This window comes from Vibrio sp. B1Z05 (assembly GCF_052955985.1).
The window spans coordinates 807,397-865,067 of the sequence record NZ_CP130464.1; the positions used below are offsets into that span (position 1 = coordinate 807,397).

General features: G+C 43.7%; 34 protein-coding genes and 1 pseudogene (2 of these 35 only partly in view). 11 read left to right on the plus strand and 24 right to left on the minus strand.

Annotated features, from left to right (window positions below; genetic code table 11):
• The 6 genes and pseudogenes from QV280_RS16365 to QV280_RS16390 form a co-directional block, all read right to left on the minus strand.
• Nucleotides 1-6,654, minus strand: the start of a protein-coding gene (locus QV280_RS16365) for a VCBS domain-containing protein (protein WP_152820077.1). 9,291 nt of this gene lie to the left of the window's left edge; the window shows 6,654 of its 15,945 coding nt (coding positions 1-6,654); the start codon lies at nt 6,652-6,654; the stop codon falls past the left edge of the window.
• Nucleotides 6,632-8,917, minus strand: coding sequence for a VCBS domain-containing protein (locus QV280_RS16370; protein WP_447026281.1), 2,286 nt, complete (start codon nt 8,915-8,917; stop codon nt 6,632-6,634). Before QV280_RS16370 ends, QV280_RS16365 begins: the two co-directional genes overlap by 23 nt.
• Before the next feature lie 472 nt (nt 8,918-9,389).
• The gene (locus QV280_RS16375; protein WP_152820079.1) at nt 9,390-23,843 is read right to left on the minus strand and encodes an Ig-like domain-containing protein; all 14,454 of its coding nucleotides are present in this window, start codon (nt 23,841-23,843) and stop codon (nt 9,390-9,392) included.
• Between the two features lie 591 nt (nt 23,844-24,434).
• Nucleotides 24,435-25,838: an FAD-dependent oxidoreductase gene (locus QV280_RS16380; RefSeq protein ID WP_152820080.1), complete on the minus strand. Its 1,404-nt coding sequence runs from the start codon at nt 25,836-25,838 to the stop codon at nt 24,435-24,437.
• A gap of 275 nt (nt 25,839-26,113) precedes the next feature.
• Nucleotides 26,114-26,818 (minus strand): phosphonate utilization transcriptional regulator PhnR, encoded by a 705-nt coding sequence (phnR, locus tag QV280_RS16385; RefSeq protein WP_261824902.1) that lies wholly within the window; start codon nt 26,816-26,818, stop codon nt 26,114-26,116.
• An 11-nt stretch (nt 26,819-26,829) separates the two neighbouring features.
• Nucleotides 26,830-28,041, minus strand: a pseudogene (locus QV280_RS16390) (putative 2-aminoethylphosphonate ABC transporter permease subunit); the annotation flags it as partial.
• Between QV280_RS16390 and QV280_RS16395 the strand changes: the two are divergent.
• The 4 genes from QV280_RS16395 (at nt 27,998) to QV280_RS16410 (ending at nt 30,834) form a co-directional block, all read left to right on the plus strand.
• The gene (locus QV280_RS16395) at nt 27,998-28,231 is read left to right on the plus strand and encodes a hypothetical protein (protein ID WP_172972788.1); all 234 of its coding nucleotides are present in this window, start codon (nt 27,998-28,000) and stop codon (nt 28,229-28,231) included. The pseudogene QV280_RS16390 and the gene QV280_RS16395 overlap by 44 nt on opposite strands.
• 64 nt (nt 28,232-28,295) lie before the next feature.
• A complete protein-coding gene (locus QV280_RS16400) occupies nt 28,296-28,604 on the plus strand; it encodes an ArsR/SmtB family transcription factor (protein ID WP_023404890.1) in 309 nt (102 codons plus the stop codon).
• A gap of 117 nt (nt 28,605-28,721) precedes the next feature.
• On the plus strand, nt 28,722-29,795 hold the full coding sequence (locus QV280_RS16405; RefSeq protein WP_152820082.1) for a permease: 1,074 nt from the start codon (nt 28,722-28,724) through the stop codon (nt 29,793-29,795).
• A 163-nt stretch (nt 29,796-29,958) separates the two neighbouring features.
• Nucleotides 29,959-30,834 (plus strand): EamA family transporter, encoded by an 876-nt coding sequence (locus tag QV280_RS16410; RefSeq protein WP_367869550.1) that lies wholly within the window; start codon nt 29,959-29,961, stop codon nt 30,832-30,834.
• 114 nt (nt 30,835-30,948) lie between these two features.
• Here the strand turns inward: QV280_RS16410 and QV280_RS16415 are convergent, their stop codons facing one another.
• Nucleotides 30,949-31,479, minus strand: coding sequence for an NUDIX domain-containing protein (locus QV280_RS16415; RefSeq protein ID WP_152820083.1), 531 nt, complete (start codon nt 31,477-31,479; stop codon nt 30,949-30,951).
• Nucleotides 31,480-31,821: 342 nt separating this feature from the next.
• On the opposite strand from QV280_RS16415, the gene QV280_RS16420 reads away from it, so the two are divergent.
• Entirely contained in the window at nt 31,822-33,192 is a 1,371-nt protein-coding gene (locus QV280_RS16420; protein ID WP_152820084.1) for an L-serine ammonia-lyase, read from the plus strand.
• Nucleotides 33,193-33,278: 86 nt separating this feature from the next.
• Here the strand turns inward: QV280_RS16420 and QV280_RS16425 are convergent, their stop codons facing one another.
• The 7 genes from QV280_RS16425 to QV280_RS16455 all read right to left on the minus strand — a co-directional run bounded on the left by QV280_RS16425 (nt 33,279) and on the right by QV280_RS16455 (nt 39,640).
• Nucleotides 33,279-35,030 carry a formate--tetrahydrofolate ligase gene (locus QV280_RS16425; protein ID WP_152820085.1) on the minus strand — a complete coding sequence of 584 codons (1,752 nt, stop codon included), beginning with the start codon at nt 35,028-35,030 and terminating at the stop codon, nt 33,279-33,281.
• Nucleotides 35,031-35,176: 146 nt separating this feature from the next.
• A complete protein-coding gene (locus QV280_RS16430) occupies nt 35,177-35,749 on the minus strand; it encodes a hypothetical protein (RefSeq protein ID WP_152820086.1) in 573 nt (190 codons plus the stop codon).
• A gap of 183 nt (nt 35,750-35,932) precedes the next feature.
• Nucleotides 35,933-37,993: a heavy metal translocating P-type ATPase gene (locus tag QV280_RS16435; protein ID WP_152820087.1), complete on the minus strand. Its 2,061-nt coding sequence runs from the start codon at nt 37,991-37,993 to the stop codon at nt 35,933-35,935.
• The gene (locus QV280_RS16440; RefSeq protein WP_023404882.1) at nt 37,990-38,292 is read right to left on the minus strand and encodes a YtxH domain-containing protein; all 303 of its coding nucleotides are present in this window, start codon (nt 38,290-38,292) and stop codon (nt 37,990-37,992) included. The genes QV280_RS16435 and QV280_RS16440 overlap by 4 nt, the downstream gene beginning before the upstream one ends.
• Entirely contained in the window at nt 38,282-38,587 is a 306-nt protein-coding gene (locus QV280_RS16445) for a magnetosome protein MamC (RefSeq protein WP_152820088.1), read from the minus strand. Before QV280_RS16445 ends, QV280_RS16440 begins: the two co-directional genes overlap by 11 nt.
• 4 nt (nt 38,588-38,591) lie before the next feature.
• Entirely contained in the window at nt 38,592-39,311 is a 720-nt protein-coding gene (locus tag QV280_RS16450; protein WP_023404880.1) for a hypothetical protein, read from the minus strand.
• The gene (locus QV280_RS16455; RefSeq protein ID WP_023404879.1) at nt 39,311-39,640 is read right to left on the minus strand and encodes an HMA2 domain-containing protein; all 330 of its coding nucleotides are present in this window, start codon (nt 39,638-39,640) and stop codon (nt 39,311-39,313) included. The genes QV280_RS16450 and QV280_RS16455 overlap by 1 nt, the downstream gene beginning before the upstream one ends.
• 185 nt (nt 39,641-39,825) lie before the next feature.
• Between QV280_RS16455 and QV280_RS16460 the strand changes: the two genes are divergently transcribed.
• Nucleotides 39,826-40,188 carry an HMA2 domain-containing protein gene (locus tag QV280_RS16460; protein WP_240432768.1) on the plus strand — a complete coding sequence of 121 codons (363 nt, stop codon included), beginning with the start codon at nt 39,826-39,828 and terminating at the stop codon, nt 40,186-40,188.
• A 139-nt stretch (nt 40,189-40,327) separates the two neighbouring features.
• On the opposite strand, the gene QV280_RS16465 is transcribed toward QV280_RS16460, so the two are convergent.
• From QV280_RS16465 to QV280_RS16475, 3 genes are all read right to left on the minus strand, one after another.
• Nucleotides 40,328-40,825 carry a hypothetical protein gene (locus tag QV280_RS16465; RefSeq protein ID WP_023404877.1) on the minus strand — a complete coding sequence of 166 codons (498 nt, stop codon included), beginning with the start codon at nt 40,823-40,825 and terminating at the stop codon, nt 40,328-40,330.
• A gap of 153 nt (nt 40,826-40,978) precedes the next feature.
• Nucleotides 40,979-41,569, minus strand: a complete 591-nt coding sequence (locus QV280_RS16470; RefSeq protein WP_152820089.1) for a histidine phosphatase family protein — start codon at nt 41,567-41,569, stop codon at nt 40,979-40,981.
• A gap of 76 nt (nt 41,570-41,645) precedes the next feature.
• A complete protein-coding gene (locus tag QV280_RS16475; RefSeq protein WP_152820843.1) occupies nt 41,646-42,941 on the minus strand; it encodes an alpha/beta fold hydrolase in 1,296 nt (431 codons plus the stop codon).
• Between the two features lie 131 nt (nt 42,942-43,072).
• Here QV280_RS16475 and QV280_RS16480 point away from each other — a divergent pair, with 131 nt between their 5' ends.
• From QV280_RS16480 to QV280_RS16490, 3 genes are all read left to right on the plus strand, one after another.
• Nucleotides 43,073-43,690, plus strand: a complete 618-nt coding sequence (locus QV280_RS16480; RefSeq protein ID WP_023404873.1) for a 3'-5' exonuclease — start codon at nt 43,073-43,075, stop codon at nt 43,688-43,690.
• A gap of 266 nt (nt 43,691-43,956) precedes the next feature.
• Nucleotides 43,957-44,316 (plus strand): glutaredoxin family protein, encoded by a 360-nt coding sequence (locus tag QV280_RS16485; protein WP_023404872.1) that lies wholly within the window; start codon nt 43,957-43,959, stop codon nt 44,314-44,316.
• 385 nt (nt 44,317-44,701) lie between these two features.
• Nucleotides 44,702-45,955 carry an MFS transporter gene (locus QV280_RS16490; protein WP_152820090.1) on the plus strand — a complete coding sequence of 418 codons (1,254 nt, stop codon included), beginning with the start codon at nt 44,702-44,704 and terminating at the stop codon, nt 45,953-45,955.
• A 52-nt stretch (nt 45,956-46,007) separates the two neighbouring features.
• Here QV280_RS16490 and yegS read toward each other — a convergent pair whose 3' ends face one another.
• Nucleotides 46,008-46,910 (minus strand): lipid kinase YegS, encoded by a 903-nt coding sequence (gene yegS / locus QV280_RS16495; protein WP_367869551.1) that lies wholly within the window; start codon nt 46,908-46,910, stop codon nt 46,008-46,010.
• Between the two features lie 373 nt (nt 46,911-47,283).
• On the opposite strand from yegS, the gene QV280_RS16500 reads away from it, so the two are divergent.
• Nucleotides 47,284-47,991 (plus strand): SGNH/GDSL hydrolase family protein, encoded by a 708-nt coding sequence (locus tag QV280_RS16500; protein ID WP_152820091.1) that lies wholly within the window; start codon nt 47,284-47,286, stop codon nt 47,989-47,991.
• A 266-nt stretch (nt 47,992-48,257) separates the two neighbouring features.
• Here QV280_RS16500 and QV280_RS16505 read toward each other — a convergent pair whose 3' ends face one another.
• The 6 genes from QV280_RS16505 to QV280_RS16530 form a co-directional block, all read right to left on the minus strand.
• The gene (locus QV280_RS16505; RefSeq protein WP_152820092.1) at nt 48,258-49,757 is read right to left on the minus strand and encodes a YiiX/YebB-like N1pC/P60 family cysteine hydrolase; all 1,500 of its coding nucleotides are present in this window, start codon (nt 49,755-49,757) and stop codon (nt 48,258-48,260) included.
• The gene (locus tag QV280_RS16510; protein WP_152820093.1) at nt 49,754-50,848 is read right to left on the minus strand and encodes a hypothetical protein; all 1,095 of its coding nucleotides are present in this window, start codon (nt 50,846-50,848) and stop codon (nt 49,754-49,756) included. The genes QV280_RS16505 and QV280_RS16510 overlap by 4 nt, the downstream gene beginning before the upstream one ends.
• A gap of 143 nt (nt 50,849-50,991) precedes the next feature.
• Nucleotides 50,992-51,750: a hypothetical protein gene (locus tag QV280_RS16515; protein WP_023404866.1), complete on the minus strand. Its 759-nt coding sequence runs from the start codon at nt 51,748-51,750 to the stop codon at nt 50,992-50,994.
• Nucleotides 51,751-51,765: 15 nt separating this feature from the next.
• Nucleotides 51,766-53,802: a multiheme c-type cytochrome gene (locus tag QV280_RS16520; RefSeq protein ID WP_172972810.1), complete on the minus strand. Its 2,037-nt coding sequence runs from the start codon at nt 53,800-53,802 to the stop codon at nt 51,766-51,768.
• A gap of 100 nt (nt 53,803-53,902) precedes the next feature.
• On the minus strand, nt 53,903-55,033 hold the full coding sequence (locus tag QV280_RS16525) for a DUF3179 domain-containing (seleno)protein (protein ID WP_172972796.1): 1,131 nt from the start codon (nt 55,031-55,033) through the stop codon (nt 53,903-53,905).
• Between the two features lie 54 nt (nt 55,034-55,087).
• Nucleotides 55,088-56,731, minus strand: a complete 1,644-nt coding sequence (locus QV280_RS16530) for a sulfatase-like hydrolase/transferase (RefSeq protein ID WP_152820096.1) — start codon at nt 56,729-56,731, stop codon at nt 55,088-55,090.
• 143 nt (nt 56,732-56,874) lie between these two features.
• Between QV280_RS16530 and QV280_RS16535 the strand changes: the two genes are divergently transcribed.
• Nucleotides 56,875-57,671: the 5' portion of a helix-turn-helix domain-containing protein gene (locus QV280_RS16535; protein ID WP_023404862.1), read on the plus strand. Its footprint extends 181 nt past the window's final position; only the first 797 of its 978 coding nucleotides appear in the window; it begins with the start codon at nt 56,875-56,877; its stop codon lies off the right edge, out of view.

Here is a 57,671-nt window from a genome sequence, read left to right on the forward strand (position 1 = left end):
GGTAAGTTGACCATCTGTTTTCAGAAGTGAATGATCAGTTGTTGATACTTTATCTTCAACTACATCACCACTATCAACACCCGCAATGACTGCCTGATCATTGGTGCCAGTAATGGTTACAGTTAAGTGCGATTCTTTTTCATTTCCTGCAGGATCAGTGGTTTTGTAAGTAACGATATCTTGCAGTGTTGCACCTTTACCTAACGCTTGAACCTTAGGGTTTGCGTTGTGTAAATCATAGGTGTAGGTACCGTCTTTATTGAGATGCAAAGTGCCGTAAGTTCCGTCAATATCTCCTGACAATGAACTACTACCAGAAGCGTAACTAGAGCTACCGTGAGCGTCTGGTTCCATGTTGACATGACCAGATATAGTTGTCTTCGATTCTTCTTTAACTGAACCCGTAATATCTGTCGCTTCATTGATCGTATCTTTGAAGATTGTTGAGCTTTGGGTATCAGTATTACCGGCCGTATCTTTCGAGGTTGCTGTAACCGTTAATGTGCCGTCATCAAGGCTGGATAAATCTGTGTGTGAAATATCAAAGCTACCATCGTTGTGCAGGTTAACCTTACTCAGATCCACAGTAACTTGATGATGATTACCATCGGAAATGACCAGTTTGGTTAGCTCCCCTGAAAGTTCGATATGTCCCGTGATTTCATTCTCGTTATGTACAATTTCATAGTCATTTAAGAAATGATTTCCATGCACAGCACCGGTTGAAATATCGGCAATCGCCACATCCACATGGGTTTGAGTATCTAAGGTATAACTGATTGTTGTACTACCAGACACATTCCCTGCCACATCGGTTTGACGTACTAAGACTGTATAATCACCATCAATTTGATGGCCAATACTGTCCAACCAATGCTGACCACCATCGATGGAATACTCAACATGAGCCCCAGATTCAACGTCTGAAACTTCTAATTCAGCGTTATTAGTGATGTGATCGATAGCACTTGAACCACTGTCTAGTTTCAGTTTGACCTGAGGAGCCGCCACTTTGGTGTCTAAAGTGAAAGTTAGGCTCGTTGTCGGTGATTCGTTTCCTGCTTGATCAACTTGTTTTACGGTCACCGTATTACCGCCTTCTACAGGGGTAAAGCTGTTGCTCCAAGTGGTGCCGTGGTCTATTGAATACAAGACATGAGAGCCTGCTTCTTGGTTCCCTATGTGTAATGAGCCTGTTTGTGTGATCAAATCCGTATGAGATATCCCGGTATCTTTCACCAGACTAAGATCTAACTGCGCTGGAGGCGTTGTATCTATTGTTGTGTGTACTGCCGTGCTTAATGTTGATGGGTTACCTGCATGGTCTGTCGCTTTTGCGGTAAAGCTGTGCGGGCCATCTGGCAGAATCGGCGGTGTATAGCTAAACGAGCCCGCCTGATTTGCGGTAACGGTACCTACTGAAATGTTATCAATTAAGATTTCAACCACAGCGCCTGGTTCGGTAATACCCGTAATTGGTGGCGTATTATCGTTGTTATGATCGGCATTAGGGATCGGAGATAATACTGGCGTTAATGGTGGTGTTAAATCTTCGCCTGCTGCCGTATTAGAAATATCTTGAGAGGTATTCCCAGCTTGATCGGTGATTGATGCCGTCACTTTGGTGTTTGGAGAAACCTCAGTGTTGACATAATTATGCGCAATATCTTGATCGGTTAACGTCTGAGCAACACCATTAATGGTCAATATATCACCGGATTTCACATCATCAGGTAGCTCAATCGTCGCGGTAACCGTATGATCAAGGCCAAGTTCTTTAATGTTATAAAGATTATCTTGGCCAGTACTTTCAAATGTAATTGATTCTGGAGGTTTAACATGAGTATCAACAGACAATTGATGTGAAATAACCTGAGTGCTGTTACCCGCTAAATCTTGTACGGTCGCCTGCATGATTACATCGCCATCAGGCAATTTTGCCACGTCAGTTTGTGGCATGACCGCAGCCCAGTGACCTGATGCATCGACAGTGGCATGATAAGTCGTACCTGCAATCGTTACATCGACAATTTGGCCCGCTTCAATGTCAGTCGTGGTACCTGAAATCGTCAATGGTGACTGGCTTTCTTTCGCATTAACGATATTGTCGCCCGACAATACGTTATCAAAGAATAATTCACCAGGCGCAATATCTAAAGTTGCCGTGCCATGACCGATGCTGATATTACCCGCGCTATCTTGAGAAGTGGCCTCTACAGTTAATGCCCCTGATACAAAATGACTTCCACTAAGATCAAGGCCTTTGATGCTGAACTTGCCGGTACTTGAATCGAAAGTAGCCAACTTAATATCGAGATTGACCTGAGTTCCAGCACTGTCTGTTACAGTCAATGTGGTTAGTTTTTCAGTGCCATCGGTGCGATCAATGCTGCCCGTAATAAGTACAGAGTGCAGTTCGTCAGCGCTGATTTGATGGTTCGGGTGCTGCGTGCTACCCACTGTGCCATCAGTAATATCGGCTGTGGTTGGCGCAATATGTGTATCGATATTGGTTTGAATCGTCGTTGACGCTGACGTATTACCATGAATATCGGTTAACGTTGCGCTTATCGTACCGCCATCGGGTAAACCTGTACTCGGCGTGTAAGTAAACGAGCCGGTCTTACCCACAACAGTGCTACCAATAGTATTGCCGTGACCATCAAAGAAAGTGACGGTACTGCCCGGCTCACCAGTGCCTGAAAGAGGTGGCGTTTTATCATGACCCACTGGAATTGGCGTTAACTGCGGCGCGTTTGGCGGCGCAGTATCCATTAATGCACTGCCTGTATTCGACGACTCATTACCTGCTGGGTCGACTGCGGTTGCAGTAACGGTTAGCGTGCCATCAGAGAGTGAAGATACATCCACACCTGTCGCTATAAAATGTCCATCTTGGCTGACTAACACAGAAGCCAATGGTACTGGGATAGTGTCTGTTCCGTCACTGATCGTTAGCAGTGTTAATTTAGCAGTTGGATCTATGGTGCCCGTAATGACCGCGTGAGTTTGCTCCGCAGCGTTAATAACACCATCAAAGTTTGCACCTACTCCACCATCATTAAGTGCCACTGTGGTTGTGTCGATATGCGTATCCACCTGCATATCATGTGTGGCAGGTGTTGCAACGTTGCCCGCTTTATCATCCACTGAAGCGGTAATGATTGGCGTCGTACCATCGGTTAATTTACCCAGATCCGACACAGGTATATCAGTGCTCCACGTGCCATCCTTACCAACAATAGCGCTATATGATTGACCATTAAACTTAATGGCCACCACTTGTCCTTCTTCGATACCAGTTGTGGTACCCGACACGGTTAATGGTGACTGAGTTTCAACGGCATTGATGACATTGTCACCGCCTAACGTTCCGTCAATGGCAATGGTGCCTGGCTGTGTGTCTAACGTTGCAGTGAATGTACCTTCTTTCGTATTTCCTGCTAGATCGGTAGCGATGGCATGAACTGTAAGAGTGCCGTCAACAAGTCCAAATTTAGATAGGTCAACATTATTAAGTGTAAACACACCCGTTGCAGGATCAACTGTCGCTTGACTTGGATCTAAAGGAGCCACATTTCCTTGGGTATCCGTTACCGTTAACCCAGTTAAATCAGTTTCAACCCCTTGGTGATCAATGACCCCAGAGATATCTACATGGCTTAGCTCTGTACCTGAGATAATATGATTTGGATGTAATGCTGTCTGAGTCTTTCCATCCGTAATATCAACTGTTGGTTGATTGATGTCGGTATCAATCGTCAATTGTAATGGCGTTGGCGTCGATACAGAAACTGTGGCTGATGGCGCAACCGCTGTACCAGAAATCTGATGTACATCACCACTAACACTACCGGACAGTTGAGCTAATGCGACAGTAAAATCACCATGTTCATTTGAAGTAGTAAGTGCTACCACGTTGCCATTTTCATCAGTCAAAGTGACCACTGAGAATGGGATATCGGTATGACCTGTCACGCTAGGAGTTACTACACTTGTAATACCATCCGTTTGACTAGCACCGGTGTCACTTGACGGATCTATAGTAAGCGGATTCAATTGATTGGTCGGTGGAACGATTGGCGCAATCACAGGTTGTTGATCTAGCAACTCAGGAGCTTGAGTAAGCTCTGGCGTCAAGACTGGCGGTTGGCCATCTTTGATTGGCGCATTAACAGCAACACTTGGTTCAAATGTTAGGTATTTTGTTGACGTGCCACCATGGTTATCAGCAACGCTAACCTCAAAGAATTCTTTAGCATGATAAACACCGTTTGCATCGATGCTCATTCCAGCAACTGATTGGTGTTGGGTATAAGTGTACTCACCCGTTTTTGTATCTAATAAAAGGTCGCCAAATTGGCCGACAATAGTTTGTGTATCGCCAGAGCTAGCACCTCCGCTAACCGAATAGCTGTGCGTATCTAATGTATCTACATCAATAAATGACAGCGTACCTTGAGTGTGATCACTAGCTTGGTCTGTAAAAGTAAGTACGGGCAGATCGTTAGTACCCGTTACTACAACTTCAACTGTTTCAACAACCTTGGCACCTTTGTCGTCTGTCACGGTTACCGACATCAACTCTTTATGTGTTTCACCTTCGGAGAGGTCTTGATGTTGGTCATTGGCTAACTTATACGTCCATTCGCCTGAATCTGCATCAAGAGTAAACTCACCATAGGTACCATGCAGCTCATTTGCGCTAAAGGTTAATTTCGCATGATTGTCTACATCTGTCGCAATTACTTGTCCATTTGTAGACAACGTGCCGTCTTCTTCGACACTACCTGTATGAGTATCAGCATGAAGAACAGGCACATCATTGGTACCTTCAACTGTCACGCGCACTTGTTGAGTAGTGGTGGCACCGTGATCGTCAGTCACCGTGACCAACATGGTTTCAACGTGAGATTCACCTTCCGCAAGCGCTTGATGAGCTTTGTTATCTAGTTGGTAATTCCATTCGCCTGAGCTTGGATTTAAAACAAATGTGCCATATGTGCCTTGCAAGTTATCTGGCGTATAAGTTAATACAGCATTGTGATCCACATCAGTTGCGGTTACTTGGCCTTCAACAAACGCTACACCATCTTCCTTCACGGCTTCAGCTTGAGTTTGACTGGTAATGACCGGCTTATCGTTGGTGCCCGTAATGGTAATTTCTACGGTTTCTGTGACTTTTGCGCCTTTATCATCGGTCACCGTCACTAGCATAGATTCAGTTTGGGTTTCACCTGCTGCTAAATCTTGGTGATGCTTATTATCTAGTTTATAAGTCCAAGTTCCTGAATCAGCATTTAGTGTAAAATCACCATAAATGCCATGTTGGCTACCTGCGGTGTAAGTCAGTTTCGAGTTGTGGTCGACATCACTGGCAAGCACTTGTCCTCGCACTAATAATGTGCCGTCTTCATTCACACTACCGGCGTGCGTATCAGCCTGCAGTTTTGGTACATCATTAGTACCTTCAACCGTTACCCTCACTTGTTGAGTGGTAGTCGCTCCTTGATCGTCAGTCACTGTCACCAACATGGTTTCAACGTGAGATTCACCTTCCGCAAGCGCTTGATTAGCATCGTTATCTAGGGTGTAGTTCCATTTACCTGAGCTTGGATTTAAAACAAATGTGCCATATGTGCCTTGCAAGTTATCTGGCGTATAAGTTAATAGTGCATTGTGATCCACATCAGTTGCGGTTACTTGGCCTTCAACAAACGCTACACCATCTTCCTTCACGGCTTCAGCTTGAGTTTGACTGGTAATGACCGGCTTATCGTTGGTGCCCGTAATGGTAATTTCTACGGTTTCTGTGACTTTTGCGCCTTTATCATCGGTAACCGTCACTAGCATAGATTCAGTTTGGGTTTCACCTGCTGCTAAATCTTGGTGATGCTTATTATCTAGTTTATAAGTCCAAGTTCCTGAGTCAGCATTTAAAGTGAAATCACCATAAGTACCGTGTTCACTGCCTGCGGTGTAAGTCAGTTTAGAATTATGATCGACATCTGTTGCCAATACCTGACCACGAGCAAACAAAGTACCGTCTTCATTGACACTGCCTGTGTGCGTATCCGCATTTAGTACCGGCTTATCATTAGTTCCCTCAACCGTCACACTCACTTGTTGAGTGGTGGTGGCACCTTGATCGTCGGTCACCGTAACTAGCATAGTTTCAACGTGTGATTCACCATCCGCAAGCGCTTGATGCCCGTTGTTATCTAAGGTGTAGTGCCATTTCCCTGAGCTTGGGTTTAAGACGAAGGTACCGTATGTGCCCTGCAAATTATCAGGGGTATACGTCAATACTGCGTTATGATCGGCGTCCGTTGCAGTCACTTGACCATCAACAAACAACACGTCATCTTCTTTGACTGTGGCGGCTTGAGCGTTACTGGTGATGACGGGCTTATCGTTAGTACCGGTGACCGTAATTTGTACCGTTTCGGTAACTGTTGCACCTTTGTCATCGGTAACAGTGACGAGCATGGATTCGGTGTGCGTTTCACCTGCGGCCAAATCTTGATGGTGTTGGTTATCTAATGTATATGTCCAAGTACCTGAGTCAGCATTTAAGGTGAAATCACCATAAGTACCGTGCTCACTGCCTGCGGTGTAGGTCAGTTTAGAGTTATGATCGACATCTGTTGCCAATACCTGAGCTTGGGTTTAAGACGAAGGTACCGTATGTGCCCTGCAAATTATCAGGGGTATACGTCAATACTGCGTTATGATCGGCGTCCGTTGCAGTCACTTGACCATCAACAAACAACACGTCATCTTCTTTGACTGTAGCGGCTTGAGCGTTACTGGTGATGACGGGCTTATCGTTAGTCCCGGTGACCGTAATTTGTACCGTTTCGGTAACTTTAGCGCCTTTATCATCGGTAACAGTGACGAGCATAGATTCGGTGTGCGTTTCACCTGCGGCCAAATCTTGATGGTGTTGGTTATCTAATGTATATGTCCAAGTACCTGAGTCAGCATTTAAGGTGAAATCACCATAAGTACCGTGCTCACTGCCTGCGGTGTAGGTCAGTTTAGAGTTATGATCGACATCTGTTGCCAATACCTGACCACGAGCAAACAAAGTACCGTCTTCATTGACGCTGCCTGTGTGTGTGTCCGCATGTAGTACCGGCTTATCATTAGTTCCCTCAACTGTAACACTCACTTGTTGAGTGGTGGTGGCACCTTGATCGTCGGTCACCGTCACCAACATGGTTTCAACGTGTGATTCACCTTCCGCTAATGCTTGATGCGCGTTGTTATCTAAGGTGTAATGCCATTTTCCTGAGCTTTGATTTAATACAAAGGTACCGTACGTACCTTGCAAGCTATCGGGGGTGTACGTCAATACTGCATGGTGGTCCACATCCGTTGCAGTCACTTGACCGTCAACAAACAGCACGTCATCTTCTTTGACTGTAGCGGCCTGAGCATTACTGGTGATGACCGGCTTATCGTTAGTCCCCGTAATTGTCACCTGAATATTTTCTGTGACAGTAGCCCCTTTATCATCCGTTACCGTAACCAACATAGATTCAGTATGTACTTCGCCCTGCGCAAGTGCTTGATGATGTGCATTATCGAGCGTATAGGTCCATGTTCCAGAATCTGGATTTAAGGTAAAACTCCCATAGTTCTCATGATGATTTCCAGAGGTATAAGTCAGTTTATTGTTGTGATCAACGTCGGTTGCTAAAACTTGACCTCGGACAAATAACGTTCCATCTTCATTAACGTCACCAGTGTGTACATCTGAATGTAACACTGGTTTATCGTTCGTGCCTTCAACAGTAACAATAACTTGTTGAGTATTCATCGCACCTTTATCATCAGTGACAGTGACCAACAAAGTTTCTGTATGAGACTCGCCCTGTGCAAGTGCTTGATGCGCATTATTATCTAACGTGTAATGCCACTTACCTGTACTCGAATTTAAACTAAATACCCCATAGTGCCCCTGCAAATTATCAGGGGTATAAGTCAATACAGCGCCATGGTCGACGTCAGTTGCCGTTACTTGCCCCTGAACAAATAAAGTTCCATCTTCTTTAGTTGCGCCGTGTTGTGTTTGGCTAGTGATTACAGGGATATCATTAGTACCTTGTACGGTAACTGTAATATCTTGGTAAACAGAAACACCCGCAGTATTGGTAATGGTCACATGTAACGTTTCTGTATGTGTCTCACCAAGTGCAAGATTTTGGTGATGGCTATTATCTAAGGTATAGCTCCATTCACCGCTGTCTTTATCTAAAGCAAATTCGCCATATTGACCATGTACGTTATCAGGCGTAAAAGTAAGCCCAGTACCTTTTTGTGCACTATGAGCGTCAATAGTTCCATGGGTAACTAACGCAGTATCTTCTTTAACAGTACCTGACTCTGGAACGCCAATGACAGGAGGCGTCAAATAAGAAGTGTTAGGCTGTGTAGAAGTATTTGTGTTTGAGTGCGAATCAGTAGTCGTCACCGCTGCCGTAGTAAACTGTCCGTAACTAAGTACACCAGTTAATGGTGTCACGGAGTTCCCATAATGATCGATGTAATGGTAATGGTGACCACCGGTATTTTCGGTTTGATGCTTTGGCAAAAATTCATCAGTCACCATGGCAGATTGAGTCGTTGGCTGAGGATTGACCGACTGCTTACCTTTTACTTCTGTTTGTTCATAGCTTTGAGGTTGGGAATGCTCCACATACTCAGAATGATGGATACGATCTGAAACACTATGTTCACTGTGATGCCCTGCATCAACCACATGATATGACGGCAAAATAAGAGCCATAGAATTATTACGCGCGAAGTAGGTTTGCGGAATAACTAGACGACGTGTTTTCCTTACACGTTTAATCTTAGTGTCACTCTTTGATACTTCTGTCGCTTTTTTGTTTTTGCCTAAATCTGCCATTAATTTTACCGTCACTTTTTGCACTTAGTTAAAGTATGGTTCATTACTACTAATTTGATAAATATTCGCTCGAAAATCATAAAATTATGATTAAGCCTAGTGAGTAAGTTGCATCATACACAGTTAAAAACATCCAATATATTTCATCGAGCATCACTCATTGTTAATTATATGGGGTGTCTTCTATTATTTGCATTTACACATCCGACACACTATTTTAATCGTTACTCTCAGTGGTTTCAGTTTTACAAAGTTAGATTCCGATAAAGACACATGACAACAACATGATTGCTACTTTCATATTTATGCGAAGTTTAGTTTCTAATTGTTTTGACAATCTTTTGCTCGGATAGATATAAAAAATGCCAGTTACCTATGCAAAACCTTATGTCAAATAAAGCGTTACACAAATAACTGGCATCTCAGTCAGTGTTGTAAACCGAGCCGTTAAGACTTGGTATTCTATTGATTATTAATGATGACTAGATCCCCAATCAACAGTATCTGTATGGTGATGATGTTTCGTTGGGTCGTCATGATCTTGATGTTGAGTATGATCAGGCTGAATTGAATGATCCACCACCGGTACGCCATGGTCATCAACACTAGCTGCTGGATCATGGCCTAAAACAACATCAATATCACTCGGTTGATCATGAGCTTGCGCATGATGCTGAACATCAATTCCTAGCTGATCTAAATAAGCACTGGCTCCCGCACTATGGTGATCTGATGAACTGTCGGCTAAGGCATTTAGATCAATTTCTGGAATGTCTTGAGGGGGTTCGTCGGCGCTTTGATGGACATATTCGATATTATTGATTGTACCTACATGGTTACCCTGAACCGAAAAGTCCCAAGTCAACCCATCACCGACCTGAACTCCCCCCTTTTCAAGATGTCCCTCAAAATGTAAATCAACTATTCCATCAACCGGAACCTGAACATGTAACCCTTTAAGATCACTCTCTGAAATAGCAATATGTGACCCATCAATTGGCTTCAGCTCTACACCTGCTCCGTTGTAAATCTTAAATCCTACAGGGTGGCCACCTGTCGTGCCCCCAGTGAACTCTAGAGTTACGACTCTCTCACTACCAGAGATAGGTGAGGTAGTATGTAAGAAAGTATCAGTGTTTAGCATATATGTTTCAAAATGATTTAGCATTTGGTCTTGATGAACCGCACCATGGGACGACAAATAGGTCTCTCCAGTACCAAAGATAATACCTTTTAGTCCATGTAAGTTATGTATAATTACTTTTTCAGACCCTACAAGTTTGACGCCCTGATCTAAAATATAGCCTTGTTTTGCGTTTCCATTTATCGTTTCACCAAAATTATAATCGTGGGGTCCGCCCTTTAAATATAAATAGAAGTTATCACCAGTAACATCATTAATAATACCCACTGTATCCGTCAGTTCAACAATACCATCACCAGCTTTAAAGTTATCACGATCTATTTTTGCAACATCAAAGCCAGGACTTTGACTAGTTATTTCCCTGTGTTCATCAATGGTGACTTCATGCCCATCAATAATCAGGTGTATGTCATGATCATTGGTCTTAGATGTAGACATTGAACTATGGACAATTCCAGATGCATCACCTTTTGTTATATTTGTGTTTGAACCGATTGGAGCATAAACTAGTTTAGGCTCTGGTTTAATTGTTGTTCTCACACTATCAGAATCATGAGTATTGCCAGCTTTATCAATAGCTTCCGCAACTAACTCATGTGTCCCCTCTCCTAATATATGCGCATGCGCTTTGCTAGACATATCGTATTCATAATGACCACCTTTATTAGCCAATACAGAACCAAGCTCAACGTTACCATCTTTAATAACTACTATAGAGCCCGCTTCCGCTGTCCCTGTTAGTTTTGGACTCGCATTGTTGTTATTAGCATTGTGGACAGATAGTGTTGGTTTGGGGGTTTCAGTATCAATTGTCACATCATATACTTTTGAAAGCGCTTGATTACCTACATTATCTGTAACCTGAGCCCTAATATGATGAACACCTTGCGTTGTCAATCCAGTGCCACTTGGCGTACTAAAGCTCCAACGCTCATGATCTTCCCTCTGTGCAAGCCCTAGCGAAATATTGCCATCAAAAATCTCAACTGACTTAGCATCAATATCTACACCTGTTATTGAAAATGTAGGAGTCACATCCTTCGTAATATGATCTGAGTCACTGCCAATATGAGTAGTACTTGAGGCAGGATCTTGTCCAAATGTATCTGAAGTTGGAGTCAAAGAAATTGTTGGTGTATGCAGTGTCGTATCAACATAATAAGCGTGTGTTGTCATATATGAGCTTTTATTTCCAGCCTTATCTGTTGTTACAACTTTAGCCACGACATTTGTATCGGCTTTCAGATCTGAACCCGCAACATCAACACTAAAATGACCTGTACTATCAACCTTACCTTGGGTTGCAACGCTATTCACGGTTAATATCACCGTATCTCCGTCTTGGAAACCTCCAGTAACAGTACCACTAACCACAACGGTACCACCCGCTTCAACGGCATTGAGAATATTATCAGTAGTAATAGGATCAACAAGAACACTCGAAGTTGGACCTATGGTATCAACCTGTTGAGTATCTGTGTCTACACTCACATTGCCCACAGAATCTTTTGCTATCGCTGTAACTAATAGCTCTCCTTGAGCTAAAGGAGATAGGTGAATTCCGGTAATTATAAAGTGGCCAGTTGTATCCACATGAGCCTGAGCAGTTAAGTCATGCGTACGATGTTGACTATCCATCACTATCAGGCTTTCTAGAGTTGCTGATGGATCAATGCTACCTTCAATTCTTATGCCACTGGCTGCCTCTTCGTGATTGATCACACCATCACAATTACCACCATCTGTTAGAGATACCATTGTTTTTACAATAGTAGTGTCAAGTGTTGATGTATCGACGGCTTTACTTACATTTCCTGCATTGTCCTTAGCCGTTGCAGTAACTGACAATGAACCGGATTCGAAAGAAGAATCAACTACCTGATGAGTAATAAAGTGCCCATTTTTTTCTACAGCCACATTACTCGTTAAATCAAGTTCATGACCTTTACTGTCAGTAATAATAAGACTTTCTAAAGTTGCTGATGGATCTATATTACCTTCAATCCTTACACCCTGCGCTGCTTCTGTTTGGTTAACCACACCATCACAATTACCACCGTCAGTTAGAGACACTTGTGTATCAATTATGTCTGTGTCTACTATGAAATCATGGCTACCTGTAGCAGTAAACGAGTTACCGTGTATATCTGTGCCTTTTACCGTAGCTGTAATCTGGTGTACACCTTGATGTTCCTTAAGTTCATCCGCAGGAACATCAACACTGAAGCCTAACTGACCATTAACATCAATAACACTGCTTTGATGCTTGTGGCCATTAACTTCAACTTCAATACTGTCACCTACATTCGCATCACCATTAACTATGCCAGTTACTGTAATATCGCCTGTTGTATTTTTGTTGATAATCCCAGCCGCTAGCGGATTCACGATGACATTCGCACTACTACTTAAATCAACATTTATGCTACTGCTCGCCTGTGGTGCAACATTGCCGGCTTTATCAGATACGTCAGCAGTGATCGTCAGTGAATGACCATCATTGAGGCCTGTCAAATCAGCTTTATCTACCACTGCACTCCACTTACCATCAGTAACGTGACCATGATAATCCTGACCATTAAAGTGTACCGTAACATCTTGTCCATTTTCGATACCCGTAGTGGTACCAGAAATCTCTAAGTCTTGTCCTTGCTCTATGTGGTTTATAAAGCCATCAGCAGCTAAGCTACTATTAATTTTTATCGTACCTGCAGTTGTATCAACGTCGACTTGTTCAGATGTTTTCCCTACATTACCGGCTGCATCTGTCACGGTTGCAATAACATCAGTTTGACCATCAGGTAAATCTTGTTGTAATGCCCCTTTTGCTAATACAAAATCACCATGAGCATCTGTTGTTACTTTGTATGTATGTGAATCACCTACAATCTGAATTTCTACTTCTGTACCCGCAGGAATAAGTATCGGCGACTTAACATCAACATGACCAGAAATAGCCGGACGCGGATCATTACCAAAAGCAATTGAGTCTAACGTGACTATAGGTATATCTGTCGCAACAGTATAAGTATGGGTATCTGTGTCTGAGCCTGTATTTCCAGCTGCATCTGTAGTAGTAATTTGAGCTTCAAGGCTGGTGTGACCTATCAAGTCATTACTTGGTACATCAATACTAAAGTGACCAGAGCTATCTACAGCACCTGAATATGAAGTGGTACCAATCGATACTGTAACCGTGTCACCCGAGTTAAATTCGCCTGTTACTTCGCCTGTAATAGGTACAGTTACTTGCTGAGATTCAACGCTATTGACAATATTATCTGTCGTTACTTCTTCAATATGAATAGATACGGAAGGTGGTGTCAGATCCGCTGCAGGAGCAATCTCAGTTGTAACAGCAGATACATTTCCAGCATTATCAATAACACTAGCTTCGACCCTTTCTCCAGGCTGAACCTCAATAACAACTTCCCCTAAATTCACAATATCTTGAGTGAGAGGCACAGGTTTGCCATTTACAGTTAGCGTATCCTGAATAGTTGTATCTGGAGACAACATTATCGTCGCCTTAATTGTTCCATCAGGACCAACTTCATTTGCATTATATATGTGAGGATTACCCTGTTGCCCTTCAAAGGTAATAATTGGAGCGCCAACTTGTGTATCTACGCTGTAGTCATGTACCGCCGTTCCATGACCAGGATTTCCGGCAGCATTTTGAGTATCCATATGAAGCTGAAGACTGGTCTGTCCTAGCAACTCTTTAGTAGGAACTGGAATACTGAATTTACCAGACGAATCAACAACACCTGTGGCTGAAGGAATATTGTCAATAACCACAATATCGCCGCTATTAAAGTCCCCCTGAACTGTACCTGTAATTAATTGAGTCGAGGTTCCTGCATTTATATCAGCCAATGAACCAGCTTCAATTTGATTAATAATATTATCGCTAGTAATGCTATCTACATTTATCGTTACTTTAGGTGTTTCCAGATTCTCAGATGCTACCTGCACTGTGGCAAGCTCAGATACATTCCCTACTTTATCTGAAATACTCGCAGTCACTGTTGAACCTGGTTTAACTTCTGTCATCACCTGACGAGTAGAAATATCAGTTGCAGTTAGCATGCGGTGCGCATTATTAATCGTTAATATGTCACCAACAACGGCATCAAGCGGAATATCAATCGTTGCAGTTACAGTCCCCTCGGAACCTACTTCTTGGATATTATAAGTATGATCAGACCCTGCAGATTCAAGACTAATAGACGGCTTACCAACTTGTGTGTCGACACTGTAATCATGCGTAGTTGTTGCATGAACTTTATTGCCGGAAAGATCAGACGAATCTATACGCGCTTCAAAGCTAGTGTGGTCTTTAAGAACACTTCCCGGAACTTTTACATTAAAGTTCCCTTTATCTTCGAGTGTACCTGTGTATGTTTGTTTATCTATAGTAACAGTGACCGTATCACCTTGTTTAAAATCACCAGTCACATGCCCCACAACAGAAACATCCTGACTAGATTCAAAACTATTAATGGTATTGTCAACAGTAAGTGCTTCTACATGAATTGCCGCTGATGGCAACGTAACATCAGCTGTCGCTGCAGTCGCAGTAGCTTCGTTTGATGTATTCCCAACATTATCAGTAATACTAGCCGTCACTTTTGAACCAGGCTGCACTTCAAAATCAACATGACCTGCTGAAATATCTTGCGCTGTCAGAGCATAATGCCCATCGACAGTAGCTTGCGATCCTAGAGTAATAGATAATTTTAATGTATCCCCTACTGTCGCATCTTTTGGCAAATCAATTGTCGCCGTTGCCGTTCCATCTGGATTCAGTTCTGCGGCGTTGTAAATACCGTCAGCACCACTATCACTAAAGTTAATAGAAGGGGCGCCAGCGAAAATATCAACGTCTACATTATGCGTCGCCGGAGTTGCTGGATTACCTGCATGATCGCTCACATTCGCAGTGATTGTCTGCACATCACCGTCATGTAATAGCGCTAGATCAGCGCTAGGAACGTTTAAAGTCCACGAATGATCTGCTTTAACATCTGCTGTGTAATGATGGTTATTAAACTCAACATCAACTACTTGGCCTGCTTCAATCCCACTTGTACTACCGCTAATTTTTAAGTCGGAAGACAAGTCTGCGTGACTGATAAAATTATCAATTGATACATTCGGAGTAATCGAAATACTACCTGCATCCGTATCAGCGGTAGGAGCAGTTTCACTAGTTGAACTTGAAACGTTGCCTGCTGCATCTGTAACTGTCGCAGTCACGTCATCCCCAGGATGAACTTCCACTGTGACCCCATCGGTCAAATCATTCTGAGTTAGTGTGTGTTCAACAGGCGAATTACCTTTTATGGTGTAATGCAGCACATCACCAACCTTCGCATCACTGTCCGGTTGGATAGTTGCGGTAATTGTATTAGCGTTGCCTTTTGCCACTTCCAACGCATTATAAATACCGTCTGAACCAGGATCTTCAAAGTGAATACTTGGTGCGTTCGCGTTCGTATCGACTAACAACGAATGTGTAGCTTGTGCCGCCGGGTTGCCCGCCGCATCCGTTACGTCTGCGGTAATGTCTACAGCTTGAGCGTCAGTCAGTTGCGCCAGTGCCGAAGTCGGAATGGTCACACTCCACGCGCCGGCGTGCACATTGCTGGCACCTTGCGTCGTATAATCCTGACCAGCAAAGTGCACTGTCACCACTTGGCCGTCTTCAATATCTTGGGTAGTCCCTGAAATGACTAAATCCTGGCCTTGTTCGGCATGGTTTAGCACATCATCACCGGAAACTTTGTCTTCTATTGCTATGCTGCCCGCCGTTGTATCGGCCTTGGCAACCGTTATCTGAGTTGGCGCTGACACATTACCCGCTTGGTCTGTCAGCGTCACACTGACGCTTGTGCCAGGTTTCAATTCTGTGCTGGTTTGCTGCTGATCAATCTCTGATTGCTTGAGCACGCGATCCGTACCGTCAATGGTTAACGTATCGCCCGCTACCGCATCCGTCGGTAAATCAATGGTCGCCGTTATGGTGCCATTTGCACCCACGTCAACAGCGTTGTACTCACCGCTGGCACTTGTCGGCGTCGGAACATGCCCCACTGGCGAGCCAACCGTCAGATCAACATCTAAATGATGCGTCGCTTGCAGTGCTGGGTTGCCCGCCGCATCCGTTACATCTGCGGTAATGTCTGCAGCTTGAGCGTCCGTCAGTTGCGCCAGTGCCGAAGTCGGAATGGTCACACTCCACGCGCCGCCGTGTACATTGCCGGCACCTTGCGTCGTATAATCCTGACCAGCAAAGTGCACTGTCACCACTTGGCCGTCTTCAATGTCTTGGGTAGTCCCTGAAATGACTAAATCTTTGCCTTGCTCAGCATGGTTTAGTACATCATCACCGGAAACTTTGTCTTCTATTGCTATGCTGCCCGCCGTTGTATCGGCCTTGGCAACCGTTATCTGAGTTGGCGCTGACACATTACCCGCTTGGTCTGTCAGCGTCACACTGACGCTTGTGCCAGGTTTCAATTCTGTGCTGGTTTGCTGCTGATCAATCTCTGATTGCTTGAGCACGCGATCCGTACCGTCAATGGTTAACGTATCGCCCGCTACCGCATCCGTCGGTAAATCAATGGTCGCCGTTATGGTGCCATTTGCACCCACGTCAACAGCGTTATACTCACCGCTGGCACTTGTCGGCGTCGGAACATGCACCACTGGCGAGCCAACCGTCAGATCAACGTCTAAATGATGCGTCGCTTGCGGTGCTGGGTTGCCCGCCGCATCCGTTACGTCCGCGGTAATGTCTACAGCTTGAGCGTCAGTAAGTTGTGCCAGTGCCGAAGTCGGAATGGTCACACTCCACGCGCCGCCGTGCACATTGCCGGCACCTTGCGTCGTATAATCCTGGCCGGCAAAGTGCACTGTCACCACTTGACCGTCTTCAATGTCTTGGGTAGTCCCTGAAATGACTAAATCTTTGCCTTGCTCGGCATGGTTTAGTACATCATCACCGGAAACTTTGTCTTCTATTGCTATGCTGCCCGCCGTTGTATCAGCCTTGGCAACCGTTATCTGACTTGGTGCAGACACGTTACCCGCTTGGTCTGTCAGCGTCACGCTGACACTTGCGCCAGGTTTCAATTCTGTACTGGTTTGCTGCTGATCAATCTCTGATTGCTTGAGCACGCGATCCGTACCGTCAATGGTTAACGTATCGCCCGCTACCGCATCCGTCGGTAAATCAATGGTCGCCGTTATGGTGCCATTTGCACCCACGTCAACAGCGTTGTACTCACCGCTGGCACTTGTCGGCGTCGGAACATGCCCCACTGGCGAGCCAACCGTCAGATCAACGTCTAAATGATGCGTCGCTTGCAGTGCTGGGTTGCCCGCCGCATCCGTTACATCTGCGGTAATGTCTACAGCTTGAGCGTCAGTCAGTTGCGCCAGTGCCGAAGTCGGAATGGTCACACTCCACGCGCCGGCGTGCACTTTGCCGGCACCTTGCGTCGTATAATCCTGACCAGCAAAGTGCACTGTCACCACTTGGCCGTCTTCAATATCTTGGGTAGTCCCTGAAATGACTAAATCTTTGCCTTGTTCGGCAAGGTTTAGCACATCATCACCGGAAACTTTGTCTTCTATTGCTATGCTGCCCGCCGTTGTATCGGCCTTGGCAACCGTTATCTGAGTTGGCGCTGACACATTACCCGCTTGGTCTGTCAGCGTCACACTGACGCTTGTGCCAGGTTTCAATTCTGTGCTGGTTTGCTGCTGATCAATCTCTGATTGCTTGAGCACGCGATCCGTACCGTCAATGGTTAACGTATCGCCCGCTACCGCATCCGTCGGTAAATCAATGGTCGCCGTTATGGTGCCATTTGCACTCACGTCAACAGCATTGTATTCACCGCTGGCACTTGTTGGCGTCGGAACATGCCCCACTGGCGAGCCAACCGTCAGATCAACGTCTAAATGATGCGTCGCTTGCGGTGCTGGGTTGCCCGCCGCATCCGTTACGTCTGCGGTAATGTCCACAGCTTGAGCGTCAGTAAGTTGCGCCAGTGCCGAAGTCGGAATGGTCACACTCCACGCGCCACCGTGCACATTGCCGGCACCTTGCGTCGTATAATCCTGACCGGCAAAGTGCACTGTCACTACTTGATCGTCTTCGATACCCGATGTGGTGCCGGAAATAGTCAAAGCTTGACCTTGTTCAAGCTTATTAAGAACATCATCAACAGCAATTTTTGAATCAATGGCAATGGTGCCAGCGAGAACATCCGCACTGGCCGCCGTCTCGGTGGTCAACGTCGATACGTTACCCGCTTGATCTGTGATGCTGGCAGTAACTGACGCGCCTGGCGACACCTCTTGAGTGATATGTTGAGCACTAATGTCTGTTGCAGTTAATACATGTGCGGTGCGGTCAATGGTGACGGTATCTCCTACCACCGCATCCGCTGGTAAATCAATGGTCGCCGTAATCGTGTTATCCGCACCCACTTCGGCTTGGTTGTACACGCTGTCGGTACCGGTACTTTCAAAGTGAATAGTCGGAGCATTCACACTATTATCAACTTCTAATGAATGCGTCGCTTGCTGAGCCACATTACCTGCCGCGTCTTTCACATCCGCAGTAATAGAAAGAGATTCACCATCTTTGAAGCCGGCTAATTCAGTTTTATCTACCGTCACACTCCACTTACAGTCAGTTACCGTACTTTGATAATCCTGACCATTAAAGTGCACTGTAACAACTTGCGCATTTTCGATACCCGTTGTTGTGCCAGAAATCACTAAGTCTTGACCCTGCTCAACATGATTAAGCACGTTGTCACCAGAGATATTCTTGTCAAAAGAAATAGAACCTGGCGTGGTATCAATATTGCTCGCAACCTTAACTTCAGGCGACGTATTTCCCGCTTTATCCGTAGACGTCAATGTAATGTGATCACCTTCTTTCAAGTCCGTAGAAGGCGTAAAGGAGAACGTACCTTGGCTTCCTACTACGACATGACCCAACTCATTCGTGCCGTCAGTAAAGGTGATCGTACTGCCTACCTCACCTGTACCAGTGATGGTTGGCGTTAAGTCATTGCCCGGTAAAATCGCATCTACCGTTGGCGCGGTTGGCGCTGAGGTATCTAATGTAACGGTGGCAGATGCCGGACTGGTGTTTCCTGCCGCATCGGTAGCAATCGCGGTCACGGTGAGCGTGCCGTCCGTAAATGAATGACCAGTTAAATCCACACCACTTAGTGTAAATTGACCTGTTTTTGAATTAACTGTGACCGAGTGAGGATCGAGGGTCATGACATGTGTTCCGTCACTGATACTCAGTGAAGTCAACTGCTCTGTACCATCGGTGCGGTCAATTGAGCCGCTGATGCTTACTGAGCTCATTTCAGTAGCGTCAATGTCATGGTTAGGGTGATCTACACTACCCACAGTGCCATCGGTCATATCGACTGTCGTTGGCTGAATGCTGGTATCGATGTTGCTCGCAACCTTAACTTCAGGCGACGTATTTCCCGCTTTATCGGTGGACGTCCCCGTAATGTGATCGCCTTCTTTCAAGTCCGTAGAAGGTGTAAAGGAGAACGTACCTTGGCTTCCCACCACCACATGGCCCAACTCATTCGTGCCGTCGGTGAAGGTGATCGTACTGCCTACCTCACCTGTACCCGTGATGGTTGGCGTTAAGTCATTGCCCGGTAAAATCGCATCTACTGTCGGCGCTATTGGCGCTGAGGTATCTAATGTGACGGTGGCGGATGCTGGACTGGTGTTGCCTGCCGCATCGGTAGCAATCGCTGTCACGGTGAGCGTGCCGTCCGTAAATGAATGACCAGTTAAATCCACACCACTTAGTGTAAATTGACCTGTTTTTGAATTAACTGTGACCGAGTGAGGATCGAGGGTCATGACATGTGTTCCGTCACTGATAGTCAGTGAAGTCAACTGCTCTGTACCATCGGTACGGTCAATTGAGCCGCTGATACTTACTGAGCTCATTTCAGTAGCGTCAATGTCATGGTTAGGGTGCCCTACACTACCCACAGTGCCATCGGTCATGTCAACGGTGGTCTGTGCGATGGTGGTATCAATGTTGGTCGCAACCGTTGTCGCCGGAGACTTGTTTCCCGCATTATCAATAGCTGTCGCTGTGATGTGACTGCCTTCGTGCAAGTCAGTTTGTGGTGTGAAACTGAACGTACCGTCTGTACCCACCACTGTTTGGCCTAACGTGTTCGTCCCATCGGTGAAGGTAATGGTAGAACCTGGCTCACCCGTACCGTGCAAAGCTGGCGTTAAATCATTACTTGGTGCGATTGGTGAAATCACTGGTGTATCAATACTATTATCAATGGTCACCAACAACGGCGTTGGCGTATCGATTGCACCCGTCGACGATGGCGCCGTAGCATGTCCTGTTATGTGGTATTGAGTACCATCAACACTGCCTGTAAGACTATGAAGCGGCGCATTAAAATGACCATGCTGATCGGAAGTAGTACGACCGACTTCATTGCCGTTCTCATCGGTAAAAGTTACCACTGAGAACGGTACATGCGTACTGCCTTCTATCACTGGACTCGCGATATTGGTAATGCCATCAGTATGGTCTGTACCGCTATCGGTTGCATCAGTCAGCTGCATACCCGTAATACTGTTAGTTTCAGGTGTCACAGGCGTTGCAACCGGTGGCTGAGTATCTAGCAGTTGTGGCGGTGTTGGTACGCTTGGCGTTAGCACCGCAGGATCGCCATCCTTACTCGGTGCAGTCACTGTGACTTGTGGATCGAATTCTAAATATTTGGTCGAGATTGCGCCGTGATTATCAATGGTGCTGACCGTAAAGACGTCATGACCATGATACACACCATTGCTGTCTACCGTCATACCCGCAACCGAAGCCGCTGGCGTGTAGGTGTATTTACCCGTCGCGGTATCGAGTACTAACTCACCAAACTGACCCTGCATGGTATCGGTTGGGTTTGCTGATGCTTTATCTCCAATAGCGTAAGTGTGCGTATCATTAATATCTACATCTGTATTATCCAAAGTACCTTGAGAATGAGACGCCTTACTTTCAGAGAAAGTTAACACCGGTGCGTCATTAGTACCCATTACCTTAATAATCAAGTTCTGAGGCAGACTCTGACCATTGTGCTTATCGGTCGCAACGATTGGCACCATTAACGTTTCGTGCTCACCTGCCGCTAGGTAGTCAAAGCTCGCATCTGTTGGATCAAGGTGATATGTACCATCAATGTCTAGACTAAATCCATCGTGCTTGAATGTCGTACTGTATTGAGCTTTATCACCGTGATCTTTATCCGTTGAGGTGATTTGACCTGAAATGGCAGCATCACCTTCATTCACTGTTTGTGAAGTAATGTGAGTCACTACTGGTTTATCGTTAGTACCATCAACACGAATGATTAGGTTCTGTGGTTGACTTTGACCTTTATTATTGTCGGTCGCTACCACTGGCACGATTAACGTCTCATGCTCACCTACCGCAAGATGGTCAAAACTCGCATCGGTTGGATCGAGATGATATGTACCATCATTATCTAAAGTAAACCCAGCATGTTTAAAGGTGGTGCTGTACGTTGCTGTATCACCATGATCTAAATCGCTTGAAGTAATTTGACCTGAAATCGCTTTGTCACCTTCGTTCACAGTTTGTGAAGCAATGTGAGTCACTACTGGTTTGTCGTTGGTGCCATCAACACGAATAATCAAGTTCTGTGGCTGACTTTGACCATTCTGCTTATCAGTCGCAATAACTGGCACGATTAAAGTTTCGTGCTCACCTACCGCTAGGTGGTCAAAACTCGCGTCGGTTGGATCAAGATGATACGTACCATCATTATCTAGCGTAAACCCTGCGTGTTTAAACGTTGTACTGTAAGTTGCACTGTCGCCATGGTCTAAATCACTTGAAGTAATATGACCTGAAATGGCTGCATCACTTTCTTTCACAACTTGTGAAGTAATGTGAGTGACCACTGGATTATCGTTAGTACCATCAACACGTATGATCAGGTTCTGAGGTTGACTTAGACCACCATTGTTATCAGTGGCAATAACAGGAATAACTAAGGTCGCGTGCTCGCCTACCGCAAGGTGGTCAAAACTCGCGTCCGCTGGATCGAGATGATAAGTGCCATCGTTATCTAAGGTGAACCCTGCGTGCTTAAACGTGGTACTGTAAGTCGCTGTATCACCATGGTCTAGATCGGTTGAAGTAATTTGACCAGAAATAGCCGCATCACCTTCATTCACCACTTGTGAAGCAATATGGCTCACAACCGGCTTATCATTGGTGCCGTCAATACGAATAATCAAGTTCTGTGGTTGGCTTTGCCCGCCATGATTATCAGTTGCAACCACAGGAATAATTAGCGTTTCGTGCTCGCCTACCGCAAGGTGGTCAAATGCTTTATCCGCAGGATCTATCGTGTATGAGCCATCGTTATGAAGAGTAAAGCCAGCATGCTGATAATGGGTACCATAAGTGACGGTATCGCCATGATCGATGTCTGTCGCTATCACATTGCCATGGACAATCGGCTGGCCTTCATTTGTGGTCATTGACGTGATGTGATTGATCACAGGTGCGTCGTTAGTACCTAGCACTGTGATTTTTACTGTTTCTGATGTGCTAGCCCCTTTTTCGTCGGTGACTGTGACTAACATGCTGTCGGTGTGAGTTTCGCCTTCAGCCAGATCTTGATGGTGCGCATTGTCTAAAGTGTACTGCCACTCACCTGAATTAGGATCTATGGTAAATGAGCCGTAGTGACCTTGAGTATTGTCTGGTGTATAGGTTAAGACAGCGCCATGATCGACATCGGTTGCGGTCACTTGTCCCTGTGCAGAAAGCTTGCCGTCTTCTTGGGTAATGGCGTTTTGCGCTTGGCTAGTAATGACAGGCGCATCGTCAGTACCTTGAACGGTTACGGTAATATCTTGATGCGCAGAGGCACCTGCAGCGCTCGTCACTGTGACATGTAAAACTTCGGTATGAGTTTCACCTTGAGCTAGGTCTTGGTGGTGGCTATTGTCTAATTTATAGCTCCATTCACCTGTGTCTTTATTGAGGCTAAAGTCACCATACTTACCGTGTAAGTTATCTGGCGAAAATGTTAGTGAAGTGCCCTTTTGCGCACTATGGCTGTCTAAAGTGCCGCTTGTGACTAATGTTGTATCTTCGACCACAGTACCTGCAGAAGGAAGCCCTACCACTGGAGGCGTTAAACCTGAACTGTCTTGATTTCCAGCTACGGTATGCGAGGTGACGGTTGGTGTTGATGTATCGGTATGCTGTCCATAGGTGTGGTTAAACGCACCAACGACGGCGACAATAGGCGTCACCTGATTGCCAAATTGGCTAGTATGATGGTAGTGATGGCTGCCGTTGTTTTCTGTTTGATGTTTAGGCTCAAACTCATCACTTACAGTTTTTACTGCGGCATGTGTGACCGGAGTGGGATTAACAACTTGATGCCCTTTGGTTTCAACCGGCACATAAGGTGATTCGTCACCAGCTGTTACAGGCGACACATGATGAGTAATTTCAGAATTAATACCCTTCTCATGCTCTGTGGTAGCGGTGTAATGATAAGAAGGAAGAATTAATGCGTTAGCATCATTACGAGCAATATAACTTTGTGATAAAACAAAGCGGCGCACTTTCTTTGTGCGCGTTGGTTTGCTTTGATTATTTGATACTTCCGTAACTTTGTTACTCTTACCTAAATCAGCCATTTACTTTTCCGTCACTAATCGCACCCAGAGGGTCTGCGATAAAATTCATTGCCATGTCACAAAACTACATCTAGAAATAACTTTCGAATGAAAGTTCATGTAGTCTCGCCTCATAAAATTCTTTAATTCAGTCAGCTAAAAGTATGCGCATTATTTTGAATGCTCGCATTACAATTAGTTACATTTAGTTGATGATCCTCCTACTATATAGAAAACATTGCCCATATACAGCCCTCGTTTTTACAAACTAACTTTCAGTTGCTCAACCGCTTCTCTATTCATGTTAATAGCTCATGTTAATAACAACGCATTAAACCTAGGAATCATTGAGTGCTACACTTGCATTCCAATAGAGATGCTCACTTTCATGAAAAACCATAATACTTTTATTTTTCAGTATCTTAGATAAATGAGAGCAAATAAAAAAATGTAAAAATGAGAAATATAGAACGATGTATTGGTGAGGATGTGCTCTTGCCTCTTTAAATATGAGGCTAGAGCACCGTTAAGAAATGTACAAGTTTCAACCCGCCAAAGAGTATGGGTTGTGAAGGTTAAATGAGAGCAAAAATGTCTTAGCGCAGGAAAGTATTATTTATCGGCTTTTCCTGCTGGCCCCGCTAATTTTGCAAGCCATCGGTTAACAATAAGTGGTGAGCGGTCGTCATCTTCAGCTCCTTCTTTACGTCGAACCGCATCTCGCACCATCATAGCGCCCATCCAGCGTATTGGCTCAGGTGGAAAATGACCTCTAGGGCCGCCCGTCAAAGCACAATTTGCGTACTCATCTTCCATCCCTAATGCCATGGCAGACAAGATTTTGCCGCCGATACGAGTCTGAGCGACGCCATTGCCGGAGTAACCTAAACCATAGAAAATATTCGACTGATTTTTGATATTGCCAAAGAATGGGAAACCCGTTGTTGAGCGATCAGAGCCTCCTGTCCAGTTAAACTCAATCTGTTCACGACCTAAGTTAGGAAACAGTCGATCAAAAGCGCCTTGTAACAGCTCAAAATAATGACTTTGGCAATTAAACATAGGTTCAACTTGGTTATTAAAAGAGAAACGGTTGCCCCCTTTGCCAAGCATCAAACGTCCATCTACTGTATCTCGGTAGTAATGCACAAAAATTCTAGAATCAACAACCGTAACCCCGTCCGAAAGTCCCGACTGCGCAAGCTTATCGCCCAAAGGTTTCGTGATCACCATGTCTGATGACACCACCACTATGCTGTTTTTGAACTGCTTAAATTTGTCCACCATCCAAGCGTTTAGCGCTAACACAACTTTACCTGCTTTTACTGAGCCTTCATGGGTATACACAGTTGCAGGTTCACCATATTCGATGCGTGTCATTTCGCTATTTTCATAGATTTCGACGCCTAACGACAGTGCCACGCGGCGAAGCCCTCTTGCCAATAATGCAGGCTGAACACTGCCGGCAGCTTGCGAGAAGTGCCCTTCTATATTACGAGCAGAGCCCGTATTTTGATTGAGCTGCTCGGTGGATACTTTCCGCCAGCTATTTAGGTCTTCTTTATCGAGTTTCTCTAATGTCGAATCTAGCGCGCCACATTGCGCTGAATTTGTGGCAGTGTAATAAGTGCCGTGTCTTCTAAGACCTGCGTCTATGCCATGCTCTTTACAAAACGCTTCAATCTCAAAAATCACCTGCTCGGATTCTAAGACCAAAAACTTTGCTTGCTCTTCACCAAACATCTTACACATTGAAGAGTATTTAGCCGCCCAAGTCAGCATACAACCGCCATTGACGCCAGATGCACCTGCGCCACAAAAACTCTTCTCTAGTACCACAACTTTGGTTTGTGGTGACTGTTGCTTAATAAGAATCGATGTCCAAAGTCCGGTGTATCCGCCGCCAACAATACAAACATCTGCGTCAATATCTTGATGCAGAGATTCAGATTCTTGCCAATCAGGTTGTTGCTTTGCTTCAGTAATCCAAAAACATGGGTGTGTTTCTACAGACATGTTGTACCTACATTTGAGTAAAACCAATCGTACTAAATAACTGATCATTCTAGCTTGTTAAAATACTTGATAACGGCGTTAGAATTTTTGATTGTAGAATAACTACTTATCAAAAAATTCTGCCTTGTTCTCGAGCATTTTTCCTGCGCTAGCTCTGTTCACTTACTTAGCGTGATTGGTATGATTTTTAGTCGAATCGCCTTGGTATAGGCGTAAAAAAGGCTTCCGTGTGGAAGCCTACGGGTCTTTAAAAGCCAGCGATTATTTCAACAATATTAATCCACTAGCTTAGATGCCGACTCAATGCAGATAGCATCATGTCGCCAATATTCTAAATCGCAATCAATCAAACCAGCGTGCTTATCATAGTTAAGACGTTGCACTAACATCGCAGGCGTTCCCGCTGTGGCTCTGAGTTTTTGTGCCACGTTGCCAAACAATGAGGTTGTACTCACCCGATAACGGATCTCTGCGTAACGTACGCCAAACTGCTCACGATAAATATCAGTCAAAGACGATGATAAATCGCAGTCGAGTAAGGTTGGTGTTAGTGCTGGTATCACATAGTTCTTCACAAACATAACCGGACGCTGCTCTAAATAACGCACACGCTCTACTTGAAATACATCAGAAAATGCCGGTAAACCTAGCAATGCCGACACATGTTTATCTGCCAGCACACTTTTGGCACTGATCAATTCGGTCAATGGCTCACGGTTTTGTAATTTCGCCATATCGGCAAAATTGAGCGCAAGCGTTGGGTCATAGCGCAATGGCGCAGGTGAAATAAACCAACCTCGACGATCTTCTCTGTATATTCTGCCCTCAGCTTCAAGCAGAGATAAAGCCTCGCGCAACGTCACGCGAGTCGTATCAAAAAGCTCAGCAAGCTTTCGCTCAGCGGGCAATTTTTGTCTTGGGCTAAGTTGTCCTGACTCAATTTGTTCTACGATAACGTCTTTAATTTTTACGTACTGCACTGATTTTCCTTTTATCGTTTTCGCCAGGCTTGTGTTTTCTTTCCTAGTAACTTATCCAAGCCAATATGTACTAGCTTTGCCACTGCGGCTGAAATCATGATCATTACTGCCATTGCCGCCGCTGCGCCAGTTTGGCCGGTATCGTCCATATTTAACACTGAAACAGACGCTGGGATGGTGTCGGTAGAGTATAAGAATACTACCGCCGAGGTCGTGGTTAAAGCGTTGATAAATAAGTATATCGCAATATCTAATACCGCAGGTAAACAAACTGGAAGTGTCACCTTAAAAAACAATTTATATTGCGGTAATTTAACCGATGCTGCGGTTGATTCAATTTCAGCAGGAATTTGTTTCAATGCTGTAATCGCGGTCATATGCCCAACGGTATAATAGTGAACCACCGTATTCACCACCAAAAATGCCATGGTGCCATACAAAAAGTTTAACGGGTTATTCGCATCATTAAAGTAAAAGATGTAGCCCAAGCCCAGCACCATTCCTGGTACAGCCATAGGAATAACACTGACCATTTGCATTGCTTGGCGTAAAGGCGCAAAACCGCGTCCTTTTTCAATGCAATAAGCACCAATGAAGATAATCACCGTACCAATAATTGCAGCCCAACCTGCCAAAGTAAGGGAGTTGTAATAAGGGTTCCAGCCATAAGTGCTCAGTTCGCTAAAGTTATAATTACTTAAAGTCAGTGCCTTATTCCACGGCCAGAAAGTGACTAAAGAGCCATACACCGCCATTCCCAAAACAGCCAACACAGCAATACTGATGGTGATGCAATACAGCAAACACAGTCCGTCACGTAGCGCATGAGGCTTTGGTTCGTAGGCGACAGAGCGCGTATCAAATAAGTTCTTTTGTTTCTTTTGCACCCAGCGATCCACCGCGAACGCAAATACCGCAGGCAGTAGCAACAAAATACTGGTAACGGCACCCATAGCAAAGTTTTGCTGGCCAACAACTTGTTTGAAGATATCGGTTGCCAACACGTTGTAGCTACCGCCAATCACTTTCGGCACACCAAAATCACACACTACCAGTGTAAAGACCACAATTAAGGTACTAATGACGCCATATTTTGCTGCAGGCAAAGTGACGATAAAAAAGGTTTTTAATGGTGAGGTTTTTAACGCTCGGCTTGCTTCATATAAGCGTGCATCCGAGGTGCGCAAAGAAGTAATTAATATCATCAATGCGTGCGGGAAAGTCACCTGCCTAGAGCAATGGCTAGAACAGCACCCTAACTATAAAGAGCATCACATCGTGTTTTATTCTGATTCTATTAACGATAAGCCCATGTGTTTGCGTGCCGATAGCACATTTGTGGTCAACCCTTGCCCGCAACTTGCCATCGCCGCGCACATCAATGGCTGGCCAGCATTAAACTGGGCTCTATAAGGCAATGCATGCTTGCTTCACCTAGATACTTCCACTAGCATGGAATTATTATCAGGAGAGAAGCATGCAACTAGAACACGTCGCCAAAGCACTAAAAGAACTTGGTCATCCCACACGTCTCAGTATTTATAAATTGGCGGTAAAAGCCGGTCATCAAGGTGTGCCTGTTGGCGATATTCAGCAACAATTGAATATCCCTAGCTCCACGCTCTCTCATCATATTTCCAACTTATCTTCTGCCGGATTGCTTTCTCAAAGACGTGAAGGTCGCACCTTATTTTGCATTGCTCAGTACGAAAATCTGCAACAGGTTATCGATTTCCTACAAGACGAATGTTGCCTAGACGAATATTGCCTCAGAGAATCAAAATAAAATCTTCTTGTAATTCAATTTATTATCTTATATTTCGACTTTTATAGAAATAAACACTTGTAATAGCGACTTATATTTCTATAATTCCAATATTGTCGAAATATAGAGAGTTACACCATGAACAACCAATTATTAAGCATGGCGCAAGAAGCAGGACATATGTTCCTATTTTTGGCCGCAGAACTGACCGTTTTATTTCTTGCCATTAGCTATTTGGTAGGAGTACTACAAGAATTCATTACACCGCAAAAGATCCAATCGATCCTGAGCTCAAAAAATGGACATGGATACTTTGTTGCCGCACTTTTAGGCTCGATAACACCGTTTTGTTCTTGCTCAACCATTCCTTTTTTAAAAGGTTTGCTAAGAGCTCGCGCAGGGTTTGGGCCTATGCTGGTATTCCTATTCGCCAGCCCGTTACTTAATCCGGTCATTATTGGCTTATTTGTGGTCACCTTTGGCTTTAAAGTGGCGATATTTTATTTTGCTATCGCAATGTTAGTGTCCGTGGTATCAGGCTATGTACTGGAAAAGTTAGGTTTTGAAAAATATGTACGCCAAGAAGCTTACCAAGCAGACAGTGCGCAAAGCTCTTGCTCTGCAACAAATACCTGTGCTGAGAGCAGTAGTGAGAGTTGTGGTGAACCTAATGAACCTAAGATAGCGAATACTTCTTGCTGTACTTCAGGCAAGGCAAATGCAAATAAAACACAACAACCAGAACCAACACTGCAATTAAACACCAACTGTGATGGCACAATTTCACTACAGGAAGCAGAACCAAGCCGCTGGGTTCGTATTTGGGCATCCACTTGGAAAGACTTTAAGCAAGTACTTCCTTACTTGTTGATCGGCATTTTAATTGGTTCATTCATTTATGGCTTCATCCCAACCGACCTAATTGCAAAATACGCTGGTGACAAAGTGTGGTACGCCATTCCTATTGCCGCCATTATTGGTATTCCCCTTTATATTCGCGCAGAAGCCGTGATTCCTTTAAGTGCGGCATTGGTGCAAAAAGGCATGGCGCTAGGGTCAGTAATGGCATTGATTATAGGCAGTGCGGGCGCCAGTTTAACCGAGGTTATTTTGCTTAAATCTATATTTAAGAACCCATTAATTGCGGCATTCTTAGTGGTAATTTTAGGGATGGCAATGGGCGCGGGTTATCTATATAACTTCATGTTTTAAATGAGTTAAGTCTGCTTGGTGTGGTTGTCAGTAGATGGCTACACCAAGCTCTATACACAAGGTTACTGCATGTAAAACAGGAGGAATGGATAAAAACCTATGGTTTGGCGTCTTGTATCTGTAGGATAGTTCACTCTCTTAAAGACTCATTCTAAGGACGAACGTGAGCTGGATTTTTTTCACCTTTTTGGCCGCTTTTAGCCAATCATGGCGCAACGCTTTTCAAAACCAATTGAGTAAAACCCTAAATGTCAGTGGCGTTACACTGGCACGTTTTCTATGGGCAAGCCCCCTCGCCTTATTGTATTTAATCGCCCTGTATCAATGGCAACCGGCGGCTATGCCTACCTTTACCGGTTATTCGTGGTTTTTTCTGATTGCTGCAGCCATCATGCAAATTGTCGCCACCGCGTTAATGGTAGTGCTGTTTAAACAAAACAACTTTGCGATTGGCGCGGGACTGGCGAAATCAGAAGCGCCAGTGGCGGCATTTTTAGGGGTGCTGTTTTTTGGCACTAGCTTGACCTCTTTAGGATGGGTGGGGGTTTTGCTAGGCGGTATCGCAGTTTTGATCCTCAGTTGCCCGAAAGGATTTCGGGGTATTTCACTCAATACAGCGGCGTTAGGTTTAGCCTGTAGCACCGCATTCGCACTGACTTCATTATGGATAAGAGAGGCAAGTTTAAGTCTAAGTTTGCCATTTCCACACCGCGCAGCATGGGTGCTGTTCATTGTTATCTTGCTCCAAACCCTTTTGCTGACAGGCTACTTACTCATAAAAGATCGTAATACACTCAAACAGATGTTTAGCAAACCTAAACTTGTGATCATGACTAGCTTAGCCAGTTTTATAGGCTCTTTTGGTTGGTTTAGCGCCATGTCGTTACAAACAGTGCCTTACGTAAAAACATTGGGACAAGTGGAGATTTTCTTCACTATGCTTGTGTCGTACTTTTATCTCAAAGAAAGCATTCCAAGAAAGGATATTTTCGCACTAGTGTTGGTCGCCTGCGCGGCGGTATTGGTGATGTGGCAGTAGATCGCTTTTATTGCGAATACTGATATTGCTAATAAAAAAGGATGCGCTACTTGCTTTAAGGCAAGATTTAGCGCATCCCTTTCAATGACGTAATTGAATAACTTGAGTTATGGGTTATTGCGCCCTTTCACTGGCAAGCAATTTATCTTGCACCGCCGACACCGCCCGCTTGGTCGACTCAAACGCAAACTGAGACAGATCCATCTCTGCTAACGGCAACCACTGTAAACTTTCAACATCATCATTAGCCACGATCTCGGCACCTTCGGCCAATGTAACGATAAAAACCATATCGCAAGTTTTATAGGTGACGTTTTTATAAGGGTAAGTATTGGGAAAAGACGTTAAGTATTGCGCCGAGGCGAGCTCTGCACCAATTTCTTCTTTTAACTCTCTGTGCAATGCAAACTCCGCGCTTTCATCGGGATCAACAAATCCACCCGGTAAATCCCATAGCCCTTTACCGGGATCGCGCGAGCGAGTAGCAACCAACAACCGAGTTTGCTGTTGTGAGTCTTGTTTTATCACCGCCGCCATCACCGCGGCAGCCATATTTTGAAAGAAAGTGAAGTCACAATCACTGCAAATGAACTGGTTACCGTGAACGGCTAAACGTTGCGCCCCACACGCCGGACAATAGAGCATCTTCTCAAACCTTAAATAAAAATATTAACTTCTGTCACTTTATCATTGATAGAAAAAGGAAAGCATGACATTTGGCAGTATACTTAGTGATATAAGCATTGATATCAGCCATACTGAAAGGAGTCGGCATCCTAGTTTGTCTGGCCTCGTTTGCTTAGTATTGAAGCGGCAATCAGCACTCAATAGGAACACTATATTCCGCAGTAAAAGGACTTCATCAAACAACAGAGACACGGACTCGCGAACCTATAATCAGCATGTTGTCATGCGACAACGTCTTTCGCACTGTGTTTTGTTATTCCTAATTGGCGATTAGCCATAATGTTGTAATAGGTAAAGATTATGTACTCAATTTTTGATATCTACAAAATAGGTGTCGGTCCTTCTAGTTCGCATACTAACGGCCCAATGTTAGCGGGCTATTACTTTACGCAACTTATTCAGCAAAATGTGGCACAAGTCGCGCGCATTCAAATTGATTTATACGGCTCGCTGTCATTAACGGGTAAAGGTCACCACACCGACCGCGCTTCTATTTTAGGTTTGTTGGGAAATCGTCCCGATACCATCAAAATTGCTAGCGCCAATGCGCAAATGCGCAGTGCGATTGAAGATGGAAAGCTCAACATCGCCAATCACCATGTGATTGATTTTGATTACGATAAAGATATTTTATTTCACAGCAACAATCTGCCATTACATGAAAATGGTATGACTATTTCAGCATTTGATGATCAACACTCTCTCATTGGTTTTGAAACTTACTATTCCATTGGCGGCGGATTCATTGCCACCGAAAAAGAGCTGCAACAAGGCAAAAAATCCTCTGATGTAGACGTGCCATTCCCTTTTAATAGCGCCGAACAAATGCTGGCACAAGCTGAGAAAAATGGACTCAGCCTTGGCGGTATGATTCTACGCAATGAACAAGTATTCCAAGACATGTCGGCAATTGATGCCAAAGCCGACCAAATTTGGAAAGTGATGCGTCTGTGCATGGAGCGCGGTTTTGAGACCGAAGGTATTTTGGAAGGCGGATTAAACGTCACGCGCCGCGCGCCAAACTTATTGAAAAAGCTAGAAGCCAATGTTCTGGTGGAAAATGACCCAATGGAAATCCTTGATTGGATCAACCTGTTTGCTTTTGCCGTGAGTGAAGAAAACGCCGCTGGCGGTCAAGTAGTCACCTCACCGACTAACGGTGCGGCTGGAGTTATTCCTGCAGTATTGATGTATTACCACCGCTTTATCAAACAACTCGACACTAAACAGCTTAAAGATTTTATGGCTGTGTCTGGCGCGATTGGTATTTTGTACAAAACCAATGCTTCTATTTCTGGCGCAGAAGTGGGTTGTCAGGGCGAAGTGGGAGTGTCATCTTCCATGGCGGCGGCTGGATTAACCGCACTTCGCGGTGGCAGTAATGAGCAAATTTGTATTGCGGCAGAAATTGCTATGGAACACTCATTAGGCATGACTTGCGATCCGATTGGCGGACTAGTACAAGTGCCGTGTATTGAGCGTAACGCTATGGGCGCAATGAAAGCGATTAACGCCTCACGTATGGCATTAAGACGTTCTAGTAAGTGTTTGATCTCGCTAGATGATGTCATCGACACCATGTATCAAACCGGTAAAGACATGAACAAGAAATACCGAGAAACCTCATTAGGTGGCTTGGCAATGATTCATCTTGCGCCGCCTTGTGAGTAACGAGTCAATCACTTAGTAAAATTAGAAAAGGCATACCTGTATAGAGTATGCCTTTTTAATGTTTGCTCTAAGTCAACGCTGAAAAGTTAGCTTAGACCTGTAATATTGCCGTCTTCATCAATATCAAGATTCATAAAGGCTGGCTTATCAGGAAGCCCCGGCATGGTCATTACGTTGCCGCACAGTGCGTAAATAAAGCCTGCACCGGCGCAAAGTCGCAGCTCACGAATCGGCACGTCAAACTGTGACGGTGCGCCTTTCACTGAACCATCGGTTGAAATGGACATAGGCGTTTTTGCCATGCAGATAGCTAAGTTATCAAAGCCTAAGGCTTTATATTGAGCCAGTTGCGATTGCGCTTTGTCACTCAAGGTAACAGACGCCGCTCCGTAGCCAATTTCACTCACCGCCATGATTTTCTCTTCAAGAGGCTGATTCATGCGATACAAAGGAGTAAATTGCGCCGGAGTGTTATGGCACTGCTCAACCACTTTATTGGCAAGCTCAACTGCGCCAGCGCCACCTTTTGCAAAGGCTTCACAGACGGCCACTTCCACCGAGTACGGCAGTGCTTCAACCATGCTCTTCAGCTGTAGCAACTCTTCATCGGTATCTTGCGGAAAACGGTTAATCGCAACTACGGCAGGAACGCCATACTTAGTCACGTTTTCAATATGCCATTTTAAGTTAGCAAAACCGGCTTCTAATGCAGCACTGTCTTTTTCATACATGCTATCAGGGATCGGTTGACCCGGTTTTAAGCTGTATAATCCAGAGTTTGCTTTTAATCCGCGCAAAGTGGCGACAATCACCGCACAATCAGGCGCTTTATCAGAGGCTTGCGCTTTGATATTACAGGCTTTTTCAAAGCCCATGTCCGAACCAAAACCGCCTTCAGTAACGGTAAAGTCAGCCAGTTTGGTGGCAATATTATCCGCAATGATTGAAGAGTTACCGTGCGCAATATTGGCAAATGGTCCAGCGTGAATCAGGGTTGGAATACCTTCTAGAGTCTGCATCATCGTTGGCTCAATTGCCTCACGCATACTCACTGTCATTGCTCCGGCAACACCAAGGTCTTCAGTTGTCACCGCTTTACCTTCAAGGTTGTAACCGATCACAATCTTGCCAATGCGCTGACGCAGATCTTTAAGATCGCTAGCCAGTGCCAGCACTGCCATTAGCTCTGAAGCAGCTGAAATATCAAAACCATCTTCACGCTCATAGCCGTTAATGGTTTTGCCTTCGTCATTGATACCTACCGTCACTTTACGCAGTGCGCGGTCGTTGTGGTCAATGACGCGTTTCCAAACGATAGATTCCGCATCAATGCGCAGTGCGCTAAGCCCGGTGCGAGCTTCAAAATCGTCATAGCCTTTGCGCTGCTCATGATAAATACGGGCATCAATAGCCGCAGACGCTAGGTTATGCGCAACCGTAACAGCGTGAATATCGCCAGTCAGATGCAAGTTTAGCTCTTCCATAGGCGCGACTTGAGAATAACCGCCACCTGCTGCACCACCTTTGACGCCAAATACCGGCCCCATAGAAGGTTGACGAATACAGGTCATTACTGACTGGCCGACTTTGAATAAACCTTGCGCAAGTCCAATGGCAGTCACCGTTTTACCCTCGCCCAATGGCGTTGGGGTAATGGCAGTCACAACGATCAATTTACCCGTCTTTTTGTTTTCAAGACGTTTTAAAGCTTTGAGACTAATTTTTGCTTTATGTTGACCGTGAGTTTGAATCTCGTCGCTGTGCAACCCTATTGCGGTTGCGACATCTGAAATGGGGCGTAAAGGGGTAGATCGTGAGATTTCAATGTCCGACAGCATATGGTCCTCTGGAGGGATAAAAAGACAATCTGATATGGGCGGAAATCTTAAAGAAATTTTATGATAAGTAAAGAGCAAACGTTTGCGTGACCTGAAAAAACACCAGTTTTCATTTACTGAAAACCATTAGCTAACAGAGTTCATCATCACTGATTACTTTTTCTTAATAGACGCTTAATCCAATAACATATCCCGCTGTTTTGTTGGTTGACTGTTTCTTTACCCGCATAAAACGATTTGAGCCATTCACTGCGTAATTCACTGGATGATGAGGATGAAAATGGGTTCAGCAGTTCGGCGGTTTCATTGGCATAATCGTACGCTAACGAATAGTCGATGTTTGATTGCCCTTGTACAAACAGCCACAAATGCATAACGAGCCAAATTTCAGCGATTAACGGAGACTTAAAGGCCTGTGCGTGTTGTTTATCAAGAGAATCATCAATGACTTTTTGCATTGCTAGTAAACTTGGCTGTTGCGTGCGCAATTGCTGCAGTTGTTTTTCATGGTGCAGAGTAAATAAACCGAGCAACAATTGCTGATCGGTATGCTCAGGGTATTTTGCCTTAGCGCGCTCAAATAAAGGTGAGAGTGCTTCACTCAATTGATTGAGTTGTGCTTGTATTTGCGTTTGCTGAGCCGCAATACCGCCCTGCCCTTCAGGAAGGGAAAAACCTATTGATTGCAAAGTATTAAATAAAGAATGTTCAGAGGGCATAAAGGATTAATATGGCTAAAAAACCTAACCATACCTTATCTTTTTCACTACGCCTAATAGAACGAAATACTATTTTCTAACTGGAATTGATAAGCAAAAATTGAACAGCAGAAAAGAATTGCTGTGAAGAAACAAAATAAAGGCAAAAGCTCGTCCAACTTTTACCTTTATTACACTATCGCTTTAGTAACGACGTAATGCGGCAGAGCGCCCTAAAATAGAGAGTGTTGTACCATTGTGTAGTAACGCACTCATTGTCGGGTTTAAGTAGCCCAACGCAGCTGCAAGCATGATGCCGCTGTTAATGTACTCCGCCAGCTTAATGTTGGAATGAATGACTCGCATGGCGATATTAGCTAACTCTCTCGCTTCGACCACGCCATATAATCCGTCTTTCAGCAACACCACATCAGCCACTTGCCTTGCCAGCTCAGTGCCTCGGCACATGGCCACACCCACATCAGCCGCGGTTAAGGCGGGTGCATCGTTCACACCATCACCAATAAACATGACCTTTTTACCTTCTTGTTGCAACGATTCAATGATCGAAGATTTTTTTGAAGGCACGGTTTGTGCGTACATTCGATCTAGCTGCAATTCATCGGCTAAAATCTGTGCTTTGTAAGCACTGTCACCGGTGATCATTATTAGCTCATTGATGCCAAGTTTACGCAAATCAGTCAGTGTCTGTAGCGCATCTTCACGTAAATGATCACGAAGCCCGATCATGCCGATTAATCTACCCTCATTAGAGATGTAAATTAGGTGGCGACCTTCCGCTTCATATTGCTGAATAACGTCTTCAGCGCGACTAAAATCAACATTTTCATGCGATTCGAGGAAGTGACGGCTTCCCATTACCAGTTGATTGTCATTCAACGTGGTTTTTAAACCATGTGCAATAACGTATTCAACTTCACCATGCTCAATGTGCGGCAGTTCATTGTGTTTGGCCGCATTAACCACAGCTTGTGACAATGGATGATTGCTGTGCTCCTCAACCGAAGCTGCTATTGCCAGTAAATCACGCGCATTTTTTTGGCAACATAAAGGAATGACATCAGTCACTTCCATATCGCCATGCGTTAAAGTACCTGTTTTGTCGAAGACACACGTATCTATGCCAATCAACTTCTCAATAGCGCTACCGCCTTTAAATAAAATACCTTGCTGAGCCGCACGATACATTATTGATTTAAAGGTCACTGGCGTACTGAGTTTCAAGGCGCATGAGTAATCCACCAAGAATACCGAGGCCACGCGGTTAATATCTTGAGTAAGGGCAAACACTGCTGCACCAATACCTAAGGTAATTTTAACGCGGCGATCCGCCATATCTTGCGTCACACGCTGAATTTCACTTTTCTCGCTCAAAGAGTCATAAATAAGTTTCGCAATTTGCGCGGTAGTCGCTTCACTGCCCACTTTATCGACACGAACAAGAATGGTGCCTTCAGTAACTAAAGTGCCGGAGTAAACTTTCGCATCTTCTTCTCGACGTACTGGCACGTTTTCACCGGTCAACGAAGACTGGTTAATTAAGGCTGCGCCTTTAACTACCGTACCGTCAATAGGAATGAGCACGCCAGGCGCTAGTTCAATTACATCGCCTTCTTGCAACGTATTTGAGTTAACTTGCGTCCTAACTCCGTCTTTCACGAGCCAAACAATAGTATCTTTAGGGCGCATTAAATCAGCCAATAGCTCATCGCTATTACGACTGGTTTTCTGCTCCATATATTCACCAAGGCTGATTAAGCTTTGGGTCATCATTGCCGTTTTGTAGTCACCACGCCAAGCCGAAAGCCCAACAGCGATAGCATCTAAAACTTCAACCGATACTTTCTTGTCTTTTAACTCTTTCACACCTTCTAGCAAAGTCGGTGCAATCAAAGTTGCAGTTGTCACTGCGCCCCATTTTTGAGGTAATAGTGCGGCAGATATAGTACCAATGACATTCATTGCTATATCACCACGGGTGAACTCATGCTCGCTTTCTTCAGTTGTTGCTTGCGAAAAATCTAGCTGAGATAAACGCTGCTCAACGATACTGTAATCGAGAATATCTGTTTCATACTCGATGACAATAGAGCAGGCAACCTCATTAACACGAACCAGTGAGATTCCTTGAATAGCCATTAAACTGGTTTTAATCCAAGAACCTATATCAGAATAGTGTCTTAGTTTAGGAACCCTAAAGCGAATTCGTCCGGGGACGTGATGCTTTAATTTAATGGGGTTCATTCTTCACCCTTATGCAGGTTACGGTAGTACTCAAGTTCAGCTTGGGTATCTTCCAAACGCTCTTTTAACTCTTCTACTTCGCCACGCACGCTTGACCAAGCTTTCTCACCTGTAGTCACAACGCCTTGCTTGAATTTCTTATTTGTCAGTAAATAAGCAACCGCAGCACCTGCGGCTAGACCCATAGCAAAATGTGTTTTGGTGTTTTGATTCTGATATTGAGTAGTCTCGTTTTGTGCAGTTTGTGGTTGCTGCGCATTATCTGTTGGAGCACTACTTGCAAATGGATTAATTGCCATCTTTTGATCCTGATGATTGATCTAATAAATACAAACCCGCAGCTCCAACGCTCAAGATAGTCAACATAGAAAGTGCAGGACGTCCTGCCATTTTTTCTGCGACATAGGTTGTAGCGCCAGAAGCAATCCCGGTTTTAAGAGCGGTTTTGGCTGCGTTCCCTACCAATTCATTGGTTGAGAGAGTACCGTCTTTATATTGGTTCCACTGATGAACAATGGTGCCACCACCACCTGCGATAGCACCGACCAACATAGCTCTATTCGTCGAACTCAATCGATTTGTTGAGTTACTCATAGGCTTATTGCTCTTTAGTTTCTGCTGGTTCTTCTTTTACTTCTGTTTCAGCTTTATGCTTCTCTACAGACTGTTGGAAACCTTGTTTACCGGCACTCACTGTATCTCTAAAGATTTCACTGCCAGTACTGATGTTTTCTTTTACTGATGATGCTGTATTTACCGCAGTATCTTTTACGCCTTCTGTGCCAGTTTTAAGCATGCCACCAGCACCAGAAACGAGACCCATTAGTTTGCCTCGAACGTTTTCATTGCCAAGTAACATAGCGGCTGCTGCGCCAATCATTGCGCCTTTCCAAAATTCTTTATCACTCATACCAAAAGTTCCTAATATTTCTTTAAACGTACCCGCATCTTCACCTAAAGCATCATCCAACATGACCTGTGCTTGCGCAAAAAGAGCGTCATGGTTGTCTGAGGATTCTGGAGCTTGTTGCGGCTGTTGTTGTGCCTGAGGTTGCTGATGCTGATACGGCTGTTGTTGGTGCGGCTGTACTGGCATCTGCGGATGGCCATAATATTGATGTGGCATCATATTGGGTGGATATTGTGAAGCCATATAAGGTGACATCATTGGTGGCATCATTGGTGGCATCATTGGTGGCATATTTCCGCCCAATTGTTGCTGCATAGCAACATAAGACTTTGCCATTTCTTTTTGCATTTCTAACATCGCATGAAAATACGCTTCATACGGATCAGAAGGGGGCTGTTTATCTTCCATTAACAATCTCCGCTGTTATTTACGCGCTCAGCAATTTTGTGACAGGCTGCTTCTACATCGGATTCGTTATCGGAAAATAATGATTCTATCCAATTAGGCTCAATCGCGATTGGATCATACTCAATGAGAATACTTCCTGTTTTAGGGTTGAGCTGATAATTCTTAAATGCAGGTACTGACTGAAGTGATTGTTCAATGTCTTGGCTTTTAAAAGCGCTAAGTTGCGCAATAATACCAAGCTTATATTTAAGTCGTACCCGACCAGGTATATGGTGGCTAATTTTAACCCATTTTCTTAATTTCAATACTCTTGAAACATATTGATTCATAACCATTAACCCATGATTTCAAACAAATGACACATATTGTTACATCAAAAGTCATACAATATCTGTTTGAATTTAGTGTCCCTAATTGTGCTCTCAATTACAAGTTGAATCGGTTTTTTTGCACTACTTAATGGGGAGTGGTAGTATCGCTAATGTAAATGATTATCATTTGGTGTGCGATTACTATGAATACTTATATTCACAAAACAAATCAAAGAGTTAGAGTAAGATCTGACTATATTAGAAATCATCCAAAAACAGTGATGAACCTTTTAGAGCAACTAGAAGAAATTGATGCAATTAATAAAATAACCTATCGCAAACATGCGGGGTCAGTAGCCATCCATTTTGATGACAAAGAGCTTGATTGTGAGAGCTTGATTGAAATTCTAGAAAGTCATAACTGGATGCAAAGTACGCATAAACCTTCGTTTATTGAAAATGCAGCGATATCAGGTACTAAAACATTGGCTAAGAGTATTGCAGGCATCGCATTAAGTCGCTTAGTTGGACCGTCTATTAGCAGAGCAATATTAAACTTTGCTTAAATAGCGCACGCCCTAACCCACTAATAATCATCCTACCAAACTGCATCGCTAGTTTGACGCTCACTCTGCAAGTTAAAAATCTATTCTGTAAGTTAAAAACCTAGCCTACAAGTTTAAAGTCTACCCTGTAAGTTCAACTCTATGCCGAAAGCTTATAACGCTTCGCCGCACACTTACATATTCCGTTTTGCAAAGCAGGACATCGTTTACACGGTGGTGATTTAAGCGCGACATGCAAAATAGATTTTGCTGGGCGTGATTGTAGCTTTGAAGATGAGCGCGGGCTTTCTACTGAGATTGGTTTTGCAGAAGATGTGGCATCTTTAAGTGATGATGGCTTTTTAAGCTGTTCTCGCAAAGGCGCTTCCACAATATCAATATTGTGTTGATGGTCATTAAACCAAGATAACACCGGCAATAAAGGTGTTGCCAATTCATAAGCCACATCAGCAATGACTTGATTGACCCCTTGGTTAATATCCTGTTTTAAAGCATCACTGAAATAGAGCTGTCCCTCATTACTGGCCTTAACTTTACTCGCATCCAGTTTGAGTTTTTTAAGTTGCTCTATCCCTTGCTTCTTGATTTTCTTCTGTGACTTTTTTTTCAGCTTTTTTAGTGCTTTCTTCGCGTTCATATTCAGCACCTTTGCTTTCGATAACTTATTAATGATAACGATTACCAATAGCATTTGCAATATTTTGTCTTAATTACGAAGTTTTTAATTTGAATTATTGGCATATAGCAAGATCAAAAAAGATCCTGCTATCATGTGTCTTTAATTAATACATTACTTCACAACAGTTACGCCACTATCGTCTTTTTCTAATTGAATTAATGTGGCATTTTCAGGGTCAGAGATCTCACTTAAACGACTTAATGGAATGTCTGAATAGTGAGCAAGTATGGTTTTTATGGCAATCCAGTGTGATACCACCATAATATTTTTATGCTTCTCTTTGGCAAAAATAGCTTCCAGCTCTGCCACCAGCCTAGTCTGAAGCTGTTGAAAAGTTTCAGCACCTTGCAGTTCAAAATGCTCAGAGCTGTTTAAAAACAATTGATATTGTTCAGGAGCCGAACACTCCACTTCCGCTCTTAGTTTTCCTTCCCATTCACCTAAATATATTTCCTTAAGAGGATCACTTGTAATGACCTCAACATCGCGCCCTTTTAATAGTATTTCACTAGTATCAATGGCTCGTTGTAATGGACTGATATAGGCTTTATCTATCTCATATTGATTTAATAACTTACTCGCCTCAACAGATTGATTGACACCCATTTCAGTCAATGGCGAATTTTTCTGTCCTTGAAGTCGCCCCTCAACATTCCATTGTGTTTGACCATGCCTAAGCAGAAAAATCTTTGTTTTGTTCAATGTACTGTCTCTACGATGTAATAAGTCTACAGAGTGACCAATATATCACTCTGTGGATTTGTCTAGAATGTGTTGATTACACCAACGTTGCCAACGTCTGATCTCCAATAGCAAACAGCTTACTTAGCACTCGTTCACCGTCTAGGCGTAGGCCGTTGTGCTCGTATTCGTTGGTGATCCATGCTTGTGAGTTAGGGATCCTATTTAATGTTTCGCAGCTGAATGCCATTTCTACAAACATATCATCAGCATACACAGCGCAGCTTAATGGCACTTTGTTGTTGGTTAAGACTTCGGCGTCGTATAGTGGTTGCCAATCTGTTTTGTCTGCTAACAGAGTTGCAGCTGTTTGCAGTGGCTTGAGGTTTTTGTATTGCTCAAACATCCACGGAAATGTCATTTCGCCGGTGAAATAAAACGCTTGGCCTGCTTGGTAATTAAATTGCGGGTGATTTTGTCTAACTCGGTGCGCACTCCACTGCGAAGCGAAACCTTGGCAATAGATAGATTCGTGCAAGATGGCATAGATAGGGTTGGTTTGAAATGCTTGCTCTGAGAGCATGGCGTTTAAAAACTCATAGCTCAGAACCTGCGTACCATTTACCTCTACAAAGGCGCTTTCTAGCAGATAGTAAGTTGGTAAAAAGGTATCGCTCATGCCAAAGTTAATGCCAATCTGTTGGAATTGTTCAGCGGTAAATCTTTGTCCATTTGGCAGGAATTCTTCATGCGTAATCAGATGATCGGCAATCTTTTGGCACAGTGGTTGTGCTTGTGGGAACTGTCTGAAGAAGGCTTTATTTTTTTGCGCTGTGCGCTTGAAGGTTGCTTCATAAACATCATCAATTGTTCTGTCTATAGAGGGAATACCGCCGGTGACATAACATTGCAACAAGCTGTCTGGAAACAGGGAAAGGTAAGTTAATGTGCAAAAACCACCAAAGCTTTGCCCTAATGTCGCCCACTTGTCGATGCCTAGCTTCTCACGAATGGTTTCAGCGTCACGAACTATGTTATCAGCACGAAAATGCGCTAGATACTCAGCCTGTTGCTCGCTATTGAGATGAGCTAAAGTTTGATGAGTGATCACGCTACTGTGGCCTGTACCGCGCTGATCTAGCAGCAATACGCGATATCGCTGTAATGCAACTTTTAGCCAGCCCGAATGCCCATTGGGTCTAGGAGATGGAAAACCGGGGCCACCTTGAAAGAATAACAGCCAAGGTTTAGCGCTATTTTCGTCACCATTTAAACGGACTTCTCTGGCAAAAAGTGACAATGTTTGAGAGTTGGCATCGCTATAGCTAAGTGGCACTTCAAAAGTATGATTTTGATAGCAACAACCATCATTGATAAAAGTATTTCCGTGCATGAGATTTCCTTGGATAAGTAGACGCTCATACCCTACTGATTGTTGCGTCAATTTCCAAGTAATAGCGACAAGAAACTCACTGACTATCATGTTAGAATGCCGTCGTTTTTATTCTATTTCTCAGAGTGTTTATGTCTTCTTCTGCCAATTCCGTTATTGTTCTCGATTTTGAAACCACAGGTCTCTCACCGAATATGGGCGATAGAGCCATTGAGATTGGTGCAGTTAAATTGATGGACGGCAAAGTAGTCGACACTTTTCAGCAGTTGATGAATCCAGGCTTTCGCGTCAGTTCATTTATCGAAAGCTATACTGGCATCACCAATAACATGTTGCGCAACGCGCCAAGTTGCGCCGAGGTTATGACTGAATTTGCCACATTTGTCGGCGACAGCAATATGGTGGCGCACAACGCTTCTTTTGATAAACGCTTTTTAGATGCTGAGCTTGAACTGCTAGATATTCAGTATTCTGGACAATTTGCCTGTTCGATGCTCATTGCGCGACGCCTGTATCAAAATGCCCCCACGCATAAGCTCGGCGATTTGATTCGTTATAAGAATATTGAACATGATGGCGTGTTTCACCGTGCATTAGCGGATTCGGAAATGACGGCACGACTATGGATGGTGATGTTAGAAGAATTGCGCAGTAAAGGCATTGCCAACCCTGAGTTCGCATTTATGCAAAAGCTATCAAAAACCAGTAAAAGTGCCTTGCGCTCATTCATCAGTCAGCACGTAAAGTAGCTTTTAGCTTTGTAGCCTTGTCGCCTTACTACGCTACTCGCCTGACTAACTTTATAACCCACAAAGCAGCCTCTCTATAGGTTTAGGTGTGAAGAGTCATAACAAATGCCTCTTTACACTGTAAATTTTTTATAGACTTCAATAGTTATCATTCAAAGAACCTATATAAATAATTGAAATGTGAGCCAAAACCCTATGAGATAAATTGACTATGATCAATTTATGATTCAGCATGATGTTCACTATTTTAAAGACTGAGTCTAATCATGAAAGTCATCCGTATTCTCTTAGGTAAGATCATCTTACTGCTTAACTTCCTTTTCCCGCCAAAAGGAATCAAACGCACAAGCGAAGCACAGCAACACGCTGATACTAAAGCCAAAGATCTGACCTTATATCAATTTGAAGCCTGCCCTTTTTGTGTCAAAGTGCGGCGTGAAATGAAACGCCAATCAATCGCTATCGAGCTAAAAGATGCCAAAAATAACCCTCAAGCACGTGAAGAGTTACAAAACGGCGGTGGCAACATCAAAGTGCCTTGCTTAAAAATTACATCACAAGGTAAGGAAGTATGGATGTATGAGTCTTCAGATATCATCGCTTATCTACAAAAAGAATTTGCTTAAATTTCAAGCGTTTTTCATTATCGATGAATGATTTAAATCTTCGTTAATCTGCTACTACAGCACTAGACCCAAGTAAGTAAATACTTACTTGCGATAACGGAGATAAACCATACGCCCATACCGGGCGTATGCTGTTCGTTTTATTGTCCATAAATATCCCCCAAAAAATGCCTAAACTGTGCCGACTTTTGAGCAAATCAAACCACCTCACAAAAATGCAACATAGCCTTTCCTTGTGTTTGAGGATTGGATTGCTAATATGGCGCACAAAATCACCGATTGTGATTTTCATCACGGATTAACCACTTTGAGTAAAAAGAAGCACTCTTTTTAAATTAAAGCGTCATATCTCGTCTGACTCAACCATTTATAGACACCATGCCTTATGATACGAAGCTTTTTTCAGCGTAAGTTTTATGTTCTCACCTCACTTTATACTTTTACAGTATTTGTGAGTAACGACTCTTTTTTACCTGCAATCCCTGATATTGCTCATTATTTTGGCTTTGCTGATGGTGACTATGGCACAGTCCAATTAGGTGTCTCCGCCTTTTTGTGGCTGACTATGGCCTTTCAGCTTATCGCTGGCCCCCTCTCAGATAGGTTTGGTCGCCGACCCACTTTACTGCTCGGTGCACTACTGTTTATTGTTGCCAACTCTATGGTCACCTTTGTCCCGAGTGTGGGGTGGTTTTTGTTCTGGCGCGCAGTGACGGGACTTTCGATCTGTGCGATTTTTGCGGCAGGCTTTGCTGCCATCAATGAATACTATACCAATGTTGATGCCATTAAGGCGCTCGGACTGTCTGCCACTATTGTGATATTTGCACCTATGGTAGGCCCTGTTATCGGCCTAGCATTAATGAAAATCGGTGGATGGAAATTTACTTTTTGGGCGAACTCTTTGTTTATGGTGTTTATTTTTGCTCTATTGCACAGGTATATGCCGGAAACACGTAAACTTGCAGAAAACGGCAGTACCCCCTCTTTACGTCAAAATATCTGGGCAATTTTTAAAATGAGCCGTGAACGCGACTTTTTACTGATCTCTATCAGTTCAGCTTTTAGTGGCGCGGCTTTTTTGGTGTGGATTACAGCAGGGGTATCCATGCTATGCTCAAACCTTGGGTTGTCTGAAGCAGAATTTGTACTGTACAACGTACCTGTCATGTTGAGCCTAATGCTAGGCAACTTCCTCTCTGCTTATATCACGAAGGACATCACTAAAACCGTGTATCGCATGATGTTTTGTTCATCTTCGCTGATCCCACTGTTTGTTTTCTTAGGATATATACAAGTTCATAGTCAGCTTTCCTCCGAAGTCACTATATTTACCCATTTAAGTGCGCCAATATTATTTATTGTGCCAATGGCGTTATTTAGTTTTTTCCGTGGAATACTCAACCCGCCTTTAACGCAATTTATTTTAAACAAACAAAACACAAATAAAGGCTCGGCCTCTTCTTTTATGTCATTTATCGGCATCATAGGCTCAATTACCGGAGCAACCGTTGCCGCTAGCTTATCGGGCGCTGGTAATAACGCTTACTACTACACTATTTCGACCTTTATTCTGTTTGCGCTGTTCTTCTTTTTGTTGGCTGAGCGCAGTGCGAAAAGAAACTTAGTGACCAGCTAAATCAAAAGCAAATTTCAGGCTTAAGTTAACGAATTATCCGTTACCGATACGCTCACTCCGTTTTTAATAACGGGCATGATTCTGGCAACACCATCTGGATCTGTGAAGCGCAAACCTCAAACTCAATATTGTTGCTGCTAATGGGTTCGCCATCTAGGTTAATCGGCATCAAGGCATCAGCATGCCAGGTTACCTTTTGCACTTGATGTTTTTGGACATATTTACCATCAGGCTTTGGGTTACCCAGTTCTTGTAAAACGATAGAAAGATCGCTAGGTGCAAACTCACTCAATGATATCACTTCCATTTTGCCATCATTGATAAACGAATCTGCAGACAGCACTTGCCCGCCCCCTGCTTGTCTGCCGTTACACACCGCACCCACAATCACATTGCTATCAAAACTTTTATTTTCAAAAATGGCATGACCTGCAAAAGGCTGAAAATTAAGAGCTTGCACTAAACCGGTTAGCGTATAAGCTCCTCCACCTAGAAAGTTTTTAAGAGCAACAGGAGTTGTCGCTGTCACTTGAGCGCCAAATCCGCCCGTCGCCATATTAATAAAATACTGAGTACCCGCCCTAATGACATCTACCGCATAGCTTTTACCTAATATTGCCAGCTTAAGTGCATCATATTCAGATTGAGTGGGAATTAAACAAGACGTCGCGAAATCATTGGCTGTACCTAATGGCAGCACAGAAAGTGCAGGACGCAATGGGTACGGTATTTTCATTAACGCATTGACTACTTCATTAATGGTTCCGTCTCCACCCCCTGCAATTACACGGTCGCATTGCTGCTCTACTGCTTCTGCAACCAAACGTTCTATATCTCCCCCTTCCCAAGTAGGACGAACTTCCAAATCTGTACCTTCGTCTCTAATGGCGAAAACGGCCTCTCGTACTGACACTAAAGACGCTTTTTTGCCATTGAGCAGTAACCTTATGTTCACTATACAACCTCGCCCTTTGATAAAACTGCAATACACAATTTGTTCATTGAATATAGTACAAAGTTTTGTTTTGTATGGCGTTTATAGCAATATGTACGAAAGAAAGTGCGTGAGTATTGGAGTGATTTTAGCGCTATATTTCACTTTGCCTAGTTAGCGTCTTCAAAAGCACTTTTAAAACAGACGCACTATCTTATCGATAATTTAGGTTTAATTATCACCGACATAGTTCGGATACTGAATTATAGGTAAGTCAAGATGACCAAATATAATCCCCCTGCTTATTAACCGTACATGTATCATTTTATGACACTTCCGCATTGATAGTTTGCCAAGTAAAGTGACCCCACAATACGAAAGCAGGTGACTATCTATGAATAACGCAATTAATGAAACCAACGCACAATATTTCCCTAACCGCATAGTTTTGCTCGGTGATTCTATCTTTGATAATTCGCCTTATGTTGAACATGGTGAATCTGTTACAGAGCAATTAGAGGCAATAATTGCATCCAAAGAGACTCATCAACGTAATGATGCAAACAAAACAAAAGTGAGCCTACTGGCAGTTGATGGACATGTAATGTCTAGCGTAGATGGCCAAATAGCACGAGCACAATCCAAATTCCCTGTTAACAAGGAGTATGCGTTTCTCTCCTGTGGTGGCAATGATTTACTGGGTTACAAAGCATCCGGTTTGCTGAGTATTGCCTCTAACAATATTGGGGAGGCGCTCTCTTCCTTACACGACGTGCGAGAGCACTTTCGTAAGCAATATAAGCACATGCTCAGTGTCACCCTGAAAACATTCCCAGAGCTTACTGTTTGTACCATCTACGATAATATTCCAACCTTATCAATCGCTGAGAAAATGGCATTAGCAATATTTAATGAAGTGATTTTAAGAGAAGCGGCCGAACACCAATTACAAGTGTTGGATCTAAGAGTGATTTGTGATCATATCGATGACTACGCACCAATTTCGCCGATTGAACCATCAAAATACGGCGCTAAAAAAATTGCCCACGCAATATTTGAACAATACACAAATAACACCAAAGGGCCTGTTATCTGTGCATAACAGAACCATGGTTTAAAGGCCGTAATCGCTTTATTAGCTAACCAATATAGACTGAGCCTGTGCTTTGAAACACTCAGCACGCTATGCAATACAAAAGCACACTATGTGCCACAACAGCCATTTGCTCATTATGGTTACTCAACAACCGTGGATCTGGCTGATTTGATTTATTAAGTTTGTAAGAAGTACAAGAATTCGAACACTGAACAACCTTGTGGTCTCATCGGTTTATATAAGCCGATGAGACGCACTTTACGTTATATAGCTCATGCTTGTTCGCGGCTTAACTGGCGAATTTTCTCAACCTCAACACCTTCTTCTTTGCCATTCAAATACAATATTGACGGCTCTAAATCTTCGTTTTGCAGTGCCTCTGTTACAATATTATCTGGGCTTATGGTGTAGCGCCCTATGACCTTTTCGTGTGGCCAATTTATATCGTCGTAGGCAATATAAACCAGTTGCGAGCACACTATTTTATCGGTTGTTTCTATGTCGTAGTTAAAGTCATACTCCTTGCCAATTTGGCGCAAGGTGGTGATGATGGTTGTTCTGCGCAGTTCATCACTTCGGTGTGTAGGAGTGATCACCAATAGATCATCAATGTTCATGAAGTGTTGTAGGGAGTTGAGTGCGACTCCTGAGCGCAGGGCTTCGGCGACCAACTTTCCTTGTTTGATTTCTTGGTGATATTGACTCACAACAGGGTGATCCCAGATGCCTAAGTCTTTGATATCTTGTTCAGTACCAATCCAAATGGCGGCATGTCCCCAATAGCCTGGGATCATTTTATCAGTTAAGCGAAAAGGGGTTTTCTCTAGCAGAATGTCGCCGGCTTTGAGTTGGCTTTTAATGGATTGTTCCACTGGTTCATTTTGGTATAGATAACCTTTTCTAGATTCAAATAATCCGGTCACATTGCCGAAGAATTGGCTTAATCCGTTCACCGCAGCACTGTTTGTGGAGTTTACGCCATCACGAATGCTATTGCGGCGCTGTTGAGAGCGTTGGCTTATGAGCTCTTCGGGTGTGTAGCGTGGCAATGCCTTAAAGGATGGGCTCTGCACTATTGAAAGGTATAAATACTCAATATCTTTGTTCATTATCTGCGGGCGGTAAGCTTCAATATTGAGGTTAAAATAGTTAATTTGCTCGCGAATACGTTGAATATTGGATAGATCTAAGGCGTAGGCCGCATAGGCTTCAAGTGCGTTTTCTTGTTTGCCGTAACCTTTGTCTTCTCGGTTAAATGCACGGCGAATTTCTACATCATTGTTAGTAATATTGGCGGCGCTAAAGTAGGCATCGTATAAAGCTAAAATAGAGGCTAATTCCAGACTAAAAGCGGTAAAAGTGAACTGGTTATTTTCCTTAAAAGTGACTTGATACCAACATTCATTCGCGGCGACCAGTGATTCCAACACTTCAGACTGTTGGCTTTCTTTGGCAATAATGTCATTAATTTGATTAGTCAGTTTTGATGGAATCGGCTTCTCGTCACCACTTTCATAATACGCATTAATACTCGCTAACAGTGATTGCCTTTCAGTCAGTAGTTGTTCGTTTACGCCTTTATACTTGAGTAAGTCGTTTTTTAGCCAAGATTGCGAGTCATAATATAAAGTTGGCTCATCTTGCCACTGCGTTAATCGTGTGACGCAAAGAGCTCTATCTTCAGCTACTCCCGCTTTTAAATCGTAGCGAGAAGAGGAACATCCCATCAGAACAAACAGGGATATAACAAACACCATTAATTGACGACTCATGAGCACAACTCCTGCAGGCTATAACCTTGCTGTTGCGGCACCTTGGCCTCGCGAATAAAGTAATTAAACTCCTCCATAGTCAGAGAGAGTGTTTTAAGGTGCGCTTTTAAACTTGAGTCATTTTCATAGGGTTCTTGATGGGCGTAATGTTGGGCTAAAGTCAGCAAATAGGTTGAGAAACTGCTATTGAGGGTTTCTTGATCAAAGGGTGGATAGTTGCTTTCCCATTGCAAATAAAATTGGCGCTGCTGTTTTACCCACAGTTGTTGGCGATTAGCACACACACCTTCGTGTAACTGCATGTTCTGTTTTACTTTTTTAGCGCGGCTGTCACTGTATGTAGATAAATAAAATGATTCATCCCAATTGGGGTTTACATACTTTCGCATATCAACAGGCTGACTAAGAGACCAGCCATCAGCATTCTCAATATGTTGCAGCCGACACAAATCACGTGCCATTTCAAAGCCCTGATAGTTGGCTTCTAAATCCGCGTAAGAGTACACACCGACCACTTTAATACCCAGCAAGCCTCCTTCCATTTTGGTTGCCCAAATAATCGATTTGGCTTGCGAAAACTCTTGGCTATCTTTCTGTATGGCCTTTAAATAACGCGCATAATATTCATATCCAGAGCCTAAAAAATGACTGATTTTATCCGTGCCAAAATAAACACCTGCCACATTCACCACATGATCTAAATCTGTTTTAACGCCAGCGGTGCGCATTACTGGTGAATAGATACTGTGCTGTGCATATTCGTCTAACGATGTATTATCGTCGGGTTGGCGGTCAACTAATTCACTTTGCTGCGCCCATAGCTCCATATCGGTATTGAGCGCTCCTCGGTGCTTTAAGGGATAACGTGTTGCGCCAAGGTCTTTCATGACTACTAAAGCAACCTGCTCACAAGTGAGTGATTGCTGTTTATTGCTCAGTTGTTGCAAGCTACTTTCAATATGTTGATTAAGGTAGTGATTAAACACTGCCTCACTGTTTTTTATTGTTTTCCCCCACGCGTAATAGTTGTCGACTTCGCCTGCCATGATGCTGGTAGGAAAAAGTAACATTACGCTCATAGTTTTATACATTGATAAATCCATTTAAAATATTTCATCCCTGCTTTAAATAAATCTCGTTTCCAATAAATTTATGCCGTTATGACATGCCCTATTCGCTATTAATGACGGCATGTCATAACTAAAATCATCGATAATGGTGCAATAAGCGACGATTACCAGTGGATGTTTAGGCCCGCTAATGGGCCTTGCATCACCACATCAATGGCATATTTATTGGAATCATCCTTACCATTATCAAAATCATAGCCCATCGCGCGATAGCCAAAAAATGCAGAGCCCCAATCCATGAAGCGGTAATCAACGATTGCTGATGTATTCCAAATAAAATCAGAGCCACCGCCGCCCACATCTCCTCTAAACACAAACTGCCATTTATCCGCAAATTGGGTTTTCACGCGGCCGCCAACAAAACCATCGTACCAAGTATCACCTGTGCTAAGACTGGTAGGGAAAGGTAATGGCGCACCGGTAATGTTCATTGAAATATCTTGTTCTAAACGCCTGACGCCGGCCAATACTTCAAAGTTTGTGTTGTCCATTTTTCCTACAACGTAGCCGACACCAAGTTCACCCATTTGATTCTTAAAGGTGACATCAACCGTACCGCCAAATGGAGTCGTAGAGGATGGTGTTAGGGTCATATTTTGATACTCAGCAAACAGTATCAGATCCTTCTTTTGTGCTTCAAAATGGAAAGTAAACACCGCATCTAAATTACTTAGCAAATCGTTTTTAAAATCAAGATCAAGAGGTAATGAACCAGATCCCGCTTCGGCATTACCGTTTAAGTTTGATCCCCAAACAAATAAGGGGGCCAGCGAGAATTGCCAATCATCACTTTCGTTGGCAATACTGCTGGTACTGACCACACTGCATACCGCAAAACTAACAATACGAACATACTTGTTCATGGTTAACTCCTTTCATTATTGTAAAAAACACTGATTGGGTAGCGCTTGGTTATTTCTTTGTAAAACGGCGCAATAAGCTTCGATATATTTAACGTCTCGGCTAATTTGGTAGGCATTGCCAATATGTTGGATCGCTTTTTCTAGATTGACGCTTTCATAAGCAAGACCAGTCACAAACTGATATTGAGCATTATTCGGTACAACCGTTAATAACTGTTCAAATGAGGCAATTGCCGCATCTAGCTTTTGTAGCCGAATATTCGCCAGCCCATATTGATATAATAATTGTTCATTGTTGGGTTGACGCTTTAACCCTTGAGCTAATATGGACGTTGCTTGCTGCTGTTTATTTTGCGTGCGATACACATTATTGAGCTTTAAATACGGGGCAACAAAATTTGGCTCGACAATTATCGCTTGCAAATAATGTTGCTCAGCGTCTTTTAAGTTTCCTTTTAACCACGCCACATCACCTATATTGCTGCGATTTGCTCCGCGATCACTGAGGTATTCTTGTATTTCGAGGTATTCAGATAACACCTGATTGAGCAATGGATTTTTAGAGAGCTCGCTACTATCAAGATAGATAAGTGACGCAGCGGCCTCACTGCGAATCAGTAACACAGGATCATTTAGTAGCTGCTTTAAAACCAACTTTTGTTGCGCAATAGGCTGAGGGATCAGCGCATCCAACACGCCTTGGCGTATGTATTGATTTGGGTGATTGAACAATTTGTTAATGGCATTGAGACTATAAGAGTCGGCAAAATACTGCATTCTAGACAGCGCTGACGCTCGAATGATGAACGCTTGATCTTCATCTAGCGCAATATCGGCTAATGCTTGGTTGGTGCTGTTATTGCCACTTTCGGCTTCAGAAAAAGCTAACGAAAAATGACTATTCGTTAACTTTTCATCGCGCTCAAACCACTGGTTAAGATGTTCACTTGCCCATTGATTACTCTGATCTTGATGGCAGTTAGTACAGGCATTCGGCGCGCCGGTTTTATCCGACAATTCGGGTCTAGGGATTTGAAAGCTATGATCTTTTCGCCAATCCACTTGCATGTAATTTTGCTCAACCATATGACAACTGGAGCATTTATCGGTTTCTAGACCTATTGGGTGATGTGCATGTTTTTCCGCGTTGTATTGCTCTGCGCTATGGCATTGTTGACAAAGCTGAGGCTCAGGCAGTTTTATCTTGGCGGTGTGCGGATTATGGCAATCACTGCAGGTTACTCCTGCTTTATGCATTTTTGATTGTAGAAAAGAGCCGTAAACATAGTCTTCATCAAAAATTTGCCCGTCGGGATAATACAAGTCTGAGCTGATTAAATTAAGTTTGTGTCGCTGTGAAAATTGCGGATGAAGACCGTCTTCATTAAGTTGAATACGACGACTATGGCACTGCGCGCAAACAGGGTCGCTGTTAATGTCTCGACCGGTTACGTCATAGGGCGTGGCGACTTTGTTGTCTTTGATATGCTGCGCAGAAGGCCCGTGGCACGCCTCACAGCCAACATTAATTTCTGACCAAGTGGTATTGTAACGATTGAGTTTTGAGTCATACCCTTTTTGCAAATTGGTTGAATGGCAGTCAGCACACATATAATTCCAATTTTGCCCATGGTTTAACCAAAAAAAGTCATCGCTGGGCTTATCAAACTCAGGATATAAATGAAACCAACGCTGTCCACCGTCACTTTTATCGCGGGTATCCCATGCAAAGGGAATTAATTGCACGCGACCATCGGCAAATTCCACCATATATTGTTGTAAGGGGTAAATAGCAAAGGTATAGCTCACTTTATATTTATTAAATTGCCCTTGTTGATCTTTTAATGTCACCCAATATTGACCATCTTCAATACTAAAATGATATTTCTCGCCTTTGAATAATACGGTCTGATTATCAAAGTTGCCTTTTACTGTTTGGCTATTTGCCTCTGCCATAGCATCAAAATGTTGTGATGTTTGCCATTGCTCATGCTCTTGTTCATGGCAAGATTGGCAAACATCACTTCCAACATATTCCGATGCAAATAACATCGATGAATAGCAGAAGAATAGAAGTAAAAAAACACGAAAAATAGCGGTTAGCATTGGGAGTTCAACCGTTAAGTAAGGTGGGTTGCCCCACCTATATTTGCTATTGATAAATTTCAGATTCAGGGAACCAGTGGCTCCAAATCATCCATGGCATACCAGAATATAAGTTGGCGCGAGATAACTGCCCGCCATCATATTTCCCGTATGGATCGACATTCACCTGTTGCCAATTTCGACTGTTATCGACTAGATAAGCCGCTACGGTGTCAAATTCAGGGTATTGCACAAATAACACATCTTGCGCAGGTAAATGAGCCACAAACTGTTGCTGCTTATCAAAATGACTTTGAGTCACCGCAATGGATTTACCATCAATGGTTACGCCCCATATTTGCTCGCCTGATTCCACCCTTGGATCTGGCTCATTCAGAGTAGGAAACATGGCTACGCCTTCATAATGCGGGATCAATGCGGTATCAAATAATTTGAGGGTTAGCTGATCAAATGCATTTGGCTTGTAATTAAAGACTTGTCCCTTTGGATACAAGGATTTAAATGCTTGCCACGTCATTCGTTGCACTGGGTATTGCTGCAACTGAGTTTGGCTATATTCTGCCGTGCCCGTCACCTGTTGAATAAGCTCGCCGCTGTTTCGGTCGGTGAAAATAAGGTTGTTATGAACCTGCGCGATAACTCTAAAATCCGTTTCTTGACCGTTCATTTTAGGGTTAAACGCCACTGGCAAATTACTTAACGCACAATAGGTCATCACGGTTTCTTGGCCGCCTATTTTATCACCCACGATATGGGGCAATTGCATCCAATCTCTTGGGTAGGCACGTGCATCGCCATTGATCTCTAGCACAAAGACATCGCTATCATCACTGAGCTTCTGATTGGCCTGCTCAACAGACATAAATTCCGCGCCATATTGCTGAGCTCTTAGCCAAAACTCGGGCGCAAAAACATTGATAAAAAATAAACAGGCAACGATGGCTATACCATATAACCCAATCCATTTTTTACCCAGCAATGACCCTTTCAGGAGTAAATAAATCGCTACTACTGCTAATGCCACGATAAAGACATTTAGCGCAACACGATATTCAAAATAGCTAAATACCCATTCCCTTGGCATATTTATCATTTGCCCCGCTTCGGTAAGGGCAATTGCACCAAACGCCCCCACCAGCAAGCTGATAATCGCTAATATAAAAGCACTCTTTTTCATTACACTTCCCTTGGTAGTGATTGGCACTGAGATTGCTCTCAGTGCCATGAGTGATTATTTTTGCCAAGACATAAAGTCTGCAACCAGTTTCTTCGTTTCAGGTCGCAAGTTTTCTACGCCAGAATATGGCGTACCCTTGCCTAACGGTAAATGAGGGTATTTTTCGATAGTTAACATGTGACGTTTCATCATGTCTTGGAAAGATGCCCCAGACCACAATGCCATACCGATATGCGGGTTTTCTTCACGAGGGTCGCGATAGACATTAAATACCGGCGCGGCCGCACCTGGCATGCCCGGCGCTGGCATGTGCATTTTGAATTGGTCTTTCACTACCGCGGCTAAACGCGGGCCTTGGTAAACATACACATAGTCACGGCGGCCATTTTTTTCACCCTCTAGCAATAGAGCGGTCTGGTTAATGCCATCAATGACGCGGTCACGAGGAATATACTCCGTTGCTTGAGCAATCGTGGCGATGGTGGTGTATAAATCACTCACATGGATAATGTCACTGGCAGCAGTGTTAGATGGAATCGCAGCAGGCCAACGAACGTAGGCATCGGTACGGATACCACCTTCTAGGAAATCGGTTTTACCACCACGATAAATCAGCTCACTTAACCCTGATGGACCACCATAATGGTACATTAAGCCGTTATCAGCCATTAGGATAACCAGTGTATTATCGGCAATGCCTAATGCATCTAACTCAGTTAAAAACTCACCAAACCACGTATCTAGTAGCTGAAGTTTTTCCGCCATATAACCGCCATTTCGAGATACGTTTTGTTCATTGTCATGCACAAAGTTCAGCGGATACAGTGGCCAGTATTGCAAGTAAAAAGGTTTGTCTGCTTTAGAAAGTTGTTGCAGTTGATCTATCGCTTGCTCTTGATAGCGAACGTTCATGGCATGATAATCCGCTTGCGACCATTCATGTCCTGCCGGCATGTGCACTTCTCTGGCTTTTTGACCTTTGTGAGCTTCAAGTCCAGTAAGCATGCCTTTTGGTCGGAAGGTGTCATCAATAATAAAATCGTTGTTTTGCATTGAATCATGCCAACCAAACAGATTATTCGCTTTTGACGCTTCTTTGGTCATTAGCGAAAGCTGCACCTGTTGATGCGCAGGAAATGCGGCAAAATCAAAACCTTGGTTATGAGGGAAAGACTGCTCTATGTCTCCTTGGTGCCATTTACCAATGTGCGCAGTACTGTAACCAGCTTCAGATAGTACTTCGGCAATGGTCACTTCTTCTTTTGATAACCCTTCACCAACTAAAGTCACTTTTACTTCACTTGAACCACTGCGGATTGGATGACGACCTGTCATCATAGCGGCGCGTGTTGGTGTACAAGATGGCTCAGTGTACATACGCTCCAACGACAAACTTTCGTTGGCAAATTGGTTGATGTTTTCGGTGTTCACCCCCATCACATGGTTCATTTTGCGGTTGCCCATTTGGCCATAGCTCAAATCATCAACCAGCATATAAATGATATTGGGACGTTTACCGCCATTCTTCTCACGGATTTCAGCCAGTTTCGCCTCGATCTGTTTATCTTGTGCTTGCCACTTTTCTCCGTGTTGCGCTTCTAAAACCCCGAATTGCGCATCGTACACAATCCCTTTCGCCATTACCGCTGTGCTGCCTGCCAACAAGCAACTCAACGTTAACATTCCCTGTATTTTCATTTTTATTCCCTCGGCTAACTGTTGCACAGATTAATTGTAAAAATGAATGTTATTTCTTAACAAACCAATTACTTGTATTAACATTCTATATTAGAATGTGAAATGAAATATCATTAATCTGCCAACTTAATTTTAGAGAGAACATGCAACCACAAGCAACGCCCCTTTTGCACTCAATCGCCATTCCAAGCGTTGAGTTATTGAATGAATCTCTCAAGCCATGGGGGCTTGATTTTATTCAGTTAGAAAAAGGCATTTTTCATACTCACTTAACGCAACTGCAGTTGCCACAAGCGGTATTACAAAAGATTTCGTTTGATAAACAAGTTTGGCAACGAGGCGTCGCCCCTGCAGAGTGTTTAAATATTGGGATAATGACCCAACACACTGGGCCTATTTGTTGGAACAACGCGCCAATCCAGTTGGACACGTTAGAGGTTTTTAGCAGTAGTGATGGCTTTGACGTGATTTCCCCCGCCGGGTTCGAAGCGTACACTTTCTCGGTGCACAAAAGCGTAGTTGAGAGTTATATTGAAAAAAGTAAGCTATTAATTGATTGTGATTTGTTATTAAACTCACACCAAATACACCTTTGTACGCCTCAATATATTGATGGGTTAACTCGAATATTTTCGCATATGCTTAGCGAAACATTTAGCTGTCAGTCTCCCCTTGCGCAAACCCAAACCGTGTTAGATTTAACCAACGACTTGCTTTTGCAGCTAGAAACGAAAACCATTTTTAAGCAAAGAACGAGTAAAACTCCAAGAGATAAAGTCATTAAACGTGCGCTCGATTATATACTGGAAAATATTCACTCCCCTATTAACCTCAGCGAAATTTGCGCAATCACCCACACCAGTTTACGCACTCTAGATCGATGTTTTAAAGAGAAATTTCAGGCCTCACCAAAAACTATCATCATTGCACTTAGACTGCA

Bases quoted from the DNA above. Each gene is read 5' to 3' on its own strand.
- QV280_RS16370 (WP_447026281.1), bottom strand. From the start codon at position 8,917: ATGGCAGATTTAGGCAAAAACAAAAAAGCGACAGAAGTATCAAAGAGT.
- QV280_RS16375 (WP_152820079.1), bottom strand. From the start codon at position 23,843: ATGGCTGATTTAGGTAAGAGTAACAAAGTTACGGAAGTATCAAATAAT.
- QV280_RS16380 (WP_152820080.1), bottom strand. From the start codon at position 25,838: ATGTCTGTAGAAACACACCCATGTTTTTGGATTACTGAAGCAAAGCAA.
- QV280_RS16400 (WP_023404890.1), top strand. From the start codon at position 28,296: ATGCAACTAGAACACGTCGCCAAAGCACTAAAAGAACTTGGTCATCCC.
- QV280_RS16405 (WP_152820082.1), top strand. From the start codon at position 28,722: ATGAACAACCAATTATTAAGCATGGCGCAAGAAGCAGGACATATGTTC.
- QV280_RS16415 (WP_152820083.1), bottom strand. From the start codon at position 31,479: ATGCTCTATTGTCCGGCGTGTGGGGCGCAACGTTTAGCCGTTCACGGT.
- QV280_RS16420 (WP_152820084.1), top strand. From the start codon at position 31,822: ATGTACTCAATTTTTGATATCTACAAAATAGGTGTCGGTCCTTCTAGT.
- QV280_RS16425 (WP_152820085.1), bottom strand. From the start codon at position 35,030: ATGCTGTCGGACATTGAAATCTCACGATCTACCCCTTTACGCCCCATT.
- QV280_RS16430 (WP_152820086.1), bottom strand. From the start codon at position 35,749: ATGCCCTCTGAACATTCTTTATTTAATACTTTGCAATCAATAGGTTTT.
- QV280_RS16435 (WP_152820087.1), bottom strand. From the start codon at position 37,993: ATGAACCCCATTAAATTAAAGCATCACGTCCCCGGACGAATTCGCTTT.
- QV280_RS16440 (WP_023404882.1), bottom strand. From the start codon at position 38,292: ATGGCAATTAATCCATTTGCAAGTAGTGCTCCAACAGATAATGCGCAG.
- QV280_RS16445 (WP_152820088.1), bottom strand. From the start codon at position 38,587: ATGAGTAACTCAACAAATCGATTGAGTTCGACGAATAGAGCTATGTTG.
- QV280_RS16450 (WP_023404880.1), bottom strand. From the start codon at position 39,311: ATGGAAGATAAACAGCCCCCTTCTGATCCGTATGAAGCGTATTTTCAT.
- QV280_RS16455 (WP_023404879.1), bottom strand. From the start codon at position 39,640: ATGAATCAATATGTTTCAAGAGTATTGAAATTAAGAAAATGGGTTAAA.
- QV280_RS16460 (WP_240432768.1), top strand. From the start codon at position 39,826: ATGAATACTTATATTCACAAAACAAATCAAAGAGTTAGAGTAAGATCT.
- QV280_RS16465 (WP_023404877.1), bottom strand. From the start codon at position 40,825: ATGAACGCGAAGAAAGCACTAAAAAAGCTGAAAAAAAAGTCACAGAAG.
- QV280_RS16475 (WP_152820843.1), bottom strand. From the start codon at position 42,941: ATGCACGGAAATACTTTTATCAATGATGGTTGTTGCTATCAAAATCAT.
- QV280_RS16480 (WP_023404873.1), top strand. From the start codon at position 43,073: ATGTCTTCTTCTGCCAATTCCGTTATTGTTCTCGATTTTGAAACCACA.
- QV280_RS16485 (WP_023404872.1), top strand. From the start codon at position 43,957: ATGAAAGTCATCCGTATTCTCTTAGGTAAGATCATCTTACTGCTTAAC.
- QV280_RS16490 (WP_152820090.1), top strand. From the start codon at position 44,702: ATGATACGAAGCTTTTTTCAGCGTAAGTTTTATGTTCTCACCTCACTT.
- QV280_RS16500 (WP_152820091.1), top strand. From the start codon at position 47,284: ATGAATAACGCAATTAATGAAACCAACGCACAATATTTCCCTAACCGC.
- QV280_RS16505 (WP_152820092.1), bottom strand. From the start codon at position 49,757: ATGAGTCGTCAATTAATGGTGTTTGTTATATCCCTGTTTGTTCTGATG.
- QV280_RS16510 (WP_152820093.1), bottom strand. From the start codon at position 50,848: ATGTATAAAACTATGAGCGTAATGTTACTTTTTCCTACCAGCATCATG.
- QV280_RS16515 (WP_023404866.1), bottom strand. From the start codon at position 51,750: ATGAACAAGTATGTTCGTATTGTTAGTTTTGCGGTATGCAGTGTGGTC.
- QV280_RS16520 (WP_172972810.1), bottom strand. From the start codon at position 53,802: ATGTTATTTGCATCGGAATATGTTGGAAGTGATGTTTGCCAATCTTGC.
- QV280_RS16525 (WP_172972796.1), bottom strand. From the start codon at position 55,033: ATGAAAAAGAGTGCTTTTATATTAGCGATTATCAGCTTGCTGGTGGGG.
- QV280_RS16530 (WP_152820096.1), bottom strand. From the start codon at position 56,731: ATGAAAATACAGGGAATGTTAACGTTGAGTTGCTTGTTGGCAGGCAGC.